Origin of the sequence: Microbacterium sp. LWH10-1.2 (assembly GCF_038397765.1) — a bacterium.
GTDB classification, from domain to species: Bacteria; Actinomycetota; Actinomycetes; order Actinomycetales; family Microbacteriaceae; genus Microbacterium; species Microbacterium natoriense.
On record NZ_CP151638.1, the window covers coordinates 2696876 to 2753056 of the forward strand.

Consider the following 56181-nt stretch of genomic DNA (forward strand, 5'->3'; position numbering starts at 1 on the left):
GTCGCAGACCCCGGGAATCTCGGCATCAACGGGGCCGCCTTCGACCGCGACGGCTTCCTCGTCGTGAGCACTGAGCTCGAGCTGCTGCGGATCGACCCGATGTCGGGAGAGGTCACGAGCACGGTGACCTTCTCGAAGCCCGGCGTCGTCGACCTGGCATCCTGCACCGCCCCGAGCCACCTTACGCTCGAGAAGGACTTCCCCGAGGGCCGGGAATCCGACGATGACACCGACCAGGTGCGCCTCGCGGCATCCGGCAGCGGTCTCGGCGACATCGCCACGCAGACGACCGGCACTGCGCGGGGCGTGCAGCGCGAGCGAGTGCTCGTCCCGGTGCTCCCCGGCTCCGTCGTCACGATCGAGGAGAGCGGCACCGGCACCGATCCGGAGCGCTACCGATCGTCGTGGACCTGCCTGGATGGCGCCAGCAGTGATCGGATCGCGAGCGGCCGAGGCACTCGTGCCGACGTCACGATTCCCGAGGGTCGTCCCGACGGCGTGGGCGTGCGCTGCACGTTCACGAACACGCCGCGCGTCGAGGCGGAGATCCTCCTGACGAAGTCGGCGGACGTCTCGCGGGCCCAGGTCGGCGACCGTGTCACGTACTCGTTCGAGGTCACCAACTCCGGCACCAGCCCGCTGAGCGACGTGACCGTCGACGAGACCGCGTTCACCGGCACCGGCACGCTCTCGCAGGTGGAGTGTCCCTCGCGACCGCTCGCTCTCGACCCCGACGAGACCGTGACATGCACCGCGACCTACGTGGTGCAGCAGGATGACGTCGACAGGGGCTCCGTCGAGAACACCGCGACCGCATCGGGCATGACGCTCACCGGAACCCCGGTGACCTCGCTCCCGTCTTCGGCGGTGATCACCTCGGAGCAGGCCCCCGGGCTCGCCATCGTGAAGTCGACGGATGCCGCGTGGTTCTGGAGCGGCAGCACGATCGACTACACCTTCGTCGTCACCAACACCGGAACCGTGACGCTCACGGACGTCCGGGTCGACGAGACGGAGTTCAGCGGCACCGGATCGGTGTCCGCGGTGGAATGCCCGCCCGAAGCGGCATCCCTCCGGCCAGGGCAGTCGATCACCTGCACCGCGAGCTACACGACGCAGGACGCAGATCTCGCACTCGACACGATCGACAACACGGCGGTCTCTGCGGGCACCACGCCGGGCGGCGAGCCGGTCGAGTCGGCGCCGTCGAGCGCGACCACACCGCGCGGCGACGGCGGACACGTCGACGACGAGACGGGCGGAACCGAACAGCCGACGCCCCCTGCCGAGAAGGGCGAGAACTCCGGCCCCGGCGGCCTCGCCGACACCGGACTGGATCTGGTCGGGCCGCTCGTGGCCGGGGGCGCGGCTCTCGCGCTGCTGGCTCTCGGGGTCGCTCTGATCCGCGCCCGTCGTCACGCCGGGAGCCACGACGGCTGAGACGTGAACAGAGACCGCCCCGGGGCTCGACACCCCACCTCTCCCCTCGTCGAGCCCCGGGGTTCTCGCGATCCCGCCCGACGACCGGATGTCGGGGGCATCCGACAGACTGTCCTCATGGCCTCCTTCGATCACCTCGGCATCACCGTCGACGACGTGCCCGCCGCATCCGCCCAGTTCCATCCGGTCTTCGAGGCCCTCGGCTACACGCGGGCGCACGACGCCGACGACCTGGCGTACTGGCGCAAGACCGACGAGCCCGAGATCCTGCTGTACCCGGCGCGCGACAACGCCACGGGTCCGCACGAGCACGGCCGCATCGGCTGGCAGCACCTCGCGTACGCCGTCGACTCCCGCGAAGAGGTCGACCGTCTGCACGGCATCGCCCTGGCCGCGGGCTGGACCCCCGTGCGCGGGCCCAAGGAGTATCCGCGCTTCAGCTCGCGCTATTACGCGTCGTTCGTGGAGGATGCCAACGGCATCCGCCTGGAGTTCATGTACAACCCGCGCGACTGAACCGGGGCGCTCACACCGCGGGCGCGGCCTCGGTCTCGACCGCCCGGTCGGTGAACGCCTCCTTCGGCACGAAGACCAGGAGCACGGCGGCGGCGAGGGCCGTCACGCCGCACACCACCCAGACCGTGACGTAGCCTGCGAAGGAGCCGGCCGTCCCCTCCGACGCGGCGCCGACGGCGCCGTGCAGCAGGGCGATGCCGAACACGCACGACGCGATCGCCCCGCCGACCGTCTTCACCGAGTTGGTGAGCCCGGTGGCGACGCCCGTCTGCGAGGCCGGCGCGGCCGACGCCGCCGCAGCGGGAAGGGCCGCGACGAGCGCTCCCGACCCCAGCCCGACGACGACCATGTTGGTGATGACCTGCGCATAGGAGTCGTGGAAGGGCAGGAACAGCAGGAATCCGATGCCGACCAGCACCGAGGCCCCCATCAGGGTGAGTCGCGGCGTCACGAGGCGAGCGACCACCGGGAAGAGGAGCGCTCCGCCGATCATCGCGACCAGGTAGACCCCGATGATGAGCGACGTCGCGAACCCGGTCGTCCCGAGTCCGTATCCGTACACCGAGGGGTCGGTGCGGGCGAAGGTCGACAGCGGCGCCTGCGCACCCAGCACGCTGACGCCGAACAACCCCGCGGTGAGGAACACGGGGCCGAGCGCCGGGGAGCGGAACATCCGCACGTCGATCAGCGGGTCGCCGCAGCGCAGCTCCCACAGTGCGAACGGGATCACGAGCAGGATGCCGAGCGCAACGACCGCCCACGACCAGGGGTTCGCGAGCCCGCCGTCGAGACGCAGGAGGCTGAGCCCGCCCGTGAAGCAGATCAGCGCGAGGGAGATCAGCACGAGGCCGACCGTGTCGAAGACGCCCCCGGTGGGCTCGGGCGACTCCTTCACCCCGAACAGGACGACGAAGAAGCAGACGATGATGAGGAGCGCGGGGATCAGCAGCACGACGGTCAGCGGCAGCACGTCGATGAGCGCGCCGCCGACGAGCGCACCGATGATGGCGCCGCCCTCGAGTGCGGCGACGAGGAGTCCCGCGGCCTTCGCGGTGATGGACGAGCGTCCCTCCATGCGGCGGGAACGAGACCAGATCAGCGCGATCTCCAGGGGCAGCCAGACGACGTAGAACCCCATGAGCGCCCACCCGACGAGGAACACCGCGAACGAGTCCGTGAAGGGGAGCACGAGCGCGGCCGCACCGGTGAGAGCCGTCGAGATGAGCAGCATCCGCTTGTGCCCGACCATGTCGCCGAGCTTCGCGAAAGCCGGGACGACGAGTGCCGAGAGCATGAGCTGCGTGCCCTCGAGCCAGTTGACGTCGGCGTCGTGGATGCCGAGGTGGCGTGCGATGTCGCTGAGCATGGGCGTGTAGTACCCCTGCAGCACACCGCTGGTGAACTCGACGAAGGCGAGGAAGCCGACGACCGTCGCGAGGGTGCCGAGAGTCCGGGTGCGCGTCATCGCGGCTCCTGTTCAGGCGTCTGATCTCCGCTCCTGCCGGTTCCCGAGCGGAACACGGACGCGAGCAGAAGGGCGGGTGAGATCACCCTAGCCGTTCGATGAGGGCACGGTGGAACCGCTCCCCGCGTTCGAGCGCGGCGATCTCGACGTTCTCGTCGACGCCGTGGATCGACGCCCGCTGCGCGTTCGACATGTCGAGCGGCGCGAAGCGGTACACGGCCGGGGAGAAGCGGTGGAAATGACGCGAATCGGTGGCCGCCATCATCACGTACGGCACCGCGGCGACGCCCGGATACGACGCGGCCAGGGCATCGGAGAGGAGGGCGAACTGCTCGTTGTCGGTCGGCGATTCGGGCGAGGGCTCGCTGGCCTCGACGACGGCGACCTTCACGAGAGGGTCGGCGATGCGGCGACGCACACGCAGCACCGCCTGCTGCGTCGTCCCGCCCAGCGCGATGCGCAGGTTGATCGTCGCGGACGCCTGCGACGGCAGCACGTTCGCCGCGGTGCCGCCGGACTGCATCGTCGGAGCGATCGTGGTGCGGACGAGTGCGGCGGGTTCTCCACCCAGGGCGGCGAAGAGCTGGGCCGTGAGCACCGGTGCTCCCCCGAGGAGCCGAAGCAGATGCCGGGCGGGGCCGGGGGTCTGGTCGGCGAGCTGGGACAGCATCCGTCCGATCGCACGGGATGCGCGCGGACGGAAGGTCCGCGGGCCGAGCCGGTCGACGGCCCTCGCGACGCGGCGGACGGCGGTGAGCGCCGGGGGCGCGGAGGCGTGCCCACCCTCGCCGCGCGCCGTGAGGGTCAGGGTCATCACGCCCTTCTCGCCGACGCCGATCATCGCGGCCCGCCCAGGGACGAAGGGCAGCGGAGCCGCCACGACCGCACCGCCCTCGTCGACGACGAGCCAGGGCACGATCCCTCGTTCACGGAGCACCCGCGCGATCTCCTCGGCCGCGTGCCCGTAGGTCTCCTCGTTGCCGCCGAAACTGAGGTAGACGTCGCGCGCGGGCGTGAAATCCGAGGAGAGCAGGTTCTCGACGGCCTCGAGCACCACGATCAGCGGCCCCTTGTCGTCGAGCGCCCCTCGTCCGTACACGATGCCGCCGTCGATCACACCGGCGAAGGGCGGATGGGTCCAGGCATCGCTCTCGTCGACGGGCACGACGTCGTAGTGCGCCATCAGCACGAGAGGTCCGTCGGAGGTCTCGCCCCTCCCCTTCCAGTGGAACAGGAGCCCGAAGTCGGTGTGCCGCTCGAGAGTCAGCCGCTCGTGGACGAGCGGATACTGCGTGGCGATGAGGGAGACGAACGCCTCGAACGGCTCCCTCCCCCGCTGGTCGAGCTCGGCCGACACCGTCGGCAGCTGGATCATCTGCGAGAGGCGTTCGGCGATGCCGGGGCGTGCGTCTGTCACGAGGGCCATCGTATCCCCGGGGTGGATGTCGGTCACGGCCGATGCGCACTCCTCCTCCACACCCGCTTGTGAGGGAAAGTTCTCCACCGTCCGCGTGTTCGCCCGCCGAGCATTGGCAGGATGAAGACCACCGACCAGAATGGGAGCGTGATCAGCATGACCGAACCGCAGACGTGGACGATGATCGGGGCGTTCATCGCCCTGATGTTCGGCATGCTGACGGTCGTGTCGACGCTGTTCGTGCGCGTCCTGCGCGCGGAGGTCGGCGGACTGCGCACCGAGATGGTCGTGCGGTTCGAGTCGGTGGATCGGCGGTTCGAGGCGATGGACGCGAAGTTCGAGGCGAAGTTCGATGCCGTCGACGCCCGCCTCGACTCGGTGAACACCCGCATCGACGCTCTCGACCGTGACGTACAGGCGCTCGTGAAGCGCACCTTCGGGCTGGATCGCGAATGACCCGCGCGGCGGAGATCGACGCCTACCACGCGCGGCAGACCCCGAGCGACCGGGAGATTTGCGAGCTGCTCGCGCGCGAGATCGAACAGGGGCTCCCCGAGGCCGTGAGCAAGGTGTGGCACGCGCATCCCGTCTGGTTCCTCGACGGCAACCCGATCGTCGGGTACAGCCGCCTGAAGGATGCCGTGCGGCTGATGTTCTGGTCGGGTCAGTCGTTCGACGTCGACGGCCTCGCTCCGTCTGGCACCTTCCAGGCTGCCGAGGTGCGCTTCACCGACGTCACCGAGATCGACACGGCGGCGCTCGCGGGCTGGCTGGCGGCGTCTCGCGAGGTCCAGTGGGACTACGAGAACATCCGCACGAACCGCGGCCTCGTCAAGCGCACCTCGTTCTGACTGATCCTCTTGCGAGACGCCCGGAGACGGGCGCAGACTGAGCGTGCACATCGGGGCCGGCCGAGTCGAACACCTCACTCTGGGAGCAACAATGGCGAATCTCAACCCCTATCTCTCCTTCCGCGACAACGCGCGCGAGGCGATGGAGTTCTACCAGGGCGTGCTGGGCGGTGATCTCGACGTCAACGTCTTCGCGGAGTTCCCCGACATGCTTCAGGATCCGAGCGAGAAGGACCTCGTGATGCACGCGCAGCTGACCACGCCAGACGGTCTCGTGCTCATGGCGTCGGACACGCCGAGCGCCATGCCCTACGTCACCCCGCAGGGCTTCTCCGTCTCGCTGAGCGGAACGTCGGCCGACGCGACGCGGGCGGTCTGGGACGGACTCGCCGACGGCGCCACGATCACGATGCCGCTCGACGTCGCACCGTGGGGCGGCCTGTTCGGAATGCTGGTCGACCGCTTCGGCGTCAACTGGATGCTCAACGGCGACCCCGCGTAGAGCGGTCCGGTCGCCCGCGCCTTTCCGACGATCCGCATCCCATGCGATCCGCGCAGCTCAGCGCGGCTGCACCGCACGACATGCGAGATGCAGTGCCAGGCGCGCCTCGGGATCGGCCATATCGATCCCGAGGAGCTCCTGGACACGGCGGATGCGCACGGCGACGGTGTTGCGATGCAGCCCGAGCGCCGCGGCCGTCGCGGCGATGCCCGATTCGTTGTCCAGGTAGGCCGACAGCGTCGAGAGGAGTTCGCCGCCGCCTTCCTGCAGCGGAGCGAGCAGGGACTGAGCGGCCGGCACGAAGGTGTCGGTGCCCGTCCAGGCGAGAAGGAGCTGGTCCAGGCCGAGACTGTCGACGCGCACGAACCATCCGGTCGCCGACCGCGCCGCGGCGATGCGCGCCGCATCGGCTGCCTCGTCCAACGTCGCCGCGAGACCTTCCGGGCCGCTCTGCAATGAGCCCACCCCGGTCGCGATCGTGAAGTCGCGGAGGGCCGCGGCATGCAGCTCGCGCAGGGCCGCGACGGCGCGCTCGACCCGCTCAGGGCTCGGCGCGTCGGCGAAGGTCAGCCACCCGCCGATGCCGCGGCCCGTCGTGGTGGCATGGGCTTCGGCATCGACCGCGGCCAGGTCGGAGCTGATCGATCGCAACAGGGAGAACGGATCGAGCCTGCCTCTGGCGACCATGCGGAATCCGAGATGGTGTCCGGACGTTCGCCATCCCCGCTCCGCCATGCGACGGGCGACCTCGATGTCGGCCGCCCCGCGGATGTCGACGAAGTCGCGCAGGAGCCCGGAGGACACGGCGACGTCGTTGACGGCCGCGACCTCGTCGATGAGGAGTCTCGCCGCGACGGCCGGCATGGCCACCTCGGCGGCGACGGACAGCGCGAGCAGCTGCGCGTCGCTGAGCCCGTGACCGAACAGGACCAGACGAAGACCGCTGCGCCCCGGGCTGTCGACGCGCACCGACGCCGCCGCGAACGCCGTCGTGCGCGTGCGATCGATCCAGGAGTCGTAGCCGATGGCGGCGAGGAGCCCCTCATCGAGGTGATCTCCGGCCTCGTGGATCACGGTGCCCGCCTCGACGAGCGCGACACCGAGTCCGAGGTTCGCCGCGATGTGCCGCAGGAGGTCGGCCAGATCGTCGGCCGAGTACTCGAAGGACTGCGCCACCTTGCGCACCTGGCTCAGCGTGAGCGCGTCGCGAGCCTCGATGAGCATCCAGCACGCCTTCGCGAGCTGCACCGGACGCACGACGTCGAGCAGGGTGAGTCCGAGCCGATCGGCGAGACGCAGGGCGCCGGCATCCATCCCGGCCGCTCCGGGAAGAGCGAGCCCGGTGAAGCCGCGGTCGCGCACGCGGCGCAGCATCGCGTCCTGCTGCCAGGTCGTGGCGGGCGCCGCAGAGGTCAGCACGGCGAGACGTCCGTCACCGTGCTCCCGCAGGTCGGCCTCTCCCGCCTCGACGGAGACCGCAGACCACGATGCATCGGAGGGGCCCGCGACCAGGCGAAGGCCGCCGTTCTCGGCGTGCGCCAGGAGGGCGCTCAGCAGCAGCTCGTTCATGCGGCATCCAGCCCGAGGAGACCGTATGCCGAGGGGAGCACACGCGCGAGTCGTTCCGGGCGCTCCCGCCACCAGCCCGGCGCGGGGATGCCGAGCACCGCGACGGTGCGGGCGAGGCCGAGATCGGTCACCTCGAGGATCTCCCGCGACACCGCATCGAGGATCACGATGATCGTCGGCGCCGAGGCGATCAGCCGCCCGTCGGCGAGCACGGCGAGGGTCTCGGAGTGCGTGACGACCCTGTGCACGACGCCGCCGAGCCCGGAGATCTCCACCGCGTTCGCGTGAGGATCCGTCGGAGACGGCGCCGCGGAGACGATCCGGCCCTCCGCGAGGAGCTCGCCGCCGAGCGCCTCCGCGAGGATGGGCAGCGGTGCGCGCCCGAACTCCAGGAATGCGCGCCCGAGACCGAGCGCGTAGGCGAGGTGCCCCCCGATCGCGTGCTCTCGGAGATCGCCGACCGTGAACCCGCCGAGCACGGCGCAGCCCACGCCGCCGGCCTGGATGATCGCCGAGCGCACCACCCTCTCCGCGTCGATCGGGCGCTTCGCTTCGACCAGGGCCACACCGTCGGCCCCTGTCTCGCACGCGAAGACCAGCCCAGGCACGTGATCGACGAACAGCGACATCTGATCGAGCCCTGGCACGGCACGCCCCGTGCAATCGGCGTCGACGACGACGTGGGTCCCGGCGAGAGTGAGCGGGGCGAGCCCGTTCATACCGCCGCCCTCGAGCGAGCAGACCGCGGGCACGGGATGGCCGAGCCACCGCTCGACCGCCGAGAGGAGCGGGAGGAAGGGATCGGCTCCCGGCATCCGCTCCCCCAGCAGCATGGTCGATCCGACGAAGGCGACGCCGAGGCACGGGGTGGCCGGGTCCAGGTCGGATGCCGCCGCGATGCGCATCGGCCACTCCGGAGAGCTGCCGAGCATGAGTTCGAGCATCGTGGTGGACCCGCCGCCGCCGGATCCGAGGAGCGCATAGCCGCGGGCGAGCGCGGTGAGGTCGTCGCGCGCCAGCTCCATGCGCTCCAGCCTAGGACGCCGCGAGAGTCTCGACCGGGACGAAGCCCTCGGTCAAGCCGAAGGCGGGCGGCCCGAACGCGGCGAGCGCCTCCGGAGTGCGCATCATGTCGGGCGTCGATATCCCGAGCACCCGCACGCGCTGCCCGTAGCGGAGCCCTTCGGTGGTGATCGGCTCCGCGGTCTCGTGATCGACGACGCAGATGAGATCGGGCACGATCGCGACGACGGCCCCGCCCCTGCGCGCGATGAGGTTCTCGTTCTGGAAGGAGATCTCGAAGGGCGGCTCATCCGCGTCGCCGAGCGGGGCGATGATCGCTCTGCCCTTCGCGAAGCCCTCTGTGGTGCGCCGCTCGACGTCGACGACCTTGCCCACGCAGAGCTCGCGCACATGCGGATAGAGGGTGGGTGCGAGTGTGTCGGCGATCGCCTCGAACGGAGAACGGTGCTCCTCCCGTGCCAGACGGATCGCGCGGCCGAGCGCGAGCGCCATCGAGATCGTGCGCGGCACGGCGGTGCGCCGCACGTCGGCGCCGGTCATCGCGTACTCGGCGATGTGCCCGACGCCGCCGAGGCGGATCGTGATGCCGCGGGCCAGCCACTCCATCTGCCGGTCGTCGGCGCCGGTGTCGATGACGACCCGCTCCCCGCGCTCCCCCGCGAGGGCGAGCGGCGACCCGTGCACGCCGTAGACCGCGAAGGTCTCCATGGACAGCTCGGGGAACGCGCGCCCCATGCCGTCGGCGTCCACGACGGGAAGTCCGGTCTCCGCCGCGACGACCAGAGGGATCATCGAGTTGATCCCTCCGCACTCGATCGGCATCGTGGCATCCGCCATGCGGCCGAGGTGCTCCTCGAGGGTGCGCAGTGCGAGGGTCGGCTCGGTGCCGGCGGGGATCTTCTCGACCATCACCGTGGGCGCGCCCATCTGCGCCGTGGGGATCACGAACAGGTCGTCGGCGAGCTCGTCCGGGTCGAGGATCGTGATGCTGCCGTCGCCGAGGACGCGTTCCACGAGCATCTTGCCGATGTACGGATCGCCGCCGCCCCCCGTGCCCAGCAGCGTCGCCCCGCGCGCGAGGTCGGGAAGATCGGCCGCCGTGAGCTGCCAGCTCATCTCGCCTCGCTCCTCACGCCGGGCGCATCGCCTGCGACCGCGCCCGTCGACACGGCGCCGTCGAATCTGTGGGCGGGGATGTCGTAGCCGAAGTATCCCGGACCGACCATGGCGAGCGCCTCCGCCGAATGCCAGCGCTCGTCTGCCGGCGCCGCGATCACTCGGACGCGCTGTCCGTAGCGCAGCCCTTCGGTGGTGATGGGCTCACCCGACTCGCCGTCGAGCACCATGATGAGGTCGGGTGTGGTGGCGAGCACGGCGCCGTCGCTCTCGGCGACCAGGTGCTCGTTCTGGAACCGCAGCGTCAGGGACGATCCGCCTTCGGCGTCGATGCGCGCGCGGCCACGAGCGAAGCCGGTGGTGGTCGCACGCTGCACGTCGACGACCTTGCCGTCGAAGAGCTCGCGGCCCCCGAGCAGGTCGACCGCCGCCGACACCGGGTCGGACTTCTCGTCGCGGGCGCGGGCGATCCGCTCTCCGATGGCGATGCAGCGGGAGAGCGAGCCGCCGACGAGCGACTCCCTGGCCGCTGCGCCCGTCATCGAGAATCCGGAGATCATGACCGAGCAGCCCATCTCGACGCACGCGACGCGGGCGATGCGCTCGGTCCAGGAGTTGTCCACCGTCTGCAGCACGCCGGTGTTGCCCTTCTCGTCGCTGAACGCGAGGGGCGAGGCGGTCACCCCGTAGAGGGTCGGCAGCACCATCTGGAGTTCGGGGAAGGCGCGCCCCATGCCGTCAGCGTCCACGAGCGGGAGGCCGAGGGCGGCGGCCGCCGCGATCGGGATGGTGGAGTTCACTCCCCCGACCTCGGCGCACGCGATGTGCGTGACCGGTCGGCCGAGGTGGATGCCGAGGGCCTTCACGGGCTCGATGACCTCGTCGAGGCTGGGGAGCTTCTCGACCATCACGGTCGGCGCGCCCATCATGGCGACGAACAGGACGAGTGCGTCGTCGGGCACCTCGTCGAGGCCGACGACGGTGACCTCGCCGCCGGCGGCGAGCGCCTGACGGGCGAGCAGCGCGCCGATGTACGGGTCGCCGCCACCGCCGGTGCCGAGCACGGCGGCGCCACGGGCGAGACCCTCGATGTGGGCGGGGATGATCGACCAGCTCATGTCAGGCCCCCATGTCGAGATCGCCGACCGCCTTCACGCGGATGCGTGTGGCGTTGCCGGGGAGGTACGGGATCGGCACCTCGTCGAAGTCGATGATCGCCACTGTCGAGGGCTTCGCACCCGCGGCGATCGCCTTGTCCACGGCCTCCGCGCGCACCTCGGCGAGCGTCTCGTCCCTGCGGCCCGGTTCGATCGCGTAGACCTTGTCGATCTCGCCGCCCACCTGGGCGATCGAGGCGCCGATGGCGTTCGCGACCGCGTAGTTCTCCGGGCGATGCACCGTGCCGAACAGCGGCAGCTCGTCCGGCAGGAGGATCGATCCGCCGCCCACCGCGACCACGGCGATCGGCTCCGGTGAGGTGCGCATGCGGTCGACCGCCTCGGAGACGCGCTCGGCGATGCGATCGAGCACTCGCGCGACGAAGGCGGGGTCGAGGTGGGCGACCTTCGACGGATCGCCGACGGATGCGCGTCCGGCCGCCACGGCGATGTCGGTCGCGGTGAGCGTCGATCCCCCGAACACGAGCGCTTCCGTCGTGAGCCGATAGCCGACCGAGGCCGGACCGACCTCCGCGGTCTCCTCGTCGACGATGCTGCCGCCGCCGATGCCGAGCGACAGCACATCCGGCATCCGGAAGTTGGTGCGGATGCCGGCGACCTTGACTTCGTTGGCGGTCTCTCGCGGGAAGCCGTTGATGAGGAGTCCGATGTCGGCGGTGGTGCCGCCCACGTCGATCACGGCGCAGTCGTCGAGCCCGCTCGTCGCCGCCGCTCCGCGCATCGAGTTCGTCGGACCCGACGCGAAGGTCGCGACGGGGTAGCGACGCACGTACTCCTCGTCCATCAGCGTGCCGTCGTTCTGGCTGAGGAAGATCGGCGCCTCGATGCCCTGAGCGCGCACGGCGGAGGTGAGCCCGTCGACGATCTCCGACGCGAGCTCGCGGAGCGCGGCGTTGATGATGGTCGCGTTCTCGCGCTCGAGCAGGCCGATGCGGCCGATCTCGTGGGACAGCGAGATGGCGGCATCCGGCCCGAGCACCGACGACACGATCTCCGCAGCCTGCACTTCGAGGTCGTGGTTGACCGGGCTGAAGACCGACGAGATCGCCACAGAGCGGATGCCGTGGGCCTTCATGTCCTCCGCGTGCGCGCGGATCTCGTCGGGATCGAGCGGCGAGATCGGGCGACCGTCGAACTCGTAGCCGCCGTGCGCGAGGTAGCTGCGCGCCTGCGTCGCCGCGACCAGCGCCTCCGGCCAGTCGATCAGCGGAGGCAGCGCCCGCGTCGCCGGCAGCCCGAGCCGGAGGGCGGCGACCGGCGCCAGCCTGCTCGCCTGCACGAGCGCGTTGATGAAGTGCGTGGTGCCGATCATCACGGCCTCGATGTCGGATCCTTCGAAGGCGTGCCCCGCTCGCAGATCCTCGATCGCCTGGACGATGCCGCTCGTGACGTCGGGAGTCGTGGAGTGCTTCACCCCCGCGAGCGTGCGCGTCCGGTCCATGAGGACTGCGTCGGTGTTGGTGCCGCCGACGTCGATGCCGATATGCATGATTCTCGCTTCCGTGTGGTGGGTGTCGAGTGGACGGGTCAGGCCGTGGCCTCGACCGGAGAGGACTGGCGTGTCGTCGCCACGCCCACGCCGCGCACCCAGCCGAGCTTGCCCGCGATCACGTAGAGCGCCATCGACAGGAACAGGCTGATGAGCGACGGGATGCCCCAGGTGACGAAGTAGCCGACGAGCGCCGACACCAGCCACACCACGATGGTCGCGGGGACGATCCGGGGAGCGGTGGCGGGGAGCGTTCCCTCGTCGCGGGTGGCGTCGAGGTCGGGTCGCCAGCGCCGCACGATGTAGTACTCGGCGACCATGATGCCGGCGATGGGCGGGAAGGCGACGCTCAGCACGATGAGGAACTCGGTGAACTGCCCGAGGATGCCGACCGCGGCCAGCACCGAGCCGACGACGCCGAGGACGATCGTCGTGGTGACGCGGTGGAGGTTGCGCCCGAACGCGGTGGAGATGAAGTTCACCAGGCCCAGGGTTGAGGAGTACAGGTTCCAGTCGTTGATCTTCAGGGTGCCGGTGAGGACGATGAACAGGCCGATGAAGCCGACCGAGGAGGTCACGATCGCCACGATGTCTCCGGTGCCCGCCGCGTGGGCGAGCAACACGCCGGCGAGGCCGATCACGAACTCGCCGAGGGAGACGCCGAGCACGGTCTGCTTCACGACGTCTGCGCGGGAGCGGTTGAAGCGGGTCATGTCTCCGGTGATGATCGCCCCGACGATCAGACCGCCGGCCACGATCCCGGTGCCCGCCCACACGCTCATGGCGGGGCCGGGCGCGGGTCCGGTGAGCAGCTCGCCGATGTCGTGACGGCTCAGTTCGGAGATGACCGACCAGCCGACGAGGATCAGGAACAGCGGCACGGTGATGTTCGCCAGCCACTGCATCCCGACGAACCCGAAGGCAACGATCGCCGTGACGACGAGTCCGAAGATGAGGCTCCACGCCCACACCGGCAGGGCACCGGGCATGAGGGCGTCGAGCGACTGCGCCGAGATCGCGGACTGGATGCCGAACCAGCCGATGAGGCTGATGCCGATGGCGAGGCCGACGAGGGAGGCGCCGATCTCACCGAAACCGGTCCACCGCGCCAGAAGAGCGGTGTTGAGTCCCTCGCGCTGGCCGATGAAGCCGACCACGCACATGATCACCTCGAGGATGAGGGAGCCGAGGAGGAAAGCGAGGACGGCCTCGCCGAAGGTCATGCTGTAGCCGAGGGTCGCTCCGAGGAGGAACTGCGAGAGGGCCGAGACCTGACCGAACCGCTGTACGGCGATTCCGAACCAGGGCTTGCGGGCCTCGGGAGTCACTCGGGAGAGCGCGAAGTCATCTGCGTGCGCCGTGCGTGCCATGAGGATCCTTCGAGAGGAGGGACGGGTTTTGTCGGCCACAGTAGCGACGCGACAAGACCTCGCGACATGTGCATTGCGCACGAGAATGCCTCATCGATGTGCAGTGCGCACATCCTGGCTCTTACTCTCCGACTCCGACTCCGACTCCGTGTCGTCGACTGCACGTGAAGTCGCCGAACGCACGGGATATCGACGCACGGATGGCGTGCACTCGACGATGGCACGTGAACTCGACGCAGGCACGAAGCAGGCACAGGCATCATGCGAACGCTCGCGGGGGCCTGTCGAGCTCGGCGCGGACGGATCAGCGCAGCGCGTGCTCCTCGATGAAGGCGCGCAGCACGGTGGCGTCGTCGGCCATCTCGGTGACGTGCTGCGGGGCGTCGAGCATCGCGCGCAGATCGGACGAGTAGTCCAGCTCGACCCCGATCGCCTCATGGATCGTCTCGGCGAACTTCTCGGGCTTAGCCGTCTCCAGCACGAGCATCGGAACCCCGGACTCGACGTGCTGACGGGCGACGAAGACGCCGTCGGCCGTATGCGGGTCGATGATGTCCTCCGCCGCCTCGTAGACGGCACGGATCGTGTCGACCCGGTCGGCGTGGGTCGAGGTGCCGCTGACGATGCCGAACTCCTCGGTGAAACGCGCGAGGTCGGCCGTGAAGTCGAAGTAGCCCTGCTGATCGAGGTCGCGCCACGCGGCCACCACGCGGGCGGGGTCGCGGTCGACCAGCTCGAAGATGAAGCGCTCGAGGTTCGAGGCCTTCGAGATGTCCATCGACGGGCTCGACGTGGCGAGCGTCTGCTCGGCGTTGCGCGGGCGGTAGACGCCCGTGCGGAAGAACTCGTCGAGGACGTTGTTCTCGTTGGCGGCGAGCACGAGCCTGCGGATCGGCAGCCCCATCTGCTTGGCGTAGAAGCCGGAGAGGATGTTGCCGAAGTTGCCCGAGGGCACGGTGAACGACAGCTCGGTCCAGCCACCGGCATCCGTCGCCCGCAACCAGGCCCAGAAGTAGTAGACGACCTGCGCGGTGATGCGCGCGAGGTTGATGGAGTTCACGGCGCCGAGGTGCTGGGTGCGCTTGAAGTCGAGGTCTCCCGCGAGCTCCTTGACGAGGTTCTGGCAGTCGTCGAAGACCCCGTCGATCGCGATGTTGTGCACGTTCGCGTCGTCGAGGGAGAACATCTGCGCGCGCTGGAACGTGCTCATGCGCCCCTGCGGGGAGAGCATGAAGACCGAGATGCGATCCTTGCCGCGGAGGGCGTGCTCAGCGGCGGAGCCGGTGTCGCCCGACGTGGCGCCGAGGATGTTGAGGACGGAGCCCTTGCGCTCCAGCGCGTACTCCACGACCTGGCCGAGGAACTGCATCGCCATGTCCTTGAAGGCCAGCGTCGGCCCCTCGGAGAGCCCGACGAGCGTGAGGCCGCCGTCGATCTCGCGCAGCGGGACGACGGATCCGGGGAACGGCGCGTACGCCGCCTCGGTCATGCGCGCGAGGTCCTCGCGCGGGATGTCGGTGGCGAAGAGCCCCAGCACCTCGGTCGCGAGCTGCGGGTAGGTGAGGGCCCGCCACCGCTCCAAGGTCTCCCCGTCGACGGCCGGCATGACCTCGGGCACCGCCAGACCTCCGTCTGTCGCCAGCCCTTCGAGCAGGGTCTCGCAGTACGGCAGCGGCTGCATGCCGCCTCGGGTCGAGATGTACTGCACGGTGGCTCCTCAGATCGGAATCGGCGCGGGACTCCCATTCTCGCAGGTGGCGGAGAGCCCATGACACGCGCGGCTGTCGGCTCAGAACAGCGACGTCGGCAGCGCGCCCTCGTGCTCCAGGAGCCAGCGCTTCGTCTGCAGGCCCTGCCCTGGATCTCCGCCGGAGTAGCCGCCGAGGCCGTCGCCCGCGACGACGCGATGACACGGCACGATCAGAGGTACCGGGTTCGCGCCCATGATCGCGCCGATCCCCCTGGCCGGGATGCTCGTGCCGCTGCGTGCGGCGAGTTCGCCGTAGGTCACGGTCTCCCCCGAACCGACGGTCTCGTAGAGGGCCATCAGCACCGCACGAGTGGCGTCGGTCTGCACACCGAGGTCGATCGGCAGATCGAAGTCGGCACGGTCGCCGGAGAAGTACGCCTCCAACTGCGCGAGGGCCTCGTCGAGGAGGGCGTCGGGGCCGGCATCCGCTCCGACCGGAGCGACCGACCGCCAGGTCACCCGCGTGATCGCCGTGCCGGAGCTCTCGACGCCGATCACGCCGACCGGGGTCAGCAGCGTTCCGAAAGAGGACATGCTGCGACTCTACGCCGGGTCGTGGACACCGAGATCGCGTGCGAAGCAGAGGGACAGAGCACTGTCGACGTAGTGCCCGAAGAGCGGGATCGGCGCGTACCCCTCGCGCTCATAGAACCGCACGGCATCGGGTTGGGCGGTGCCCGTCTCGAGGACCAGCCGTCGGATGCCGAGCGCCAGCGCCTCGCGCTCCAAAGCCCGCAGAAGCGCCGCCGCCGCGCCCGTGCCCCGGGCCGACGGCGCGGCGTACATGCGCTTGATCTCCGCGACGCCCGGGCCGAGGACACCGTCATCCAGCGGACGCAGGCCGCCGCACACGATCGCGAGCCCCGCCGCATCCCTCGCGACGAGGAAGACCGGCACATCGTGCGCCGTCGGGACCACACCGGGTTCGTGGTCGTCGCTGCCGTAGCGCTCGTCCAGCTCTGCGCGCTGTGCGGCGCGCAGGTGCACGGCATCCGGATGCTCCCACTCGACCCTCTCGATCGACACCGTCATCGCCGCTCCTCCACTCATACGCCGTCACGCTACCCACCGCAGATTTCCGTTCTGTTGCGTAAGTTCAGCAGGATCTGAATTCAGACTTTCATGTACATTGAGGACGTGACGACCACCGCCTCCCTCACCCACACCGCAGCCGTGTCGCGCCTGGGACATGCGCTGTCCGACCCCACGCGGGCCGGCATCCTGCTCGCCCTCCGGGAGGCGCCGGCATATCCGTCCGACCTCGCCGAGACGCTCGACGTCACACGGCAGGTGATGTCCAACCACCTCGCCTGCCTCCGCGGCTGCGGCCTGGTCGAGAGCGTGCCCGACGGACGCCGCAGCCGCTACCGCCTCGCCGACGAGCATCTCGCCCCGGCCCTCGGCGACCTGATGCGGGTGGCGCTCATCGTCGAACCCGACTGCTGCGACGGCGAAGGGTGCACCTGCTGATGTCGGTCTCACTCGCGCCGGAGCGGCGCGCGACCCTGGAGAGGCGCATCCGGATCATCGTCGCCGTGACCATCGGCTACAACCTGATCGAGGCCGTCATCGCGATCGCGGCCGGCTCGGCCGTCTCATCGACGGCCCTGATCGGCTTCGGTCTGGACTCGACGATCGAGGTGCTGTCCGCGGCGGCGGTCGCCTGGCAGTTCACGCGTCGCGACCCCGAGCGCTGGGAGAAGCCCACTCTGCGGGTCATCGCGATCGCGTTCTTCGCCCTGGCGGCCTACGTCACGGTGTCATCGGCTCTCACGCTCCTCGGCGGCACCCGCCCGGAGCACAGCACGGTCGGGATCATCCTCACCGCCGTGAGCGTGGTGGTGATGCCGTTCCTCTCTCTCGCTGAGCGGAGGGCCGGTCGGGAGATCGGTTCGGCCACCGCCGTCGCGGACTCGATGCAGACCCTGATCTGCACGTACCTCTCGGCGGCCGTGCTCCTCGGACTCGTTCTGAACAGCCTGTTCGGATGGTGGTGGGCGGATGCCGTCGCCGGCCTCGTGATCGCCGTCTTCGCGGTGCGCGAAGGGCTCGAGGCGTGGAAGGGAGACGCCTGCGCGACGTCGGTGGGCATGCTCCTCGAGGACGATCACGCGGAGCACTGAACGACGCACTCGGAGAAACTTTGCCGAACTCGCGTCATCATCCGCCCCTCGCACCGTCTTGCTCATGTGACGAAGAACGGATCTTGGGGATAACCTTCGTATCTGCGTCTGGGCCGCATCTCCCCTCACTTCGCGGCCCGGCGAGCGGGGCCGCCTCCCATGGCCCCGCTCGCCCCTTCTCCTCCTCCGGCCCGTTCACCGGCGTGAGGTAGTCTCGCTTCACGACCGGCGCCCGAAGCCGATCGGCAAGACGAGGTTCCATGGACGACCCCAGCGACACGACAGACGCGGAGACAGACGGTCAGCTTCTGCTCCGCAGCCGTGACGGCGATCGCCATGCCTTCTCCGAACTCTGGCGCCGACACGCACCCGTGGCCGTCGCCTACGCGCGAAGCCTCGGCTCGTCGCCGCCCGACCCCGAAGACGTGGTGTCCGACGCGTTCGTCAGCATCCTCCGCCAGCTCAGGGCCGGCAAGGGTCCGCAGCGCAGCTTCCGCCCTTACCTGCTCACGACGGTCAAGAACACGTGGATGAGCCACGCACGCCGCACGCCGCTGATGAGCTCCCTGGACGACACCGAGCATCCTCCGTCCGTCCTCGGCGCGATCGACGTCGAGGCGATGGTGAATTCGACCGCTCTGGCGGAAGCGTTCGACTCGCTCCCCGAACGCTGGCAGCACGCTCTGTGGCTGAGCGAGGTGGAACAGCTGCCCCCGCGTCAGATCGCCGAACTCCTCGGCATCCGCCCCAACTCGGCGGCCGCGCTCACCTACCGCGCCCGCGATGCCCTTCGCAAGGCCTGGATCCGGGCCCATCTTCGAGCGGCGCCCGACGGCACCGACCACGCGCGCGTGATCGAGCTGCTCGGAGCGTACGCGCACGACGATCTCTCTCCGCGCTCCGAGCGCTTCGTCACCGCGCACCTCGACGGATGCGCGACCTGCCGCTCGGCCGCGGGCGAGGCCAGGAAGCTGGCCAGAGCGATGACCATCGGCCCACTCCTCGCCGGCGGCGCAGGTCTCGTGCTCGCCCCCGCGCTCTTCCCCGCCGAGCAGGCCGCTGCCGCGGTCGTGGGCACGACGGGACTGTCCGGCTGGGTGGGAGCATCCGCCGGCGCGCAGCCGGTGCTCCACGCAGCCGGCCACTCGGCGGCCCTGCTGTGGCCCGTCGCCGCCGCGACCGCGGTGGCGCTGTCCGTCGGGGGCAGCCTGTTCGTGCGCCCAGATGCGGCGCCGGACGCGACCGGTGTGCTCACGCCCACGGTGTCGGCCTCCGCGCCCCCAGCATCCGCTCCGACCCCCTCTGCATCGCCTTCCGCCGCCGAACCCGTCGAGCCGACTCCGGCCGCCCCGTCGACGATGCCCGCCCCGCCTCCCCCGCCCGCCGTGCCGCCGGCCGCACCGCTGCTCGATCCCGTCGAGACGACGGCGCCATCCGCCGCCGAGAAGCCCGTGGAGATCGTCACGAAACCCGGCAGCGGCAACGCCTTCGGCAACGATCACAAGGATGAGGCGACGCCCGCGCGCAACGACGCCGACGAGGACGACGAGCGCGTCGACGCCCTCACGACCGGGCCGCGGGGCTCATCCTGGTGGTCGTCGACCGTCGTCGTCCGGGTGACGACCGACGCGAAGAAGGACACGGCCAGCATCGCGGTGTGGGGCGCCGGTGACGCCGACCTCGCCATCGTCGTGGACGCGCAGACGATCGGGATCGCCCCGGACGCCCTCGGCTGGTCCGACGCGTTCGTGGTGACGCTGCCCGAGGGCGAGCACACGGTATCGGTGCACTACGTCGACGCAGAGGGTCGGATCGGCGAGGCCGCCGCCCAATCCGTGTTCTCGGTCGACTAGCCGGAGCGCCCCGGCGCCGCCATCGGCATGAACGTCCGGTCTCCCGACGAGGCCACACCGTCGAGCAGCGCGCCAGCGGCGGTCAGCACCCGTGCGGTTCCCGCATGCCCCTGCGCACGGGCGATCACCGGCCCGAGCGCGCGCGTGAAGGCGGTCACCGCCGGAAGCGGCCGCATGTACAGCGTCAGCTCTCGGATCAGCCCGGAGTCGTCGAGGCGAAGCCGCTGGCACTCGTTGAGCGTGCGCCCGCGGACCGTGGTCGTCGCGAAAAGCACGACCTCATCGTCGCCGCGCACCTCGCCGTCGAAGCGGATGCCGTCGAGCACCTCGAACGCCGAGACGAGGAGCTCGCGGATCTGCTCACGCCCGCGGAAGGCGAAGCCGTCCGTGAGCGGAGAGATCAGCGCGGCGTCGTCGGAGAGGACCTCCGCGGCGAGCGCGGCATCCGCCGTCTCGCCGGCGCTCTTCCACTGCTCGATCACGTCCACGATGTCGCCCCCTGCCTGCTGCCCTGCGGTGCCCAGAGTCTACGGGGCCACCTCGAAGTACAGATGCGCATGAAGGGAGCACCCGGGGTTGAACCCCGACGCGCAACGCGGGCATGAGGAGGACTCCAGATACTCGGCGATAGTGAGCACGGAGCCGCAGACGCCGCACAGCACCGCCTCGGCACCGCGTTCGTCGAGCGGCCACACCGCCGAGGGATGCCCGGCGGCCTCTTCGTGGCAGAGGTGGCACGGATAGAACTCCCCGCAGCATGCGAACCGGATGGCGACGACGTCGAGCTCGGACCGGTAGTGGACGCATCGCGTCTGCCCGTCGACGACGGCTCCCCGCACGCGCGGGGCATCGGGTGTCGACGTCGGATCCATGCTCCCCATTGTGCGCCCGCGACGCTCCGGAGAGGAACGCTGCCCGGAGAAGAGAAGAGGGGCGGCGCTCGGGGAGAGCGCCGCCCCTCGGGGAGGTGTTGAAGGGGGCACGTGGGGAGTGCCACCCTTCAGGGGAGGTGCTGTGCACCGCGTGACGGGGAGGTCACGGTCAGCCCGGGGAGACGGGCTATGAGTACCAACGGATGTCCGGAGGGAATCTGTCGGTCCTTGCGCAGATTCCTCAGGATGCGCGTCGGCGACGCGACCCGATCAGGTACACCCCGCCCGCGAGCGTGAGGATGCTGCCCACTGCCGCCGCGACGATCGCGAAGGACGCGGTGCCTCCGGTGATCGCCAGCGATGCGCTTCCGCCGTGCGAGCCGCCACCGGCCCCGCTGCCACCGCCCGTGCCTCCGGACCCGCCATCAGACGGATCGGTCGGCGTCGGGCTGGGCGTCGGCTGCACCGTCCGGTCGACGATCACGATCGTGTACTCCTGGGTGTCGGTGCCGTACTGGTTCGTCGCGGTCACGGTGAACGTGTAGGTGCCGGCCGCCGTCGGGGTTCCGCTGAGCGCCCCGGTCGCTCCGTCGAACACGATCCCCGGCGGCAGAGCCCCCGCGGATACGGCGAAGGTGATCGGACCGGGGCCCGTCGCCTCGACCGTGGCCGTGTAACCGGTGCCGACGGTTCCGCCGGGCAGCGTCGGAGTGACGATCACGGGCGGCTCGAGGTAGGTGAAACCGCCGGGATAGACGGTCGACGTCTGGTACGGCGTCGGCGTCGTGCCGGCGATCAGCCCCGTGGTCACGGCGACGTCGACCGGCCCGTGCACGTGCGGCGGGGTCACGACGCTGATCGGGCAGCCCGATGCGTCAAGGTCGGTTCCGGGGATCCCGTCGAAGGTGACCTCGGTCACTCCGAAGCTCAGCGCCAGTCCCGGCCGCATCCGACCCTCGGACGCGTAGCTGCCCAGCTGCGCCGGGCCCGAGATCCCGCCCCAGTCGGGCCGCATGCCGCCCCAGCTGTAGAGCCGCCCGTCCGAGCCCAGCCCGAACGACGCCTGGAGGCCGACCTCGATGTCCGTGATCGTGACTCCGGCGGGGATGTCGCTCGTGTCGACCTTCACCGGGGCGGCCGCGTTGGTCATCGTGTTGTTGCCGAGCTGCCCGTCGGGATTGGCCCCCCAGCTGTACATGCTGCCGTCGTCGGCGAGGACGAGAGTGTGGAATTCGCTGGCGACGATCTTCGTGATGCCGATTCCTGCGGGCATCTCGCCCTGCGCGACCGCTACGGGCACGCCCGACGCGGGCGCGGCGGGGTCGCCGATGCCGAGCGAGCCGTTGCCGTTGTTGCCCCACGAGTAGATCTTGCCGTCGGTGCCGAGCGCGTAGCCGACGTACGATCCTGCCGCGACCTGGGTGAACGTGACCCCCGCGGGGACGGCGCCCTGCGCGAGCTTCACCGGCGAGAGCCGGTCTGGGCCGCCGACGCTTCCGTCGCCGTTGCCGCCCATGAAGCTGCCGCCCCACGAGTAGATCCAGCCGTCGCTGCCGAGAGCGTAGGTGTTGCCGTTGCCGTTCGCGATCTGCGTGATGGTGACGCCGGCGGGGATCTGCCCCTGCGCGAGTGCCACCGGCTCAGGACGCCAGCTCGCGGTGCCGTCGCCGTTGGACGGCTCGCCCCAGCTGTAGACCCAGCCGTTGTCGGCGAGCACGGAGGCGCGTCCGGATCCGATCGCGAGCGACACCGGGGTGACACCGGCGGGGATCTGCCCCTGGTGCACCTTGACGGGCGTCGCCGACTCCGACGGGTTGAAGGCGCCGATGCCGAGTTGACCCGACGAGTTCATGCCCCAGGCGTAGATGCCCCCGTCAGCGGCGAGCACATACCCGGCGTACTGGTCGTAGTCGGCATCCACGATGTCAGCGCCCGCGGGGATCTCGCCCTGCGAGATCTGCGCGGGACCCGAACCACCGCCGTTGCCGTTGGCGCCGTACTGCCAGGCGCCCCAGGTCAGGACCCTGTCGTCCTTCGTGACGATCATCGCGTTCATGCCGCCGGCGGCGAACATGTCGATCGGCGACACCTCGACGCAGTCGATGAAGACGGTCGTCCCTCCGGCGACGGGACCTGCATCAGGAGTCGGCGCCGCCCATCCGATGCCCGATGCGGTGATCGCGAGGACCACTCCCACCGTCGCTCCCGTACCCAGCAGGCGCCGAAACGGCGCACGATTTCGTTCAGACATGAATGCTCCCCAGCGTTCTTCCGGCGGCATCCCCGCAATGCGCCCGAGGAGAGAGATGCTCGCTCCGGCGATCCATTACGCGAATACCGCGGATCGGTATGTCGGAGCGCGTTCGCTCTCCGACAGAGCGCGCCCGTCTGACGGAGCGCACCCTCTCCTGGGTTAACGAGGCAGCGGCGAGAATCTGACGGCGTCAGCCGACGAAGGCCCGCACCGTCTGCGGGGTCGAGCGCAGTTCCCCCTGCGCGCGACCCGTCACGTCACGATCGTCCATCAGACCCGACAGCGAGAGCGAGTACCGCCCCTCGTCATCAGGGCGGGTGTCGGAGAGGACGAACCGCCCGTCACCGCCGCCGTCGGCCAGACACACGGCCCCGGCCGGGTCCGTGGTGCAGTCCCACCCCTCCGGAACCTCCACGACGGCCATCCCGGCGGGCAGGATCAGAACCAGTCGGACGTCCTCCGCTGCCTCCAGATCCAGCGCGACGTCGATCTCGGCACGCCCCTCCTCGACCGCGTGCGAGGTCACGCTGAAGCTCCCCCTCGGATCAGCCCCGGCCGGAAGGAACTGCTGCACTCCGGCGAGCACGAGTAGCCCCACTCCGGTGACGATCGACAGGATGGCGAGAGCACGGGAGGTCGACGCAGGCACCCGAGACCACCATCGGGCCGCCGCTCCCGACACCGCGCTCGGCATGCGGGGCGTTCGACGCTCACTCGGCGCATCGGGAGATCTCCCGGCATCGGGACCGCGCCCCTCGTCGGCCTGGGCAGGGCTCTGAGCATCCAGCACGCTCCCCACGACGAAGAGCGGGATCACGCCGAAGAGCGTCGTCAACGCACCGAACCGCGCCCATGCGGCGCGACACCGGGCGCAGGTGCGGATGTGCGACATGCCACGCGAGTCCGGCGCGTCGTCGACGAGTTCGGTCACCGTCTCGGGGAGCCGTCGGGCTGCCCGTCTGCACTCTTCAGGGGCGCCGTCCTCCAGGATCTCCCGCAGCGTCGCCCTGCGCAGCCCCACCTTCGCCCGCCGCACGAGCGAGTAGATCGCCGACGCCGGCCTGCCCAGCTCGGCTTCGAGCTCCGCCGGCTTGCGGCCGTCGATGACGACCCCGACGAGCACCTGCTGCTGGTCGGTCGGTAGGGAACGAAGCGCGGACGTGACGTAGCGGTACTCGCGGTGGAGGTCGGCGTCCCTCGTCGAATCGACGTGGGGCGTCATCTCGGCATCCGCGTCGATGACTCCGCGCACACGGGATCGCGGCGAGCGGTACTCGTCGATCACCCGATTGCGCATCGAGCGGGCGACGTACGTGTTCGGGTTCGTCGTCGGGCCCGTGCCCTGGGCCCACACGCCCAGCAGCGCGGTGATCGCCTCGGACGCCAGATCCTCGTGGTCGATGACGCCGTTCGCGATCCATCGGGCCATGTACAGCAGGTGCGGCAGATTGTCGGCGAGGTACTCTCCCGCGGCACCGCGGTCTCCCTCGTTCGCCGCGCGGGCGCGTGCGTCGTCGAGGGCACGCCGATCAGCGGGCGCTGGTCCGTCCGTCATTTCCTCTCCCCTGCTGCACCCCCGTTTCGCGCGCCGTCGGGCACGGCACGCGACGGGACGATGACGCGCCGTCCCGATAACGCCGACACTACGATGCGGATGCGCTGATCACCGCATCCTGGTCGGATTGTGTCCGCGCCCTCGGAACGAGTCGGCGCGGCCGCTGAGACCCCCTCGCTGCGCGACCGCCCCGACTCGTCGACGCCCCCCACTGAACACAACGAGAACGGACCGCGAATCTGACGGCGTGCGGGAAGAGAACCCGGCTCATGAGATGATCGTGGGATCGCGCGGAACGGTTCGCCGCCGCCCGCGCTCAGGGCAACGCACGCACGGAGCGGGAGACGCAGGGTGGAAGAGATCGACGAGACCGAGCGCGCCGCTCGTGCCGCCCATCTGAAGGAGCGGATCTACCTCACCTTCGCCGCACTCGCCGTCGTCCTCGCGCTGTCCAGTCATGGCCACGTCACCGCCGGCGAGGCCGCCACCACCCTGATCGTCACCGTTCTCGGCACGCTGCTCGCCGTGTTCACCGCGGATGCCGTCTCCCACGTCGTCGTGCACGGCAGGTTCTTCACCCGCCAGGAGCTCGGCCACGCCCTCGGCTCCAGCTTCGGAGCGCTCAGCTCGGTTGCCCTGCCGTTCGTCTTCCTCGGCCTCGCCGGGCTCGGCGTCTGGAGCGCAGAGGCTGCGCTGCGCGCGGGCACGATCGCCCTCGTCGCGTCGCTCGTCGTGATCGGCTGGATCGCCGTGCGCCGCATCCCGCTCACCTGGTATCAGCGGCTGGTCGCGCTGGGCGCGGAGGCGGCACTGGGCCTGGCCGTGATCGGGCTGCAGGTCCTCGCGCACGGGTAGGCCGCTCGGAGAGACGGTGAGGCTTCCCGTTCCACGCCCGGTTGCTGTGAGCGCACACAGCAACCGGGCGTAACGTCGGTACATGAACGCACAATTGAAGATCGCGGGGCACAGCCCCGACCTGCTGGGTCTGGAATCCGTCCTCGTCGGCTCGCTCCCCGCGACGCTGATGACGGATGACGCTCCCGACCACTACACCGTGGAAGCGGTGTTCACGCGCAAGACCGATCGCGACGAGGTCGCCGCGATCCAGGGCAGCGAGACGCGCGCCCACCTGTCCGCGAACGGATTCCCGACCGTCGAGCTGCATGTCGCCGATCGTCGTCTGGAGATCGCGAACACCAACCTGGAAGAGCTCCGCGACGGCCTCGCTGCCGTGATCGCCGAGCGACTGGCCGAGATCAGCGCCGCCCTCCAGGCGGAGCATGAGATCGCGGCCCACCGTTTCCAGGACGCCTCCGATCGCGAGCAGGAGCGCGCGGCATCCGTCGCCGCCCTGGCCGAGTCGGTGGCATTCACCCGTCGCACCGCGGAGGTCGCCCTCGATGACGACGCGCGCATCGACGACTGGGTCGAAGAGGGCGGTGCCGTCCGCGCATAGGGCGGCGCCCGAGAAGAGGTCATCATGGACGGCATCCGTCCGATCGTCCGCACGCGCCCGCGCGACAGCGCCCCGCGTGCGACGAGCACCTTCACCGAACTGGCGCAGCAGATCCGCGGACTCGGTCTGCTGCGCCGCCGATACGGCTACTACTGGACGAAGCTCGTGGCCGCTCCTCTCGCCGTGGCGGTCACGCTCATCGCCTTCGTCTGGATCGGCGACACGTGGTGGCAGCTGTTCACCGCCGCCGTCCTGGCGATCGTGTTCACGCAGATCGCGTTCCTCGGACACGACGCCGCGCATCGGCAGATCTTCGTGTCCGGACGATGGAACGACTGGGTCAGCATCGTCCTCGGCGACCTGCTGGTGGGGATGAGCTACGGCTGGTGGCAGCACAAGCACACCCGCCACCACGCCAATCCGAACAAGCTCGGCTCCGATCCCGACATCGAGCTCCCCGTCATCGCGGTCACGGCGGAGACGGCGGCACGGCACCACAGCCCGCCCGTGGCGTGGATGCGGGCGCACCAGGGGCTGCTGTTCTTCCCGATCCTCCTCTTCGAGGGGCTGTCGCTGCACGCGTCGAGCGTCCGGCGGGTGTTCACGAAGGGGCGCCTGGAGAGGAGGTGGGCGGAGATCGCCTTCCTCAGCATCCGCATGATCGGCTATCTGGTGCTGGTCTTCCTCGTGCTCTCCCCGGGGATCGCCTTCGTCTTCCTCGCCGTGCAGCTGGGGCTCTTCGGGTTCTACATGGGCATCGCGTTCGCCCCGAACCACAAGGGGATGCCGGTGGTGCCCCGCGACATGACCCTGGACTTCCTCCGGCGTCAGGTGCTGATGAGCAGGAACGTCAAGGGCGGCCGCTTCCTGGACGTCGCGATGGGCGGGCTCAACTATCAGGTCGAGCACCACCTCTTCCCGTCGATGCCTCGGCCGCATCTGCGCAGGGCCGCACCGGTCGTCGCCGCGTACTGCGATGCGCACGACGTGCGGTACACACGCGTCGGGCTGCTCGCGTCGTACGCGATCGTGGTCCGCTACATCAACCGCGTGGGGCTGGGCGAGCGCGACGTGTTCACCTGTCCGCTCGTGGAGCAGCGGAGCGCCGTGGGCTTGGCGAGGGGATGATCAGAGCGCGCCGAGCGCGCCCTGATCTCCGGAGTCCGTGCGGGGCCGACCTCCACTCCTCGGCCCCGCACGGAGCGGGAGCCAGGAGACGCCGGCACGGGGAGTGTGCTGCGGCGTCTCCTGGTGTCATGCGGTGCGCGACCGACGCGAACGGGTGCGAGCGACGAGTCCGGCGCCCGCCAGCATCAGCAGCACCGAGAACGTGAGCGCGCCGACGGCGAGCTCACCGCCCGTGGGCGGCAGCGCGACCGCGAGCACTCCGGTCTTCGCGGTGGAGGGGTCGGAGACGATCTTCGGTCCGCTCGGAGGCGTTCCGGTCGCCGTCGCCGTGTTCTCCAGGGAGCCCTTCTTCTCGTCGGCCTTCTGCACGACGTACGTCGCCGTGCAGACGACCTTCTCGCCGGGCGCCAGGCTGCGTGCACCGTCGGCGCACGAGGGCGTCGACAGCGCGCCGGCGCCGGTGAAGGCTCCCTCGGCGATGGCGACGTCAGCGATCGTCACGTTGCCGGTGTTGGTCACCGTGAACGTGTAGGTGACGGTGTCGCCTTCCCGTGCGACCTGCTTGTCGGCGACCTTCACGAGCGACAGCGCGGGGTTCTGGGTCCCCTCGATGACGACACGTGACGGGTCCGTCACGACAGGCTCGCCGGCGGGCGGATTCCCGGATGCCGTCGCGCTGTTCTCGAGCGCACCGGCATCCACATCGGCCTGCTGCACCGTGTAGGTCGCCGTGCAGACGAGCTGCTGACCGGGGATGAGGGTGCGCGCGTCAGGGCAGTCGAGAGCCGAGAGCTCACCGGCGCCGCTGAAGTCGCCCTCGGCGACGGCCACCGCAGACATCGTCACGTTGCCGGTGTTGGTCACGGTGAACGTGTAGGTCACGGTCTGGCCGACGACGAGGTCGGTCTTGTCCGCGGTCTTCACGATCGCGAGTGCCGGGGCAGGGGTCGCATCGCTCGTCGTGGTCGACGGGTCCGACTCGATCGGGTCGCCACCAGGAGGCGTGCCCGTCGCGGTGGCGGTGTTCGCCACACGCCCCGCGTCCACATCGGCCTGCTGCACGACGTACGTCGCCGTGCAGATCAGCTGCGCACCGGGTGCGAGCGTGCGGTCGGCCGGGCACTCGACCGAGGAGATGTCTCCTGCGCCCGTGAACGCGCCCTCCTCGATCGCCACGTCGCTCAGGGTGACGTTGCCGGCGTTGGTGACGACGAACGAGTACGTGATGGTCTCGCCGAGCACGAGCTGCGTCTTGTCGGAGGACTTCACGATCGTGATCGCCGGAGACTGCGTCGCCGTGATGTTCACCTCAGAGGGCTCCGAGACCACCGGGTCACCGGTCGGGGGGTTGCCCGTGGCGGTCGCGGAGTTGTCCACCGTACCGGCATCGACATCGGCCTGCTGCACCACGTAGGTGGCCGTGCACTCCAGCTCCCCGCCGGGAGCCAGGGTCCGGTTCGCCGGGCAGTCCAGTGCCGACAGCGCACCCGCACCGGTGAACGTCCCCTCGACGACGGACGCGTCGGTCAGGGTCACGTTGCCGGTGTTCGTCACGAGGAACGTGTACGTCACCGTCTCGCCTGCGACCAGCTGCGTCTTGTCCGCCGACTTCACGATCGCGATCGCCGGAGACTGCGTCGCCGTGATGCTCACCTCAGAGGGCTCCGAGACCACCGGGTCGCCGGTGGGCGGGGTGCCCGTGGCGGTCGCGGAGTTGTCCACCGCTCCCGCGTCGACATCCGCCTGCTGCACCACGTACGTCGCCGTGCACTCCAGCTCCCCACCGGGAGCCAGGGTCCGGTTCGCCGGGCAGTCCAGTGCCGACAGCGCACCCGCACCGGTGAACGTCCCCTCGACGACGGACGCGTCGGTCAGGGTCACGTTGCCGGTGTTCGTCACGAGGAACGTGTACGTCACCGTCTCGCCTGCGACCAGCTGCGTCTTGTCCGCCGACTTCACGATCGCGATCGCCGGAGACTGCGTCGCCGTGATGCTCACCTCAGAGGGCTCCGAGACCACCGGGTCGCCGGTGGGCGGGGTGCCCGTGGCGGTCGCGGAGTTGTCCACCGCTCCCGCGTCGACATCCGCCTGCTGCACCACGTACGTCGCCGTGCACTCCAGCTCCCCACCGGGAGCGAGAGTCCGATCCGCCGGGCAGTCCAGCGCCGACAGCGCACCCGCACCAGTGAACTCGCCCTCCACCACGGAGGCGTCAGACAGAGTGACGTTGCCCGTGTTCGTCACGAGGAACGTGTACGTCACGGTCTCGCCGAGCACGAGCTGCGTCTTGTCCGCCGACTTCACGATCGTGATCGCCGGAGACTGCGTCGCCGTGATGCTCACCTCGGACGGACCCGACACGACGGGATCACCCGTCGGAGGAGTGCCCGCCGACGTCGCGGAGTTCGTGATGCGCCCGGCATCCACGTCCGCCTGCTGCACCACGTAGGTGGCCGTGCAGTCCATGAACTCGTTCGGCGAGAGCGTCCGATCCGCCGGGCAGTCGACGGCCGAGAGCGCCCCTGCGCCGGAGAACGTCCCCTCCACGACCGAGGCGTTCGTCAACGTCACGTTGCCCGTGTTCGTCACACGGAACGAGTACGTCACCGTCTCGCCGGCCACCAGCGTGCGCTTGTCGGCGGTCTTGACGATCGACACCGACGGGTCCGGGACCGACGGCGTGCGCGTCGTCGACGGGTCGGAGGTCACCGGGGTACCGGAGGGCGGAGTGCCCGTCGCGGTCGCGGTGTTCTCCATGGAACCCGCATCGACATCCGCCTGCTGCACCACGTAGGTCGCCGTGCACACCATCTGCGCGCCGGGGGTCAGCGTCCGGTCGGCCGGGCAGTCCACGGCCGAGATCGTGCCGGCGCCCGTGAAGGAGACGTCCTGCACGGCGGCATCCGTCAGCGTGACGTTGCCGGTGTTCGTGACGACGAACGAGAACGTGACGGTCTCGCCCACGACGAGCACGGCGGTGTCGGAGGACTTCTTGATCGAGATCGCCGGAGTCTGCGTTCCGGTGATGTTCGCCGCGGAAGGCGTCGAGGTCACCGGGTCGCCGGTGGGCGGGGCGCCCGTCGCGGTCGCGGAGTTGTCGACCGAGCCGGCATCCACATCCGCCTGCTGCACCACGTACGTGGCCGTGCAGTCCATGAACTCATCCGGCGAGAGCGTCCGGTCGGCCGGGCACGTCACGGCGGAGAGCGAGCCCGCCCCCGTGAAGGTCCCCTCCACCACGGAGGCGTCCGTCAGGGTCACGTTACCCGTGTTCGTCACACGGAACGAGTAGGTCACCGTGTCGCCCGCGACGAGGTTCGTCCGGTTCGCGGTCTTCGCGATCGTGATCGCGGGAGCCTGCGCACCCGTGACCTTCGCCTCGGACGGAGCGGAGACCACCGGGGTCCGCGACGGCGGGGTGCCCGTGGCGGTGGCCGTGTTGTCGATCGCACCGGCATCCACATCCGCCTGCTGCACCACGTACGTCGCCGTGCACTCGAGCTCCCCACCGGGGGCGAGCGTCCGATCGGCGGGGCACGAGACGGCCGACAGGGCGCCGGCGCCGGAGAACGACCCCTCCACCACAGCGGTATCGGTCAACGTCACGTTGCCCGTGTTCGTGATCGCGAACGTGTACGTGATCGTCTGACCGACGACGAGGTTCGTCCGGTCCGCGGTCTTCACCAGCGCCACCGAGGGCGTCTGCGCTGCGGTGAGGTGCGCCGCCGAGGGTTCGGACGTCACGGGGCCGCCCGAGGGCGGGGTGCCGGTCGAGGTGGCCGTGTTGTCGAGCACGCCGGCATCCACGTCCGCCTGCTGCACCACGTACGTGGCCGTGCAGTCCATGAACTCGTTCGGGGAGAGCGTGCGGTCGGACGGGCACGTCACGGCCGAGAGCGAGCCCGCTCCGGAGAACGTCCCCTCGACGACCGACGCGTTCGTCAGCGTCACGTTGCCCGTGTTCGTCACACGGAACGAGTACGTCACGGTCTGACCTGCGACCAGGGTGGCGCGGTCGGCCGTCTTGACGATCGACACGGACGGGTCGGGGACCGACGGCGTGCGCGTCGTCGACGGGTCGGAGGTCACCGGGATGCCGGAGGGCGGGGTGCCCGTCGCGGTCGCGGTGTTGTCCATGGAGCCGGCATCGACATCCGCCTGCTGCACCACGTACGTGGCCGTGCAGACGAGCTGCGCACCGGGGGCGAGAGTCCGATCAGCGGGACAGCTCACCGCCGACATCGTGCCGGCGCCGGTGAAGGCGGTCTCGTTGACGCCGACGTTGTTCAGCGTCACGTTTCCGGTGTTCGTCACGACGAAGCTGAACTTCACGGTCTCGCCGACGACGAGCACGGCGGTGTCGGAGGACTTCTTGATCGTGATGCCCGGGGTCTGCGTCGCGGTGAGGCGGACGCTGGAGGGGGTCGAGGTCACGGCGATGTCGTCGGGAGAGACGGCTCGCGCGGTCGCGGTGTTGTCCACGGCTCCGGCATTGACGTCGGCCTGGCGCACCACGTACGACGCGGTGCAGGTGGTCGAGGCTCCGGTCGCCAGCGGCTGGGGCAGCGCCGGGCAGCTGATCGCCGACATCGCTCCGGCGCCGGTGAACGCGGTCTCCGACACGGAGATGTCGTGAAGCGGCACGTTGCCGTCGTTGGTGACCTTGAACGAGTAGGTCACCGTCTCGCCGGCGACGAGGGTCGAGGTGCTCGCCGTCTTCTGCAGCGAGACGTGCGGAAGCCGGGCGCCGTTCGTGAACGTGCACACCGCGGCGACGCCCTTCGGCCCGCCGTCTGGCACGATGAACGAGCCCGTGCTGCCCGTGCCCGAGGCCAGGACGTTGCCCGAGTTGCGGTCGACGCAGGTCCAGCTCGAGTCGTACTTGGGCCTGCCGGTTCCCGTGCCGGTCTCGGTCACGGTGATCTGCTGGCCGGAGAGCACGAGGACGGGACCGGCTTCCTGCGGCTGGACGCCGGAGGCCGTGCCGGCGGTGGTCGCCGTGTTGCCCTTGGTGATGCCGTCACCCGAGATCGTCATCGTGACCTGGTCGGACGCGGTGTGACGCCCCGCCGGGAAGTCCTTGACGATGGAGACCGTGTTCGGGGAGGCGCACGAGGCCATGTCGACCGAACCGGCGGTGGCGAAGGGGACGTTGCTGATGACCGCGCCGCTGGTGGGGTTGACCTTGTACATGCGGTTGCCGCCCGCCACGTACAGGTAGCCGTCGCCCGCGAAGGCGATGCCGTTGAGCGCCGTGCCGTTCGCGTCGATGCGGACGAGCTCGGTGGCCGTGATCGCCACGGGGGTGCCGGCGGTGGCCGGGATCTTCTGGTCGATGACGCTCACGACGTTCACCGTGCCCGCGCCGCTGCCGCCGGCGACGACGTAGAGGTTGCCCTGGCTGTCGAAGGCCCAGTCGCCGTTGCCGCCGCCGTTGGGGATCGTGCCGGTGGCGACGAGGCCCATGGACTGGTTGGTGGTCGTGTTGAAGCCGTAGACGTTCAGGACGTTGCCGGTGAGGCCGCCGTAGTAGTAGTGGCCGTTCGCCTGGTTGATCGCGCCGTGCGTGACCGCGGCATTCGCCTCTCCCGCGCCGAGCAGAGTGGTCTGGCCGGTGATGCTGGAGTACTGGTAGATCGAGCGAGCTGTGCCGGCGTTGGCAGGGAGGACCCCGACGATGATCTCGCCGTAGCCGTCTCGGTCGGCGTCGTAGATGCCGGTGCCGTTGAGGTTGCCGGTCGCGCCGGCGATCGAGAACGATCCGACGGAGGTCTGCGCTCCGCCGGTGCGTTCGATCTGCCAGATGTTCCGCGGGCTCACCCCCTGCTGGGTGTAGACGTCACCGCACGACAGACCGCCTGCGGCCACCGCCGTTCCCTGGTCGACCACCACCACGTTGACCGCAGCGAGAGCGGTCACGACGACCGCCACCACCGCCGCCGCAATGGATTTCGAACCCTTGAGCTGTGTTTTCCGGGCGCGCCCGAATCCCCACTTCATCGGCATCCCGTTCTCCCCCGGTTACCCGTTGCTAAATATCCCCTGAATCAGGAGACCCACAACCCCCCACCCTAGGGGTTTTGCGCGAGCCTTTTCAGCGAACGCCTAGCTAGCATCCCAGTTAGACCGATATTTCAGTTCGAGGATGTCGAATCCGCCCTTCCGCGTTCGTGGTACTGGTGAGAGAAAGGAACTCATCATGAAGCTCACCATCAGCCTGCAGGTCACTCTCGACGGAGTCGCTCAAGCGAACGGCGGCAACAACGAGGAGATGGACCCCGGTTTCACCCGCGGAGGCTGGGCGATCCCCTTCGGCGACGCGGATGCGGCGCAGTACATCCTCGACACCTGGCGCCGCCCCGACGCGTTTCTGCTGGGCCGGAAGACGTTCAGCCTGTTCGAGACGTTCTGGGGAGCACGCAGCGACGACGGCGGGTTCGGCGAGGCGATCAGCTCGGCGCCGAAGTACGTCGTCTCGAACACGCTGACCGCGCCCGCCTGGTCGGGAACCACCGTGGTCTCGGGAGATGTCGCCGGGGCGATCCGCGACCTGAAATCGCAGCCGGGAGCCGAACTCCTCGTCGTCGGCAGCGCAGCGCTCGCACGCTGGCTCCTCGAGAACGAGCTGGTCGACGAGATCAACCTCGTGCAGTTTCCCGTGATCGTCGGCGAAGGAGAGAAGCTGTTCCCGCAGAGCGGTCGCGACTTCGCCCTGGAGCTGGTCGACTCGACGGTGTTCGGCACCGGGATCATCGCATCGACCTATCGAGTGGGCGGCCGCCCCGTCTACGCGCAGTGAGAGGAACGACCGCATGCACTACCTGGTCAACGTCATCGACCATCGCAGCGAGTCCGGCACCGAAGAGGAGGCCGTGGCGATCGACGCGTTCAACGAGAAGCTGGTCGCCGGCGGACACTGGGTCTTCGCCGCCGGACTGGCCGATCCCACGGCGTCGACGGTCGTCGACGGGCGCGGCGCCGAGCCGATCTTCACCGACGCCCCGTTCGCCGAGGCGAAGGAGTGGGCCGCGGGGCTCTGGATCATCCAGGCCCCTGACCTCGACGTCGCGCTCACACTGATGGCCGAGGGATCGAAGGCGTGCAATCGTCGGCTCGAGATCCGTCCGATCCTTCCGCCGCCCGTGTGACCGAGGTCCGCGACGCCCTGTCCCGCACCCACCGCGAAGAGTGGGCGCGGGTCGTCGCGACGCTCGCCAAGCGCTTCGGCGACCTCGACACGGCCGAGGATGCGGCGGCCGAGGCGTTCGCGACGGCGGCCGAGCGCTGGGCAGACGACGGGGTCCCTCCCGCGCCGGGGGCGTGGCTGACGACGACGGCGGTCCGCAAGGCGATCGACCGCATCCGGCGTGAGAGCACGCGGGATGCGAGGCACAGGGAGGCGATGCTCGTGTACGACGGCGAGACGACGCCGCTCGGCGTGATCGACGATGATCGGCTGCGGCTCCTCTTCATCTGCTGCCATCCGGCGCTGGCGATGGAGTCGCGCGTCGCGCTCACCCTGCGCATGGTCGGCGGCCTGAGCGTGCCGGAGATCGCGAGCGCGTTCCTCGTGCAGGACACGACGATGGGCGCGCGCATCACCCGGGCGAAGGCGAAGATCGCGGCGAGCGGCATCCCGTACCGCATGCCGACGGCGGAGGATCTGCCCGTGCGGACGTCGGGAGTGCTGGCCGTGCTGTTCCTCGTCTTCAACGAAGGGTACCTCGCATCGGGCTCCGCCTCTCCTCCCCTGCGTCAGGAGCTCACCGCCGAGGCGATCCGCCTCACCCGTCTGCTGCGCGAGATGCTTCCGGCGAACGGCGAGGTCGCGGGGCTGCTGGCGCTGATGCTGCTGATCGACGCTCGGCGCGCAGCGCGCGTCTCGCCCGCGGGTGAGCTGATCCCGCTGTTCGAGCAGGACAGGATGCTGTGGGATGCCGCGCTCATCTCCGAGGGGCACGCACTCGTGCGCGAACGGCTGGCCTCCGGCGTCGCGCCCGGTCGCTTTCAGCTGCTGGCCGCGGTCAACGCGGTGCACACCGACGGGGCGGCGACCGACTGGTCGCAGGTGGTGGCGCTCTACGATCAGCTGGTGCTGATCGACCCCTCTCCGGTCGTGCGGCTCAGCAGAGCCATCGCTGTCGGGGAGTCCGAGGGCGCGATCTCTGGTCTGGCTCTGATGGACGGTCTCACCGCCGACCTCGGCGGATATCCCCCGTTCCCCGCGGCCCGCGCCCTGCTGCTCGCGCGACTGGGCCGCGATGAAGAGGCCCGGGTGGCGTACGACGCGGCGATCTCTCTCGCGCAGAACTCGGGGGAGGTCGCTTATCTGAGAAGGCGCCGGGCCGAGCTGGGGTCCTGACGCCCATGATGCCGGCACGAGTGGCGCCCTGACGCAGACGGCACCCTGCCAGCGCCACGTGCCAGGAACGGCGCGTGGCTCACTCCGACCTCTGGCCCCCGCCTGCGCGGACGTGGGCGCGCTCTCCCTGACGACCGAACAGACTCAGCACCTCCGCGGGAGCGCCGTCTGCGCTTCCGAACCAGTGCGGCACGTGCGTGTCGAACTCCGCGACCTCGCCCGCTTCCAGCGTCAGATCGTGAGCGCCGAGGATGAGCCGCATCCGCCCGCTCAGTACATACAGCCACTCGTACCCCTCGTGCGCCCGCGGCTCCGGCCTGATCTGACCGCCGGGAATCAGGATCTTCCACGCCTGCACCGATCCGGGCTGCGGAGTGAGGGGGATGACCACTCGCCCGTTCACCCGCCTCGGCTTCAGACGCACCCGCGGATCGCCCACCTCCGGCGCTCCCACCAGCTCATCCAGCGGCACCCGATACGCCTGCGCGAGAGGGAGCAGCAGTTCGAGGCTCGGCCGACGCTGCCCCGTCTCGAGACGTGACAGGGTGCTTGTCGAGATCCCTGTGGCCGACGACAGCGCCGCCAGGGTCATGCCGCGCTGACCGCGCAGCCACTTCAGACGCGGACCGACGGCGTCCAGCGCCGAGTCGATCATCGCAGACGGGTCCATCCCGTCAGTGTGACCCATCCATCCCGGAAACGGCAACGAACTTTGCCGAAACCGGTGCCGACGATCGATCCTTGCCTCATGAACGACTACGACGCACTGATCATCGGCGGAGGCGCCGCAGGGCTCAGCGCAGCCCTCGTCCTGCTGCGAGCTCGACGCCGGGTCGCGGTGATCGACGCGGGTCACCCCCGCAATGCTCCCGCGTCGCACATGCACGGGTTCCTCTCCCGCGAGGGGATGCCGCCCGCCGACTTCCTCGCCGCCGGACGCGCCGAGGTCATCGAGTACGGCGGTGCGATCATCCACGACACGGTCGTGGCCCTCACGCCGGGGTTCGTCGCACAACTCTCCGACGGCACCTCCGTGCGGGGGCGCCGAGTGCTCGCGACCACGGGCCTTCACGACCGGATCCCCCTCCTCCCCGGCCTCTCCGAACGGTGGGGCAGAGACGTGCTCCACTGCCCGTACTGCCACGGCTACGAAGTGCGCGATCAACCCCTCGGTGTCCTCGGCGGCGACGCGGACGCGATCGCCCACGCCATCCTCGTCCGCCAGTGGTCGGACGATGTGATCCTCTTCGTCGGCGACACCGCTCTGGGCGACGAACAGCGCGAACTGCTCGACGCGCGAGGCGTCCGGATCCAGCCGGGAGAGGTCCGCGGGCTCGTCATCGACGACGACGTGCTCACGGCGATCGAACTCGACGACGGGCGACGGATCCCCCGACGAGCCCTGTTCGTCCGCCCCGTCTTCGTCGCGAACGACGCGCTGCTGAGAGACCTCGGATGCGGTGTCGACGAGGCCGGGTGGATCATTCAGCGCACCGGCGGCGCCACGACCGTCCCCGGCGTCTACGTCGCCGGCAACGCCGCGGACCCCCGCGCCCAGGTCATCACCGCGGCAGGGCAGGGCTCTGCGACGGCGATCGCGATCAACGCCGACCTCGTCGCCGACGACCTGCAGGCCGCGCTCTCCCGAGCACGCACCGCCTCACCGTCGGCGCCCGCCGACTGAGCCACCCCGCACCACCGACCGAAAGACCCCGAAGGAGCACTCCCATGACCGCACGATCCGACACCCCGCCCGCACCCGGCGCACCGGCCGTCGCGCCGCCCTCGAAGCATCAGCTCGCCCTCATGATCTGGATCGCCGTGTTCCCCACGCTCACGATCCTCAATCTGATCCTCGGCGACCTCCTCGCACCGCTCCCGATGATCGTCAGGACACTCGTCCTCGTCAGCATCGCCGTGCCCATCGTGATCTACGGCGCGATGCCGGTGCTGCACCGTGCTCGTCGCGCGATCATCCTGCGTCGCCGCGAGCGGGTCGCGACCGTCGGGGCGTAGACGGCGGCGTCCTAGGCGCGCACCCGCTCGTACAGTCCGTTCGCGGCCGCGGTGAACACGGCGACGTAGTCGATGCGCTCCGGCAGTGTCGACCACTGATCGCGGATGCCCTCGTTGAGCGCCAGCAGCTCGAGGATCAGCTGCTGCGGATCCGTGCCCCTGGCGATCTCTCCCGCGGCGATGCGCTCCTCGACGAGCGGGATGAGGGAGTCGAGTGCGGCTTCGAGGGTGCGCTGCGCTCTGCCCTCGACGGGGTGCCCCGCGATGCGCGAGGCACCGGTGAGCATGACGCGGAAGCGCAGCAGCTCCGGCTCCTCGGCGGCCCGACGCACGGCCGCGATGAACTGGTCGAACAGCGAGCGCACCGAATCCGTCGGCAGCGTGATGGTCTGGTAGACCTCCTCGCGGCGCTCGACCACGGCCATGAACAGGTCGTGCTTCGTGGCGAAGTGGTGCAGCACTCCGGCATCCGTCACCCCGGCGGCGCGTGCGATATCGGCGATGCGGGTGCTCTCGTACCCCTTGCGCCCGAACTCCGTGGTGGCTGCCGCCAGGATCCGCGTGCGTCGGGCGTCGCCGCGGGCCACGCGCTTGTCGACGTCGGTGGAGGACTCGGAGCTGCTCACCCTAGAACCCTACGAGATGTTCGGCCAGTGGAGACCCTGCCCGAAACGCCACAGCGGATCTGCCGTGTCGAAGGGCACGTCCTCCCGCGACGCCTCCACCGCCGCCATCGACCGGGGCAGGTCGAACGGCAGGCGCCCGGTGGTCGCGGCGCGACCGGAGACGGCGTCGAGCAGGATGCCGTCGTCGACGCCGAACGTACCGAGAAGAGTCACCCCGAGCTCGGCGAGCGGAGTCAGCACGGCGGGCCGGTCGAGGAACACGTCGATCACGGTCGGAGTCTGCGCTGCGATGTCGGAGATCCGCGCGACTTCCTCGTCGGAGAACTCCAGGCTGCCGCTGTGGAACCCCTGCTCCAGCATCCCCTCGCGCTGCTCGTACGGGGCCGCGAGGCGGAGGATCGCGAGATCGGCGGATGCCGGGTCGTCGACGACGAGCGCGCGTCCGGCGAGGGCGTCCGCGTCCATCCCCTCGACGTGCACGCGGGTGGTGGGGGTCAGCGCGACGGGCTCGCCCTGCAGCGCCACGACGGACGCCCGCTGCACGCGCTCGCCGATCGCGAGGTGCGCGGGGATCGCGATGCGTTCGCGGACCTCGGCGGGGGCAGCCGCGCGTGCAGCCGCATCGTCGAACAGCCCCAGCCGCTCCTTCTCGCGCAGGACGCGCCGCACCGACTCGTCGATGCGCTCCTCCGACACGAGGCCGCGGTCGAGCGCCTCCAGCACGGGCGCGGGATCGTCCTCGCCGCCGAACTGGTCGACCCCGGCGTCGAGCAGCCGCACGACGCGCTGCACGGGGTCGGCGTCCAGCATCCCCCACGCCCGCACGGGCAGCTCGACGCCGAGGCGGGGCAGACGCATGCCGTTCACGATGTTGAAGTCGGTGACGACCACCCCGTCGAAGCCGAGCCTGTCACGCAGAAGATCCGTGATGAGGCGACGCTCGAACGCGAAGCCGACCTCGTCGTACTCCAGCCCGAGCGGCGCGGCGTAACCCGGCATGACCCGCACGACGCCGGCGTCGATCGCTGCGGCGAAGGGGCGCAGATGGTCGTCGAAGCGTCCGCCGGGATAGACGGTGTGGGCGCCGCGCTCGAAGTGAGCGTCCTCACCGCCGCGCTGGGGTCCGCCGCCGGGGAAGTGCTTCACGGTCGCGGCGACGCCCGACTCGCCGAGGCCGGTGACGTACTCGCTCACGAGGCGGGAGGCGAGGCCGGGGTCTTCGCCGAAGGTGCCGGAGACGCGGGCCCAGCGCGGCTCGGTGGCCAGATCGGCCATCGGGTGCAGCGCGATGTGGATGCCGGCCGCCCTGAGCTCCGCGCCGATCATCCGCGCCGCCTCGCGCACGAGCGCGGAGTCGCGGGTCGCGGCGAGGGCGATGGGCTCGGGGAACGACGTGAAGCCGCCGCCGCTCATCGCGACATCGTGATTGCGGCTGCGGCCGTGCACGGGGTCCGAGGCGACGGAGACGGGGATGCCGAGCCTGGTCGACGCCGCGACGCCTCGGATCGCCTCGCCCCACCTCGCCAGCTCGGCGACCGGGGCGGGGTTCATCAGCGTCACGTGCGAGACATGGCGCTCGCGCAGCAGCGCGGTGGTGGGGGCGAACCCGAACGGCGACTCGTCGTCGGCGCCCTCCCAGAGCGTGCCGCCGGCGCCGGTCACGATGCGCGCGACGAGCAGACTGCCGACCTTCTCCTCGATGGTCATGGCGGAGAGCAGCGCGTCGAGGCGCGTCTCTGCGGCGGAGATCGTGGTGTCGGTCATGTCGGCGTCCTTCGTCGGCTCGGCGGCTGCGGGCAGTGGCATCCGCTCTAGTAGACCATAAAACCTAGTGACGACTAAGTGAATTTTCGACGACCTCTTGCGCGGGGAGGAACCCGCGCGTTATCGTCGGCTGAATTAACTTAGTGGTCACTAAGTTTTTACCCCTGGGAAGGGAACGGCTGGTCCAATGAGGGACCACACGGACCGAGGAAGGACCCATGCACACCACTCCCCCCACCCCGCAGACGCGCGTGCCGATGTCGCGCATCTACCTGTTCGCGCTCATCGAGCTCGCCGCACTCGGCGCTCTCGTCACCCCGCTCGTCGTCTCGCTCTCCCTGAAGGTGCTCCAGCTCGTGCCGGAGTCGCAGAAGGAAGGAGCGCTCGGTCTCGTCACGGCGCTCGGCGCTCTCGCCGCCCTCGTCGCCAATCCGATCTTCGGCCACCTCTCCGACCGCACGCGCAGTCGCTTCGGCCGACGCCGTCCCTGGCTCATCGGCGGCGTGGTCGGCGGTGTCCTCGCGGCCGTGCTCATGGCCGTCGCCCCCAGCATCCCCGTTCTCGTCGTCGCCTGGGTGCTGTCGCAGGCGGCGTACAACGCGACGCTGGCCTCACTCTCCGCGCTGCTCGCCGATCAGGTCCCCGAGGAGCAGCGCGCCAAGGCGTCCGGCATCTTCGGCGCGATCGGCTTCCTCGGGATGGTGCCCGCCATGCTGGTCGCGGCGTTCTTCGCGTCGAACCTCACGATCGTCGTCCTCGCGATGCCGATCGTCGCCGTGATCATCGTCGCGATCGTGTGCCTCGTCATCCCCGACCCGCCGATCGAGCGGGTCGACGGAGAGCGCGGCTCGATCGCCCAGGTGTTCCGCGCCTTCCTGTTCAACCCGGCCAAGGCGCCGATGTTCACGCTGGTGTGGGTGCAGCGGGCGACCATGCAGTTCGGGTTCACCGTGGTGTCGACCTTCGGACTCTTCTACCTGATGATCCGACTCGACATGGATCAGGTCGCCGCGGCATCCCTCACCTCTACGGCGGCGCTCGCCGGGGCGGCGCTGAACTTCGTCGCCGCGTTCGCGTGCGGCTACCTCGCCTCCCGCCGGGGCAACTACGCGCCGTTCATCATCGGGTCGGCGCTGCTCATGGCGCTGTCGCTGCTGCTCAAGGCGTTCACGCAGGACCTCTCGGTGTTCTGGGTGAGCACGCTGCTCGCCGGGTTTGCGCTCGGCGCCTACTACGCGGTCGACCTCGCCCTCGCGATGCGCACGCTGCCCGTCGGCGAGGAGGGCAAGTACCTCGGCATCTTCAACGTCGCCAAGACCCTGCCGCAGTCGATCGCCCCGGCCATCGCTCCCCTCGTCGTGCTGATCGGCGGGAGCGACCCGGTCGTCGGAGGAGAGAAGAACTACACCGCCCTGTACCTCGTCGCGGCCGCCGCCGTGCTCGCTTCGATGCTGACCCTGCCGGGTCTGCGCCGAGTGCTGCGGCGCGACGTGTACGACGCAGGGCGGACCACCGCCGCGGCCAGCGCCGCGCAGAAAGAGGAGGTCGCGTGAGCGCCATCATCGCCGGAACCTACAACTCCCGAGACACCGGAGGCACGCCGCTCTCCGCGGGAGGCGTCACCCGCGCGGGCGTGCTCTATCGCTCCGACGCTCTCGCCGGCATCACCGACGACGGCATCCGCACACTGAGCGACAGCCCGATCGGCACGATCGTCGACTTCCGCAGCGACTTCGAACGCGTGGAGGCCCCCAACCGACTCGGCACGGAGCGCTCGTTCGTCGAGGTCGGCCTCCCTCTGCTCGAGGGGTCGATGACCGGGATGCCGTCGCCCGGCGATCTCGGAGACCTCGGAGATCTCGACGGCGAGGCCGCGCGGGCGATGCTCTCGCGCATCCCGTCGCTGGCGGATCTCTACGTGGGCATGCTCGGATCGGCTGCGGCGTCGTTCGCCGAGGTCGCGCGGCTCGTCGCACGGCCCTCCGACGAGAGCCGCGGCGCCGTGCTCGTGCACTGCACCGCGGGCAAGGACCGCACCGGCGTCGCGACGGCCCTGCTGCTCGACGCGGCCGGTGCGGACCGCGCCGCCGTGGTCGCGGACTACGTGCAGAGCGAGACGAACCTCGCGGGCGACTGGGCCGATCGGATGCTGGAGCGCGCCAGGAGCTGGGGCATGCCGCTGGTCCCCGCCCTCACCGATCTCGTCACCGCGACGCCCCCGCAGGCGATCGAGGCCGCGTTCGCGTGGATCGACGAGCGCGGCGGGTCGGCCGAGTACCTTCGCAGCGGAGGACTGTCGGACGACGACCTCGAAGCCCTGCGCGCTCGTCTCGCCGGCTGAGGGGTATGACCCTCCTCGACACGGGCGCTCTGCTCCTCACCGCCGCTCTGGCGGCGGGGCTGGGCGCCCTCATCGGCCTCGAACGGCAATGGCGCATGCGCACCGCCGGCATGCGCACGAACGCTCTCGTGTCGCTCGGCGCCGCGCTGTTCGTCATCCTCGGATCGCAGGCGCTCCCCGGCGAGACCGCTGATCCGACACGTGTCGCCGCTCAGGTGGTCTCCGGCATCGGGTTCCTCGGCGCCGGTGTGATCCTGCGCGAGGGACTCAACATCCGCGGACTCACGACGGCGGCGACGCTGTGGTGCGCGGCCGCCGTCGGCTCCCTCGCCGGAGCCGGGATGCCGCTGCTCGCCGCCGGAGGGGCGATCCTCGTCTCGGCGACCAACATCCTGCTGCGCCCGCTGAGCACTGCGCTCAACCGGAGGCTGCGGCTCAACGCCGAGGACGAGTCGACGGAGGACGGCACCGACGCCGGCGCCCCGCAGGACTTCGTGCTCGAGGTCACGACGGGCGAGAAGAGCGAGCAGCGGGTCCGCGCCCTGCTGCTCCAGGCCGCGACGCACCCGGAGCTCACCCTGCGATCGGTGCGGGTGCGCCACGGCAAGAACACGGAGGTGCACGTGCGCGCGGAGGTCAGCATCGACGACCCGGAGAGCGTGGACGTCATCGAGCGTGCGATCTCCCGCGTCGGCACCGACCCGAAGGTGATCGGCAGCCGCTGGTGGCCGGTCGAAGAGGCCGGGTGACGACGGGGGCTCCACATTGGCGGCGGGACGGGACTTATCGCCGTCACGCCGAGAGCTCCGCGCGAGACGCTAGTCGCGTCGGCGGCGCATCGACATCAGAGCGATGCCATGAGACACAGCCAGAAGGATCATGGCGATCACCGTGAACCACAGCGTCGCGCCGAGAACGCCCGTGAGGATGAGCGCCGCGAGGACGATCGCGGCGACGCTGCCGACGACGATCCCCCCGACGGCGACGGCTGTTCCCGACCTGTCTGCTCGCATCCGTCCACGATGCCACCATGAGGCGACGAGCACACCCCCGGACGCGAACGCGGCCGCGTGAACGGGCGCACCGCCGTCGGACGGTGCGCCGCCGCGAGCCGATGGGAGACGGTTTTCAGCCGAGGTTCTGAGCGTCGTCATCGCCGCTCGTCCCCGGAGCCTGTGGCGACATCCGCGTATGTCTCTGCGGCCGCCTGCTCCGCGTCAGAGAGCTGCAGACGGAGGCGCGCTCGCGCTCGATGGTAGCGACTGCGGACGGTGCCGTCCTTCATCTTCAAGACCCGTCCGATCTCGCTGAGAGAGAGACCGTCCCAGTGGAGCAGGCTGATGATCTCCTGGTCGAGCTTTTCCAAGGATCTCAAGGCATCGCGAAGTTCATCGAAAGCCGACGAGTCGACGAATCCGACAGCGGGTTCCGCTGAGAGTTGACTGCGTAGGCGGTCGGCGAGCGCAAGACGTCGTGCTGCGCTTCGGCGATGGTGGAGGAGCACATTCCTCGCGATGCCGAACATCCAAGGCCTGACATCACCGTCGTCCTTCGGGAGGACGTTCGCCTTTCTCCACAGCGTCAGCAAGGTGTCCGCGAGGAGGTCGGCGGCGTCGAAGGCCGGTTCGACCCGACGGGCGAAGTAGGCGAGCAGAGCGGAGGAGTTCTCGGTCACCGCTCGCTCGAATCGTGCGATTTCACCGTCCTTGCGCGCGCTCACTTCTCATCCACCCGACAGCTCATACCCATCGCGGCGATAACAACCGGGCCGTCCGGTTCCCCCACGGGAACGTCGACGGATTCATCGAGATCAAGAACCCCGGGAACCGCATCCTTCGTCAAGGCGACGAGCTCCGGATACAGTTGGTCCCCCACTCGGGCCTCACTGTCAGGGTCGTCCTCGACAGGGGCGCCGCGTGCGTAGAGCAGCTGCCCGAACCCTGTCCAATCGCGTCGCTCGATCGCGTCGTTGAGCGCCTCGATATCAGCCTTGTCTGCATTTCGAAGCTCCACATACGCGCCACAGGTTTCCGAGTGCCCCTCGTCCGTGGTGTAGTCGACGGGGATTCGATCCGACCGCAGCGATCCATCGGGGAGCTCCACCCAAGGCCAACCGGACAGTTGCGCGACGGTGACACTCCCGGCGCCGGTCAAGACGAGGGACCCTGCGACCAGGACCGGGACCAGCCAACGAGGCCGGCGACGAGCTCCTCGCCGCAGGCGCGACGGCTTCGTCGCCTCCACCATGAGAGCCGCTTCTCGCGACATCGAGGTGGGCAACGGGATAATCGCGGCGGAGAGTGCGCCGTCGAGATCGGAATCGTCCATCATCTTCCCCTGTCCTTTGCAAGTACATTCCCGGACGGCTCCCGAACGTTGCAGACTCCCGCAATCCGCGCCAGATGATGCCCATCCAGACGGTCGCCGGCCCCGCTGATGCTGTTTTGCCCGCTGACAGCCGCCATGAACCTCGGCTGCTCGACCGAGCGTGTTAGATGGGCAGATGGAGCACTCCCCCGCACACGATCCTGACGGAAGCTCGTCGGCGCACACCCGTCGATGCTTCCTGATCGCTGCGGGCTCGGGCGTCGCCGTCACGGCAGCGGGAATCCTGCTCGCCACGATTCCCCCGGGCGCAGACGGCGGGGCGCCTGCCGTGGACCCGGACAATCCGAGGGGGCTGCCCGAGTACGAACCCGTCTACGATCGCGCGATCAAGGGCCTCGAGGCGCCGCTCGGGTTCGCGGACTGCCGGAACCCCATAGCTCGGTCGACGCGTGACACCGCAGGAAGCGACCACCACACGGTGACGCCGATCATCGACCGTTTCGTCATCCACCACACGGGCACGACCGAGGAGCAGCTGGACTTCCTCTCGCGCTGCAACAGGCGCTCCTCCGCGCCCACCTTCTATCTGCGGAACGACGGGTCCGTCTTCGAGCTCATCCGCCCCGGCGCGAAGCCGTCATCGACCGGCGCCGACTGGAACTGGCGGTCGCTGGCCGTGGAGACCCTGGACGCCACGGGAGCGCCGGACTACACCGTGACGGCGGTGCAGCTGGAGGAGCTCGCCCAGATGATCGCGTGGCTCGCGACCTACGACGGCAGGACGCTGGACGGCGTGCCGGTGTCGTTCACGATCGACAGGGAACACGTCATCAGTCACAGGGAGACCTGGTCGGGGACCGAATGCCCCGGACCGTACCTGCAGTCCCGGCTGGACGACATCGTCGCCCGCGCCCGCGAGATCTTCGCCGCGCACTGACTAGGTCAGACGCGCGGTGAGCACCGTGCGAATGCCGGCTGCGGGATACCTCTGCCGCGGGTGCGCAGAGCCGACCGCGTCAGAAAACGTTCAGCGACCTTCGTCGCCGATGAACCGGTCGACCAGTGACTCTGCGGCGACATTGCGGCCCCGGAGCATCGCCTCCATCATGTTCACCTGAAGCTCTTCCTGCCTGAGCATGTAGTCGAAGAAGTCGGCCTCGCTCGTTGGTCCGATCGCGGCGAGACGGCGGAGGTCCTCCACGTACTCGACAGTGCGAGGAAACGCGAACCTGATCGATTCGCGACGGAGACTGTTCGGCATCCACCCGACCAGTCGGCCTCGCAGCCGGGCACCGGCACCCGTGCTGTCCGATATCCCGAGGCGTTGGGCGGCCGCTCGGTAGCGCGGGGCGTTGAACCGCTCGAGGCGATCGTAGGCGCGCCAGAACGGCGCCGTCTCGTGCTTCTCAGTCCGTATCGCCGTCGCCGCCATCCCGATACGGGCGAACTCCCGGTTCGCCAACTCGGCGCGGAATCCTTGTTCGAAGGTGGTGAATCGCATCGTGCTCCTCTGGTCGGCGTGCGAAGGTCGTCCCGGACGGCGGCAGGTGCGAACGGAGTCGCCGGGCTCCGTTCGCACCTGCCGCCTGAAGAGACCTGCGTGCTACTTGCTGGGCCGGGAACGGCGGGAGACGAGGACGCTGCCGCCGACCGCGATGAGAGCCACCCCGAGTACGACCATGACCAGCGACAGCTCGCCACCGGTGAGCGCGAGCCCCGACGTCGATCCTGATCCCGCGCTGGCACCGGTGCCGTGGCCTGCTTCTTCTCCTCCCGCGCCGATAGCGTCCGCGTCCAGCGTGAGGGTGTTGGTGACCGTCACGCTGACGGGCTCATCATCATCGATGGTGACCGTGCCGGTGGACAGCACCGGGGCGGCCCAGGTCGCACCCGCGATCGCGTCCGGAGCCCGCTCGCTCAACGTGAGCACCGCACCGACCGGCAGAGCACCCGACGTCACCACGTCACCGTTCGCCGACAGCTCCAGAGCCCCAGAACCAGCCTCGAACCCCTCACCGGCCGGGTAGTCGTATTCGAGGAGGAACACCGCATCATCAGCGACGAGCGATGCCCCGTCGCCGGCGACCACCTTCGACGCTTCGAACACGCCCGTGTTCAGAGTCGCCCGGTTCGTCAGAGTCACGGCGACCGTTGTCTCGTCGCCGAGGATGAAGTCGTTCGTGCTGAACACCGGTGCGGCCCAGATGATGCTCGAAGGTCCTGTCGGCAGTATCTCCTCGATATGCACGGTGGAGCCGGTCTCGTACCCTTCGCTCGTCCATGTCGACCCCTCTGCCACATTGAACGGCTGGTTCTCGACGATAGCTGTGCCATCGGGTGCGGTCACGGTGTAGGTGCCGGCGAAGACGATGCCGTCGATAGCCTGACCGTCCCAGGTCACAGCCTTTGTGATGGAGAAAGCACCGAATCCTTCTCCTGTGCCGGTGCCCCCGCCGCCTTCTGTCGCGAACGTTGCAGATGCTGAACTGTTGATCGTGACTTGATCCGCGACGCGGAAGGTAGCGAAGACCTGGCATGGCACGTCATCGGCGGAACGCCCAGGGCTCTGGTTCCATGCGATGTGAGCGGTCGAAGGAGGGGTTGCCACTGCGGAGAGCGTCGCTGTGCCCTGTTCGGTTGCGGTTAGCGCAAGAGTTACCGTCACCGGAGCACCCGATCCCGAGACCTGGAGCTGATCACCGGAAAGCACTCCTGGGCCGCTGACGACCGTCAAGGTGCCCGGAATCCCCGCGGTGCTGAGCGTCAACGGTGAGCTGAAGACGTCGGTCGTGATGACGAACTCGCCAGATCCGCCGATCGGTATCGGCGCAGAGGGTCCAGCCACCGACAGCGTCGGATCGGCGGAGATACTTGCGAGAATCTCCGCCTGACGTTCAGGACCCATGTTGTCCAGACAGGTGGCGCCTCGCTCGAGCTCGGTTCCCGTTGCGCTCGGCGCCACGGGATCGCTGATGCACCAGATGAGGACCTGAAGTGCTGAGCGCTCCCACGAATCACCGTCGGATACTGCGCGCGCCGCATTGTTGAAGTTGAAGTAGCCCGTTCCCTGATACGCGTCCTGTCCATGCTGGATCAGGTACGCGATCAGCGACTCCTGTTCTGGCGTGAGCTTGGGATTCGCCCCGGCGAGCTCGTTCAGTCCCGGAATGGGATTGCCATCGATGTCGAGCAGGTTGCCGTCAGCATCCACTCCACTGCAGACATGGGAGAAGTAGTCGGTGCAGAACATCCACTCCGAGACCGGGCCGATGCCTGAGACGTAGCGCGTGGAGCACACCGGCGGATACGCGTTGGTGTCGTTCGCGGCGAAGGAGTCGTAGAGCGGGACGACACGCCCTTCGTTGTATTCCGCGAGCCTCGTCCCGAAGACCGATCGCAGGTCCGGCACCGGGCCGGACGAATCTGCTGGGTCCAGCAGCGTTGTGCCCTCACAAACCGGAGCCGTGAACGCTTCAGCCGGCACAGTGGGAGCCTCGGCTGCCGCGGGGCCTGCGAGACCCCATAGGCTCCCCATCACCAGAATGACCGTCAGCAGTGCTCTCCATGGAGCCGCCTTGGCACTGATATCGCGACCTTGTCGCCTGATTGTCATGAGCTGTCCTTCTTCGTGAAGTCGGAGCGAGCGCACGCTTGCGCTTTCCGAAGTGCGGTGCGGGCCATCGGGGTCAGGCCCAGTCGTTCGTGAGATGAAGCCCTGGGGGGAGGCGGAGCTCCCCCCAGGGGCGGCCTGTTGGGGACCCTGGGGAGTCGGGGAGAGCAGGCCGCGGTCTGACAGAGACTGCGTCAGACGTTGCGGGGCGGGCTGCTTCGTCGAAAGCGCCCGGATGTCGTACCGAGGTGGTGAAGGTGATGCATCGCCGCATCCGTCATTCGCCGCGATGTCATCACGACCCCATTCCCAGTCGTACAACTGACTTAGAATAACTCAGCTTCGGTCGAGACGCAAGACTTCCGTCCAACATCGCTTCGATCTCACGCCAGGGCCGCCACGACCTCAGCTGCGGCGCGCTGTCCCGATTCGATCGCCCCGTCGAGATACCCCGGGTGCTCCATGGCGGTTTCGGAGCCAGCCCAGTGGATGTGGCCCACCGGCGCGGCACCGAGCGGCCAGAACCCGCTTCGCGATCCGAGAACGGGCAACGCGACGTATCCTCCGCGAAGATCGGGATCGAGATGCCACGCCTTCTCGTGCCAGCTGTTCGGCTCCAAGACCCTGAGACCGTAGTGAACCGCAAGCGGACCCAGAACTCGCGACATGCGCTCATCGGCAGACAAGGCGTCGAGGGCTCTCGCCGCTCTGCCGCCGATCAAGATGCACAGGTGCCCCGGCCCCTCGGGCGGCGACGTATCGAATATCGCGCCGCCACCTCCGTGCAGGAACAGCAGATCCTGCGGAGCACTCCCCCGCCAGAAAGGACGGTCGTAGACGGCGATCGCCTTGTACACAGCGCCCATCTCGGTGCTCTCTTGAACGTTGCGGACCGCTGACGGGAGAGGGGGAGTGTGCGCGATCGCCGAAGCGACAGGTGCGGGCACGGCGATGACCACTTTGGCCGCCTGGTATGTCGCAGCGCCCGTGCAGACGACGACTCCGTCGGCGTTCGAGTGCAGACTCAAGACCCGTTCGTCGGTTCGCACTCGGTCGCCGAGGTCCCGGGCGAGGCGTTCCACGAGCGTTCCCATCCCGCCGACGACGAGCGAATCCTGAGCGCCCCCAGAGGCCGAGAGGATGGTTCCGAGCCCATGCTGCGAGTGCACGACTCGACGCACTCCGTACAGAGAGATGCGATCGAGATCAGCCGTCCAGGACAGTTCGGCCCCGACTCGCAGAAGTCGCCGCGAGCGTCCCCACGACAGCTTTCTCAGGAAGAGGTCGAACGGCTGGCGATTGGACCAGCGCGCCGGCGCGAGCGCGGCAATCGTGCACGTCACGGCTGCGGCCGCAACGGCTCCGAGACCGGTCAGCGAGAGCCACCCCACGCCTTGCGCTCCATCGACGATGCGCGGAAGGATCCCCACCTGGCGTTCGAATGTCACCTCGCCGAACTCGCGAGCCAGGGCTGCGACCCGCTGATGATCGGCACCGATCCACTGTCCGCCGAGATCCAGCCGCGAGCCCAATGGGGATGTCTCCGCCAGCACGCGTCCACCGACGCGGTCAGCCGCCTCGAGCACGATCACCTCTCGCCCCGATCGGACGAGTTCACGCGCGGCGACGAGCCCTGACAGACCCGCCCCCACGACGACGACCGTGTTCGGCTTCGGAGGATGCGATGAGTCCATGTGTTCATCTTTCTCAGTCGGTCATATGACTTGTACACGTGAGCCAGAGATCTGCGATGGCGGCTTCCGGCTTCATCCGACGCGGAGAAGGACCTGCGCGAGCCGCCGCACGATCCCGTGCGATCCGGGTTGAACCGCCCGCAGCGTGTCAGGACGGAGCGGCTTGCGGAGTATCGGCTTCAGGTGGGAGAAGCTCGACCACGAGTAGGCGCCGTGATAGGCGCCCATGCCGCTGCCGCCGACCCCGCCGAACGGGAGCGTCGGTGCGCCGACATGGATGATCGCCGCATCATGCACGAGCGCACCAGACGAGGTGCGTTCCTCGAACAGTCGGCGGACACGCGCAGAGCCGGAGAAGACGTAGAGCGCCAAAGGCTTCTCAGTGGCGTTGATCGCATGGATGGCGGCTTCGACCGACGGGACGGCCACGATGGGCAGGATCGGCCCGAAGATCTCGTCTTGAAGTACGGGCGCGGTCGACTGCGGACCTATCACCATCTCACCTGACTGCGCGAGCGTGACGATGGACGGCGCGATGTACCGTTCTGCACGGTCATGCGCTCCCCCGACCGCGATGTCCACCCCCTCGAAAAGGGATACCAGCCGATCGAAATGGCGATCCGTCGCGATGCGGCCGTACTGGGGGTTGGTGCGCGGTTCCGCTCCCCAGAGGTCGATGAGAGCCGACCTCATCGCGGCGATGAGCGGCTCCACCCTGCCCGGAGTGGTGAGAACGTAGTCCGGCGCGACACAGGTCTGCCCGGCATTCGTGAACTTAGCCCACACGATGCGCCGAGCCGCCTCCTGAAGCCCCTCATCGTCGTCGAACCACACGGGTGACTTTCCGCCGAGCTCGAGCGTGACGGGAGTGAGGTGCTCAGCCGCGGCTCGAAGAACGACACGACCCACGCCGGCGCTGCCGGTGAAGACGATGTGATCGAAGCGCTGAGCGAGGACGGCCGTCGTCTCGTCCACGCCCCCCTCGACGACACTCACCGCGCCGTCCGGAAAATACTCGGGAACTAGCCGCGCGATCAGCCGCGAGGTCGCGGGAGCAAGCTCGCTCGGTTTCAACACGGCAGTGTTTCCTGCCGCAAGCACGCCGACCAGGGGAGCCAGTAGAAGTTGCACCGGGTAGTTCCACGGAGAGACCACGAGGATGACACCCAGCGGCTCAGCGAGCAGACCGGCCGATGCGGGTTGCAGAGCCATGGGAACCGGCACCCGTCTCCGCCGAGTCCACCGGCGGAGGTTGCGCAGCGCGAAACTGATCTCTCCGAGAACGACATCGGATTCGGTCAGCTCCACCTCTTGGCGGCTCTTTCCGAGGTCCTCCCACAGTGCACCGGCGAGGCTCGAACGATTGTCGAGGATGAGCGCACGAAGCGCCCGAAGCCTCTCGATGCGGGATGAGACCGATCGCGTCCTTCCGGACAGGAACACCTCTCGGGTCGTGCCGACGGCTGCTGCGATCGCCTCCTCATCAGGTGACGTCGCTTTCGCTCTCCCCCACATGTTTCTCCCTCAGCATCCGGGGCTCTGCGGCGCCCGACCCTTCGATCATAACTCAGTCAGTCGTATGACTGATGTCGACTAGAGTAGTGCCGGAACACAAAGACAGGGAAGCCCGAATGCGTTACGTAGAATCATCCGTTCGATCGCCGCAGATCGTCGCCGCGGCCCGGCGCGTCATGATGCGGGACAGCGTCGCGCGAACGACGATCAGGGCGGTCGCGACCGAGGCCGGCATTCCCCTGGGCACCCTTCAGCACGTGTTCCCGACCAAGGAGCTCCTCCTCAAGGCCGTGATCGACGACGTCGCGTCCGAGTCGAACGCCCACACCGGGTCATTAGTCCGCCACGCCGGCCTCGCCGAGACCATTCGTGAAGGTGCACGCAGCTACTGGCACGGACTCATCGACGACAACGTCCCGTACCAGGTGATGCAGGTCGAGCTCCTCAACTACGCGCTCCGCAGCACGGGAGACGACTTCTCCGAACGCTGGCCCTTCTCCGCACAAGCGGCCGCCGTCGTCTCACTCCTGGAGGCCACGGCATCGAACGCCGGCGAAGTGACGGGGGCGCCCTTTGAACGCATCGCGCGCCTCTTCATCGCTGGCCTGGACGGGCTCATGCTGCAGTACGCGGCTGATCTGGACAGTCGTCGCGCCGAAGAGGATCTCGAGGCCCTGATCGACGCGACGATTCTGTATGCCCGTATCCGACCGTCACATTGACAGGTTCAACGATGCGACAGCCTGCCCGATGCGGGTAGCCCTCGCATGCCGGGCATCGAGTGCTTCTCGCATGTCCACCGGAACGAACCTCGTCTTCGTCCCCGGGGCCGCCCGAGCGAGCAGGTCCATGTCTGCGGAGATCACCGTTGCGACCATGGCGTAGCCGCCACCGGACACGGCGTCGCGATGCAGGACGATCGGCTGCGTGCCTCCGGGGATCTGAATCGACCCGACTGCGTAGCCCGCATCCACGATGTTCGAGGGATCCTGACCGGCGCCGAAAGGCTGTTCACGCTCGCGCCACTCGACGCCGGGGCCGTCATAGCGCAGCCCCATCCTGTCAGCCGTCGGGGTGAGGGTCCACTCCTCCTCGACCAGGCGTCGGACTCCTTCGTCGGTGAGGAGGTGGTCATACAGCCCGAGAACGATCCGCACACGCTGCGAGCGCCCGAACGAGGGACGGAACCGCTCGTCGAGGGTCGAAATCGCCGGGACCGACAGCAGCGGCTCCCCCACGGGGAGCGAATCGCCCGCCGCGACTGCGCGTCCGCCGACACCACCGATCGAGCCGATCACATAGGTCGAACGACTGCCCAGCGCCTCGGGCACATCAATGCCTCCGCGCACCGCGATCCAGTACTTCGTGCCGCCCTGGATCACGCCGAAGGAGAGCATGTCGCCCTCCACCAGCTCGATACGCGTCCATTCCTCGTGCGGCTCGCCATTGACCAGCACCGGCACCGGAGCCCCCGCGACGGCCACGACCGTGGAGTCGGTCGCTCGCAGCACCGGTCCGATGTAGGTGCACTCGAGCACAGCTGCGGATGCCTGGTTACCCACGAGGGCGTTCGCGAGCCGGGCCGACTCCTGGTCCATGGAGCCGCCCTGGGGGATGCCGAGACTGTAATAGCCCCTCCGTCCCTCATCTTGGACGGTCGTCTGCAGTCCTGGTTGCACCACCTCAAGCATCGAGAGCCTCCATCATCGTTCGGTTCGCCGCGTCGGGATCCTTCTGCCATGCGTCCAAGGAGAACGTCACCGGCGCCTGTCGCCAGCGCCAGGTTCCCGCGTCCACCTCGGCCTGAATCGCCTCGTACTCCTCCCTCTCCACGGAGCGGTAGCGGACGATGTCCCCGGGACGGAACAGCACGGAGGACTCCGCGAAGTCTGCGAGCCGCTGTTCGGGGTCGTAGATCGGCGGGGCGACCACTCCGAACATCTGATAGCCGCCTGCTCCCCTCACGGAGTAGATCGCGCCGAAACACCCGCCGTGCCCGATCGTGAGCCTGGGGGTATCCGTGCGAGGGCTCAGGTACTTGGGCACCACCAGTTGCTGCTCGCGTTCGACGAGCTGATACAGGAACGGGAGCCCGGCGACGAATCCGACCATGCTCACGATCCACGGCTGTGCCTGGTGGCGGCGGATGAACTCGGCCCTGTCGGCGAGGCCGTTCACCGCGGCCGCGTAGTCGAGGTCGGTGCCCGAGGGGTCCTGGTGGTACCCCTCGCGGAAGCGTGCGCCGACCTCGGCGGTGAACGGGTCGTCGTACCAGACCGGCACGTCGATGATCCGGGTGGGGATGGCGGCGCCCTCACGGTGCTCGATGCCGCTCTCGATCTCGCGGACCATCGACTCGAGCGTGGTGTGCGAGAGCCCATCCGGGTCGAAGCGCACGAGCAGCGATGCGTTGGCGGGACAGATGTCGACGATGCCCTCGGCCGCGCGGCTCGTCAGCTCCTGGGCGATCGCCATGACGGTGAAGTTGGCTGTGAGGCTCATCGCCTCATCCACCTCGACGAAGAGGAACTCGTCGCCTCCCCACGTGTACCGCGACGGCGTCGGTGCGCTGATGCTCTGGCTCACAGCCCCTCCAGGATCTTCCCGGTCTCGATTGTCTTGGTGTGGTGCGCCGTGGCCAGGAAGTCAGGCTCCTCGAGCAGACGCAGGTGCAGCGGGATGGTCGTCTCGATTCCCTCGATGCGGGTGGCAGTGAGCGCCGCGCGCATCCGCTCGATGGCCTCGATCCGGGTGGGAGCGTGCACGATGACCTTCGCGATCATCGAATCGTAGAAGGGGACGACGACATCGCCCGCCTCGAATCCGGAGTCCACGCGGATGCCGTCGGGCCATTCCAGGACGGCGATGCGTCCGGGGCTGGGGAAGAAGTTCTGCGACGGGTTCTCCGCGTTGATGCGGCACTCGATCGCATGCCCGTCGAACCGCACGTCATCCTGGGTCATCCCCAGCGCCTCCCCGTCGGCGATGCGCAGCTGCTCGCGTACGAGGTCGATGCCGGTGATCTCCTCGGTGATGGTGTGCTCGACCTGAAGGCGAGTGTTCATCTCGATGAACGCCGCCTCCTCGCGCGCGGCGTCGTACAGGAACTCGACCGTGCCAGCGCCGCGGTATCCGCTGGCCAACGCCAGCTGCACGGATGCTGCGCGCATCCGCTCGCGGACATGGTCGGGGATCTCCGGCGCGGGCGCCTCTTCGACCACCTTCTGCGAGCGCCGCTGCAGCGAGCAGTCGCGGTCACCGAGGTGGATGCAGTTCTCGCCGTCGGCGAGCAGCTGCACCTCGACGTGCCGGGCCTGGGAGACGAACCGCTCCAGGTACACGCTCGGGTCTCCGAACACGCTCGCGGCCTCACTGCTGGCGAGTTCGATCGTGGAGATCAGCTCGTCTTCGCTCGCAATGTGGCGGATGCCGCGGCCTCCGCCACCGGCGCTCGCCTTGACGAGCAGCGGATAGCCGATCTCCCTTGCGATCGCGACGACATCGTCTTCCGGCGACAGGGGGCCTCCGGTGCCGGGAAGCACCGGAACACCGGCATCCTTCGCAGCACGGATCGCATTGGACTTGTCGCCCATGAGCTCGATCGTGTCGGGGTCAGGGCCGACCCAGATCAGACCGGCCGCGATGACGGCGCGTGCGAACGCAGCGTTCTCACTGAGGAAGCCGTAGCCGGGGTGGATCGCGTCGGCTCCGGTCTCCCTGGCTGCGGCGAGCACGGCGTCGGGGTTCAGGTATGAGTCCTTGGCCGCGGCCGGGCCGATCACGACGGACTGATCGGCGATCCTGGCGATGAAGGAGTCGCGGTCGGCCTCCGAGACGATCGCAACCGTCTCGATGCCGAGTATCCGCGCAGAACGGGCGATGCGGACCGCGATCTCGCCTCGGTTCGCGATGAGCAGGCGGCGCATCAGTTCTCGTCGACCGTGACGATCACGTCACCGGGATTGACCATGCCGCCGTCCTCCACGAGAAAGGAGCCGACCACGCCGGCCGCCGAGGCGCTGATCTCGGTGAACTGCTTCATGATCTCGACCATGCCGATCGCCTGTCCGATCTCGACCGAGACGCCCTCCTCCACGAAGACGGGCTTGCCGGGTCCCGGCCTGCGATAGAAGATGCCGGGCAGTGGCGAGACGATGTCAGCCATGGTCGTCCTTTCGGTGGGGGGTCAGGCGGCGTCGACGACGGCGCGCACGGCGCGCGCGACGTCGGGAGAATTGGGAGCGTCAGAGTGCACGCAGACGCTCTGGAAGCGCACATCGATCAGCGATCCGTCGATCGCGGCGATGCGTTCACCGCGCAGCGCCGTCACAACGCGGTCGGCAGCGGCCTCGGGGTCGGTGCGGTGGGCCGCGCGAACCAGCGCGAGCGTCCCATCGGAGTTGTAGTCCATGTCGACGTAGAGCTCGCCCACGAAGGGCACCCCCTCCTCCGCGCACACCCGCTCATGCGCCGTACCGGCAAGGCCGAGGAAGGGCACATCGAATGCCCGCACCGCGCGGGCAGCGGCCCGCATCAGTTCGTCGTCGCCGGCGAGCATGCCCCAGAGGGCGCCGTGCGGCTTGATGTGGTTGAGCGGCACATCGGCGGCCATGAGGAAGCCGAGCAGCGCACCCGTCTGGTAGAGAATGAGGGACTCGACCTCATCGGGGCGCAGCGCCATGCGCCGTCGGCCGAACCCCACGAGGTCGGGGAGCCCCGGGTGGGCACCGATCCGGACTCCATGATCCTTGGCCAGAGCGACAGTGTCGTGCATGACGCCCGGGTCGCCAGCATGGAACCCGCAGGCGATGTTGGCGAGATCGATGATCCGCATCAGCTCGGGGTCGTTCCCGAAGGTGTGCAGCCCGAAGGCCTCCCCCATGTCGGAGTTGATGAGTACCGGTGCCTGCGCTGCCATGCGGCCACGTTAGCCCTCGGCACCACTCGAGATCGTTGGGCAGTATGCTCAATCTCCGATGTGGACAAGTGGAGTCTGCA

The 56181-nt window shown here is 69.1% G+C and carries 52 protein-coding genes (1 of these 52 running past the window's edge); 21 read left to right on the top strand and 31 right to left on the bottom strand.

What is annotated here, in order from left to right; genetic code table 11:
• Both MRBLWH10_RS12855 and MRBLWH10_RS12860 read left to right on the top strand, forming a co-directional pair.
• Positions 1-1440, top strand: the 3' portion of a protein-coding gene (locus tag MRBLWH10_RS12855) for a hypothetical protein (protein ID WP_341940158.1). 768 nt of this gene lie to the left of the window's left edge; the window shows 1440 of its 2208 coding nt (coding positions 769-2208); its start codon lies off the left edge, out of view; the stop codon is at positions 1438-1440.
• A 117-nt stretch (positions 1441-1557) separates the two neighbouring features.
• On the top strand, positions 1558-1956 hold the full coding sequence (locus tag MRBLWH10_RS12860) for a VOC family protein (RefSeq protein ID WP_341940159.1): 399 nt from the start codon (positions 1558-1560) through the stop codon (positions 1954-1956).
• Positions 1957-1966: 10 nt separating this feature from the next.
• Here MRBLWH10_RS12860 and MRBLWH10_RS12865 read toward each other — a convergent pair whose 3' ends face one another.
• On the bottom strand, positions 1967-3421 hold the full coding sequence (locus MRBLWH10_RS12865) for an MFS transporter (protein WP_341940160.1): 1455 nt from the start codon (positions 3419-3421) through the stop codon (positions 1967-1969).
• An 82-nt stretch (positions 3422-3503) separates the two neighbouring features.
• Positions 3504-4838 carry a M20/M25/M40 family metallo-hydrolase gene (locus MRBLWH10_RS12870; protein ID WP_341940161.1) on the bottom strand — a complete coding sequence of 445 codons (1335 nt, stop codon included), beginning with the start codon at positions 4836-4838 and terminating at the stop codon, positions 3504-3506.
• Positions 4839-4994: 156 nt separating this feature from the next.
• On the opposite strand from MRBLWH10_RS12870, the gene MRBLWH10_RS12875 reads away from it, so the two are divergent.
• The 3 genes from MRBLWH10_RS12875 to MRBLWH10_RS12885 all read left to right on the top strand — a co-directional run bounded on the left by MRBLWH10_RS12875 (position 4995) and on the right by MRBLWH10_RS12885 (position 6191).
• On the top strand, positions 4995-5294 hold the full coding sequence (locus MRBLWH10_RS12875) for a hypothetical protein (RefSeq protein ID WP_341940162.1): 300 nt from the start codon (positions 4995-4997) through the stop codon (positions 5292-5294).
• Complete coding sequence (locus MRBLWH10_RS12880; RefSeq protein WP_341940163.1) at positions 5291-5689, top strand: DUF1801 domain-containing protein; 399 nt, start codon at positions 5291-5293, stop codon at positions 5687-5689. The genes MRBLWH10_RS12875 and MRBLWH10_RS12880 overlap by 4 nt, the downstream gene beginning before the upstream one ends.
• A 91-nt stretch (positions 5690-5780) precedes the next feature.
• Positions 5781-6191: a VOC family protein gene (locus tag MRBLWH10_RS12885; protein ID WP_341940164.1), complete on the top strand. Its 411-nt coding sequence runs from the start codon at positions 5781-5783 to the stop codon at positions 6189-6191.
• A gap of 57 nt (positions 6192-6248) precedes the next feature.
• Here the strand turns inward: MRBLWH10_RS12885 and MRBLWH10_RS12890 are convergent, their stop codons facing one another.
• The 9 genes from MRBLWH10_RS12890 to MRBLWH10_RS12930 form a co-directional block, all read right to left on the bottom strand.
• Positions 6249-7760 carry a helix-turn-helix domain-containing protein gene (locus MRBLWH10_RS12890; protein WP_341940165.1) on the bottom strand — a complete coding sequence of 504 codons (1512 nt, stop codon included), beginning with the start codon at positions 7758-7760 and terminating at the stop codon, positions 6249-6251.
• Positions 7757-8785, bottom strand: coding sequence for a DUF917 family protein (locus MRBLWH10_RS12895; RefSeq protein ID WP_341940166.1), 1029 nt, complete (start codon positions 8783-8785; stop codon positions 7757-7759). The genes MRBLWH10_RS12890 and MRBLWH10_RS12895 overlap by 4 nt, the downstream gene beginning before the upstream one ends.
• A gap of 10 nt (positions 8786-8795) precedes the next feature.
• Entirely contained in the window at positions 8796-9899 is a 1104-nt protein-coding gene (locus MRBLWH10_RS12900) for a DUF917 domain-containing protein (RefSeq protein ID WP_341940167.1), read from the bottom strand.
• Positions 9896-11017, bottom strand: coding sequence for a DUF917 domain-containing protein (locus tag MRBLWH10_RS12905; protein WP_341940168.1), 1122 nt, complete (start codon positions 11015-11017; stop codon positions 9896-9898). The genes MRBLWH10_RS12900 and MRBLWH10_RS12905 overlap by 4 nt, the downstream gene beginning before the upstream one ends.
• 1 nt (position 11018) lies before the next feature.
• Positions 11019-12566: a hydantoinase/oxoprolinase family protein gene (locus MRBLWH10_RS12910; RefSeq protein ID WP_341940169.1), complete on the bottom strand. Its 1548-nt coding sequence runs from the start codon at positions 12564-12566 to the stop codon at positions 11019-11021.
• 38 nt (positions 12567-12604) lie between these two features.
• Positions 12605-13936, bottom strand: coding sequence for a cytosine permease (locus MRBLWH10_RS12915; protein WP_341940170.1), 1332 nt, complete (start codon positions 13934-13936; stop codon positions 12605-12607).
• A gap of 304 nt (positions 13937-14240) precedes the next feature.
• A complete protein-coding gene (gene thrC, locus MRBLWH10_RS12920) occupies positions 14241-15644 on the bottom strand; it encodes a threonine synthase (protein ID WP_341940171.1) in 1404 nt (467 codons plus the stop codon).
• 81 nt (positions 15645-15725) lie between these two features.
• The gene (locus tag MRBLWH10_RS12925) at positions 15726-16220 is read right to left on the bottom strand and encodes a methylated-DNA--[protein]-cysteine S-methyltransferase (protein WP_341940172.1); all 495 of its coding nucleotides are present in this window, start codon (positions 16218-16220) and stop codon (positions 15726-15728) included.
• Between the two features lie 9 nt (positions 16221-16229).
• A complete protein-coding gene (locus MRBLWH10_RS12930) occupies positions 16230-16718 on the bottom strand; it encodes a GNAT family N-acetyltransferase (RefSeq protein ID WP_341940173.1) in 489 nt (162 codons plus the stop codon).
• A 105-nt stretch (positions 16719-16823) separates the two neighbouring features.
• Here MRBLWH10_RS12930 and MRBLWH10_RS12935 point away from each other — a divergent pair, with 105 nt between their 5' ends.
• The 3 genes from MRBLWH10_RS12935 (at position 16824) to MRBLWH10_RS12945 (ending at position 19662) form a co-directional block, all read left to right on the top strand.
• Positions 16824-17156: a metalloregulator ArsR/SmtB family transcription factor gene (locus MRBLWH10_RS12935; protein ID WP_341940174.1), complete on the top strand. Its 333-nt coding sequence runs from the start codon at positions 16824-16826 to the stop codon at positions 17154-17156.
• Positions 17156-17809 carry a cation transporter gene (locus MRBLWH10_RS12940; protein ID WP_341940175.1) on the top strand — a complete coding sequence of 218 codons (654 nt, stop codon included), beginning with the start codon at positions 17156-17158 and terminating at the stop codon, positions 17807-17809. The genes MRBLWH10_RS12935 and MRBLWH10_RS12940 overlap by 1 nt, the downstream gene beginning before the upstream one ends.
• 260 nt (positions 17810-18069) lie before the next feature.
• Entirely contained in the window at positions 18070-19662 is a 1593-nt protein-coding gene (locus MRBLWH10_RS12945) for a sigma-70 family RNA polymerase sigma factor (protein ID WP_341940176.1), read from the top strand.
• Here the strand turns inward: MRBLWH10_RS12945 and MRBLWH10_RS12950 are convergent.
• The 4 genes from MRBLWH10_RS12950 to MRBLWH10_RS12965 all read right to left on the bottom strand — a co-directional run bounded on the left by MRBLWH10_RS12950 (position 19659) and on the right by MRBLWH10_RS12965 (position 24343).
• Positions 19659-20150 (bottom strand): hypothetical protein, encoded by a 492-nt coding sequence (locus MRBLWH10_RS12950; RefSeq protein WP_341940177.1) that lies wholly within the window; start codon positions 20148-20150, stop codon positions 19659-19661. The two genes, MRBLWH10_RS12945 and MRBLWH10_RS12950, sit on opposite strands and share 4 nt — an antisense overlap.
• A 39-nt stretch (positions 20151-20189) precedes the next feature.
• On the bottom strand, positions 20190-20534 hold the full coding sequence (locus tag MRBLWH10_RS12955) for a CHY zinc finger protein (RefSeq protein ID WP_341940178.1): 345 nt from the start codon (positions 20532-20534) through the stop codon (positions 20190-20192).
• Between the two features lie 241 nt (positions 20535-20775).
• Positions 20776-22785, bottom strand: coding sequence for a putative Ig domain-containing protein (locus MRBLWH10_RS12960; protein WP_341940179.1), 2010 nt, complete (start codon positions 22783-22785; stop codon positions 20776-20778).
• A gap of 193 nt (positions 22786-22978) precedes the next feature.
• Positions 22979-24343, bottom strand: coding sequence for a sigma-70 family RNA polymerase sigma factor (locus MRBLWH10_RS12965; protein WP_341940180.1), 1365 nt, complete (start codon positions 24341-24343; stop codon positions 22979-22981).
• 351 nt (positions 24344-24694) lie between these two features.
• Here MRBLWH10_RS12965 and MRBLWH10_RS12970 point away from each other — a divergent pair, with 351 nt between their 5' ends.
• From MRBLWH10_RS12970 to MRBLWH10_RS12980, 3 genes are all read left to right on the top strand, one after another.
• Positions 24695-25198, top strand: coding sequence for a hypothetical protein (locus tag MRBLWH10_RS12970; RefSeq protein ID WP_341940181.1), 504 nt, complete (start codon positions 24695-24697; stop codon positions 25196-25198).
• Between the two features lie 82 nt (positions 25199-25280).
• Positions 25281-25799 (top strand): hypothetical protein, encoded by a 519-nt coding sequence (locus MRBLWH10_RS12975; RefSeq protein ID WP_341940182.1) that lies wholly within the window; start codon positions 25281-25283, stop codon positions 25797-25799.
• A 24-nt stretch (positions 25800-25823) separates the two neighbouring features.
• Positions 25824-26927, top strand: coding sequence for an acyl-CoA desaturase (locus MRBLWH10_RS12980; RefSeq protein ID WP_341940183.1), 1104 nt, complete (start codon positions 25824-25826; stop codon positions 26925-26927).
• A 126-nt stretch (positions 26928-27053) separates the two neighbouring features.
• Here MRBLWH10_RS12980 and MRBLWH10_RS12985 read toward each other — a convergent pair whose 3' ends face one another.
• Positions 27054-32846 carry a hypothetical protein gene (locus MRBLWH10_RS12985; RefSeq protein ID WP_341940184.1) on the bottom strand — a complete coding sequence of 1931 codons (5793 nt, stop codon included), beginning with the start codon at positions 32844-32846 and terminating at the stop codon, positions 27054-27056.
• Positions 32847-33126: 280 nt separating this feature from the next.
• On the opposite strand from MRBLWH10_RS12985, the gene MRBLWH10_RS12990 reads away from it, so the two are divergent.
• The 3 genes from MRBLWH10_RS12990 to MRBLWH10_RS13000 are packed head-to-tail and all read left to right on the top strand — an operon-like array spanning position 33127 to position 35289.
• Positions 33127-33726 carry a dihydrofolate reductase family protein gene (locus tag MRBLWH10_RS12990; protein WP_341940185.1) on the top strand — a complete coding sequence of 200 codons (600 nt, stop codon included), beginning with the start codon at positions 33127-33129 and terminating at the stop codon, positions 33724-33726.
• 13 nt (positions 33727-33739) lie between these two features.
• Positions 33740-34075: a YciI family protein gene (locus MRBLWH10_RS12995; RefSeq protein ID WP_341940186.1), complete on the top strand. Its 336-nt coding sequence runs from the start codon at positions 33740-33742 to the stop codon at positions 34073-34075.
• Positions 34072-35289, top strand: coding sequence for a DUF6596 domain-containing protein (locus MRBLWH10_RS13000; protein WP_341940187.1), 1218 nt, complete (start codon positions 34072-34074; stop codon positions 35287-35289). Before MRBLWH10_RS12995 ends, MRBLWH10_RS13000 begins: the two co-directional genes overlap by 4 nt.
• 79 nt (positions 35290-35368) lie before the next feature.
• Here MRBLWH10_RS13000 and MRBLWH10_RS13005 read toward each other — a convergent pair whose 3' ends face one another.
• Positions 35369-35959 carry an XRE family transcriptional regulator gene (locus MRBLWH10_RS13005; RefSeq protein WP_341940188.1) on the bottom strand — a complete coding sequence of 197 codons (591 nt, stop codon included), beginning with the start codon at positions 35957-35959 and terminating at the stop codon, positions 35369-35371.
• Between the two features lie 78 nt (positions 35960-36037).
• Between MRBLWH10_RS13005 and MRBLWH10_RS13010 the strand changes: the two genes are divergently transcribed.
• The gene (locus MRBLWH10_RS13010; RefSeq protein ID WP_341940189.1) at positions 36038-36973 is read left to right on the top strand and encodes an NAD(P)/FAD-dependent oxidoreductase; all 936 of its coding nucleotides are present in this window, start codon (positions 36038-36040) and stop codon (positions 36971-36973) included.
• Between the two features lie 44 nt (positions 36974-37017).
• Positions 37018-37305, top strand: a complete 288-nt coding sequence (locus MRBLWH10_RS13015; protein WP_341940190.1) for a hypothetical protein — start codon at positions 37018-37020, stop codon at positions 37303-37305.
• An 11-nt stretch (positions 37306-37316) separates the two neighbouring features.
• On the opposite strand, the gene MRBLWH10_RS13020 is transcribed toward MRBLWH10_RS13015, so the two are convergent.
• A complete protein-coding gene (locus MRBLWH10_RS13020) occupies positions 37317-37931 on the bottom strand; it encodes a TetR family transcriptional regulator (RefSeq protein WP_341940191.1) in 615 nt (204 codons plus the stop codon).
• 9 nt (positions 37932-37940) lie between these two features.
• On the bottom strand, positions 37941-39737 hold the full coding sequence (locus MRBLWH10_RS13025; RefSeq protein WP_341940192.1) for a glycoside hydrolase family 3 N-terminal domain-containing protein: 1797 nt from the start codon (positions 39735-39737) through the stop codon (positions 37941-37943).
• Between the two features lie 176 nt (positions 39738-39913).
• On the opposite strand from MRBLWH10_RS13025, the gene MRBLWH10_RS13030 reads away from it, so the two are divergent.
• The 3 genes from MRBLWH10_RS13030 to MRBLWH10_RS13040 are packed head-to-tail and all read left to right on the top strand — an operon-like array spanning position 39914 to position 42785.
• On the top strand, positions 39914-41248 hold the full coding sequence (locus tag MRBLWH10_RS13030) for an MFS transporter (protein WP_341940193.1): 1335 nt from the start codon (positions 39914-39916) through the stop codon (positions 41246-41248).
• Positions 41245-42036, top strand: a complete 792-nt coding sequence (locus MRBLWH10_RS13035) for a tyrosine-protein phosphatase (protein ID WP_341940194.1) — start codon at positions 41245-41247, stop codon at positions 42034-42036. Before MRBLWH10_RS13030 ends, MRBLWH10_RS13035 begins: the two co-directional genes overlap by 4 nt.
• A 5-nt stretch (positions 42037-42041) precedes the next feature.
• The gene (locus MRBLWH10_RS13040; RefSeq protein WP_105676919.1) at positions 42042-42785 is read left to right on the top strand and encodes an MgtC/SapB family protein; all 744 of its coding nucleotides are present in this window, start codon (positions 42042-42044) and stop codon (positions 42783-42785) included.
• Between the two features lie 69 nt (positions 42786-42854).
• On the opposite strand, the gene MRBLWH10_RS13045 is transcribed toward MRBLWH10_RS13040, so the two are convergent.
• From MRBLWH10_RS13045 to MRBLWH10_RS13055, 3 genes are all read right to left on the bottom strand, one after another.
• Positions 42855-43049, bottom strand: a complete 195-nt coding sequence (locus tag MRBLWH10_RS13045; RefSeq protein WP_341940195.1) for a hypothetical protein — start codon at positions 43047-43049, stop codon at positions 42855-42857.
• Between the two features lie 137 nt (positions 43050-43186).
• The gene (locus MRBLWH10_RS13050; RefSeq protein ID WP_341940196.1) at positions 43187-43756 is read right to left on the bottom strand and encodes a sigma-70 family RNA polymerase sigma factor; all 570 of its coding nucleotides are present in this window, start codon (positions 43754-43756) and stop codon (positions 43187-43189) included.
• Entirely contained in the window at positions 43753-44367 is a 615-nt protein-coding gene (locus tag MRBLWH10_RS13055; protein ID WP_341940197.1) for a hypothetical protein, read from the bottom strand. Before MRBLWH10_RS13055 ends, MRBLWH10_RS13050 begins: the two co-directional genes overlap by 4 nt.
• A gap of 172 nt (positions 44368-44539) precedes the next feature.
• Between MRBLWH10_RS13055 and MRBLWH10_RS13060 the strand changes: the two genes are divergently transcribed.
• A complete protein-coding gene (locus tag MRBLWH10_RS13060; protein ID WP_341940198.1) occupies positions 44540-45301 on the top strand; it encodes a peptidoglycan recognition family protein in 762 nt (253 codons plus the stop codon).
• 90 nt (positions 45302-45391) lie between these two features.
• On the opposite strand, the gene MRBLWH10_RS13065 is transcribed toward MRBLWH10_RS13060, so the two are convergent.
• From MRBLWH10_RS13065 to MRBLWH10_RS13080, 4 genes are all read right to left on the bottom strand, one after another.
• Positions 45392-45826 (bottom strand): hypothetical protein, encoded by a 435-nt coding sequence (locus tag MRBLWH10_RS13065; RefSeq protein WP_341940199.1) that lies wholly within the window; start codon positions 45824-45826, stop codon positions 45392-45394.
• 141 nt (positions 45827-45967) lie between these two features.
• The gene (locus MRBLWH10_RS13070) at positions 45968-47848 is read right to left on the bottom strand and encodes a DUF5979 domain-containing protein (protein WP_341940200.1); all 1881 of its coding nucleotides are present in this window, start codon (positions 47846-47848) and stop codon (positions 45968-45970) included.
• Positions 47849-48357: 509 nt separating this feature from the next.
• Entirely contained in the window at positions 48358-49668 is a 1311-nt protein-coding gene (locus MRBLWH10_RS13075) for an FAD-dependent oxidoreductase (protein ID WP_341940201.1), read from the bottom strand.
• 72 nt (positions 49669-49740) lie between these two features.
• Positions 49741-51183: an aldehyde dehydrogenase family protein gene (locus MRBLWH10_RS13080; RefSeq protein ID WP_341940202.1), complete on the bottom strand. Its 1443-nt coding sequence runs from the start codon at positions 51181-51183 to the stop codon at positions 49741-49743.
• Positions 51184-51299: 116 nt separating this feature from the next.
• Here MRBLWH10_RS13080 and MRBLWH10_RS13085 point away from each other — a divergent pair, with 116 nt between their 5' ends.
• The gene (locus MRBLWH10_RS13085; RefSeq protein WP_105676911.1) at positions 51300-51905 is read left to right on the top strand and encodes a TetR/AcrR family transcriptional regulator; all 606 of its coding nucleotides are present in this window, start codon (positions 51300-51302) and stop codon (positions 51903-51905) included.
• On the opposite strand, the gene MRBLWH10_RS13090 is transcribed toward MRBLWH10_RS13085, so the two are convergent.
• Genes MRBLWH10_RS13090 through pxpA form a run of 5 tightly spaced genes read right to left on the bottom strand, consistent with a single transcriptional unit; the run spans position 51897 to position 56101 of the window.
• Complete coding sequence (locus tag MRBLWH10_RS13090; protein WP_341940203.1) at positions 51897-52874, bottom strand: biotin-dependent carboxyltransferase family protein; 978 nt, start codon at positions 52872-52874, stop codon at positions 51897-51899. The genes MRBLWH10_RS13085 and MRBLWH10_RS13090 overlap by 9 nt on opposite strands.
• Complete coding sequence (locus MRBLWH10_RS13095) at positions 52867-53769, bottom strand: carboxyltransferase domain-containing protein (protein WP_341940204.1); 903 nt, start codon at positions 53767-53769, stop codon at positions 52867-52869. The genes MRBLWH10_RS13090 and MRBLWH10_RS13095 overlap by 8 nt, the downstream gene beginning before the upstream one ends.
• Positions 53766-55109, bottom strand: a complete 1344-nt coding sequence (locus MRBLWH10_RS13100) for an acetyl-CoA carboxylase biotin carboxylase subunit (protein WP_341940205.1) — start codon at positions 55107-55109, stop codon at positions 53766-53768. The genes MRBLWH10_RS13095 and MRBLWH10_RS13100 overlap by 4 nt, the downstream gene beginning before the upstream one ends.
• Positions 55109-55348, bottom strand: a complete 240-nt coding sequence (locus MRBLWH10_RS13105) for an acetyl-CoA carboxylase (protein ID WP_105676905.1) — start codon at positions 55346-55348, stop codon at positions 55109-55111. Before MRBLWH10_RS13105 ends, MRBLWH10_RS13100 begins: the two co-directional genes overlap by 1 nt.
• A 21-nt stretch (positions 55349-55369) precedes the next feature.
• Positions 55370-56101 carry a 5-oxoprolinase subunit PxpA gene (gene pxpA / locus MRBLWH10_RS13110; protein ID WP_341940206.1) on the bottom strand — a complete coding sequence of 244 codons (732 nt, stop codon included), beginning with the start codon at positions 56099-56101 and terminating at the stop codon, positions 55370-55372.
• Positions 56102-56181 lie beyond the last annotated feature (80 nt).

Excerpts from the sequence above, each read along its gene's own strand:
- MRBLWH10_RS13030 (WP_341940193.1), top strand. The coding sequence starts at position 39,914 with ATGCACACCACTCCCCCCACCCCGCAGACGCGCGTGCCGATGTCGCGC.
- MRBLWH10_RS12995 (WP_341940186.1), top strand. The coding sequence starts at position 33,740 with ATGCACTACCTGGTCAACGTCATCGACCATCGCAGCGAGTCCGGCACC.
- MRBLWH10_RS13045 (WP_341940195.1), bottom strand. The coding sequence starts at position 43,049 with ATGCGAGCAGACAGGTCGGGAACAGCCGTCGCCGTCGGGGGGATCGTC.
- MRBLWH10_RS12975 (WP_341940182.1), top strand. The coding sequence starts at position 25,281 with ATGAACGCACAATTGAAGATCGCGGGGCACAGCCCCGACCTGCTGGGT.
- MRBLWH10_RS12960 (WP_341940179.1), bottom strand. The coding sequence starts at position 22,785 with ATGTCTGAACGAAATCGTGCGCCGTTTCGGCGCCTGCTGGGTACGGGA.
- MRBLWH10_RS12875 (WP_341940162.1), top strand. The coding sequence starts at position 4,995 with ATGACCGAACCGCAGACGTGGACGATGATCGGGGCGTTCATCGCCCTG.
- MRBLWH10_RS13075 (WP_341940201.1), bottom strand. The coding sequence starts at position 49,668 with ATGGACTCATCGCATCCTCCGAAGCCGAACACGGTCGTCGTCGTGGGG.
- pxpA (WP_341940206.1), bottom strand. The coding sequence starts at position 56,101 with ATGGCAGCGCAGGCACCGGTACTCATCAACTCCGACATGGGGGAGGCC.
- MRBLWH10_RS12915 (WP_341940170.1), bottom strand. The coding sequence starts at position 13,936 with ATGGCACGCACGGCGCACGCAGATGACTTCGCGCTCTCCCGAGTGACT.
- MRBLWH10_RS12890 (WP_341940165.1), bottom strand. The coding sequence starts at position 7,760 with ATGAACGAGCTGCTGCTGAGCGCCCTCCTGGCGCACGCCGAGAACGGC.
- MRBLWH10_RS12945 (WP_341940176.1), top strand. The coding sequence starts at position 18,070 with ATGGACGACCCCAGCGACACGACAGACGCGGAGACAGACGGTCAGCTT.
- MRBLWH10_RS13025 (WP_341940192.1), bottom strand. The coding sequence starts at position 39,737 with ATGCCACTGCCCGCAGCCGCCGAGCCGACGAAGGACGCCGACATGACC.
- MRBLWH10_RS12885 (WP_341940164.1), top strand. The coding sequence starts at position 5,781 with ATGGCGAATCTCAACCCCTATCTCTCCTTCCGCGACAACGCGCGCGAG.
- MRBLWH10_RS12895 (WP_341940166.1), bottom strand. The coding sequence starts at position 8,785 with ATGGAGCTGGCGCGCGACGACCTCACCGCGCTCGCCCGCGGCTATGCG.
- MRBLWH10_RS13080 (WP_341940202.1), bottom strand. The coding sequence starts at position 51,183 with ATGTGGGGGAGAGCGAAAGCGACGTCACCTGATGAGGAGGCGATCGCA.
- MRBLWH10_RS13060 (WP_341940198.1), top strand. The coding sequence starts at position 44,540 with ATGGAGCACTCCCCCGCACACGATCCTGACGGAAGCTCGTCGGCGCAC.
- MRBLWH10_RS12910 (WP_341940169.1), bottom strand. The coding sequence starts at position 12,566 with ATGCATATCGGCATCGACGTCGGCGGCACCAACACCGACGCAGTCCTC.
- MRBLWH10_RS12955 (WP_341940178.1), bottom strand. The coding sequence starts at position 20,534 with ATGGATCCGACGTCGACACCCGATGCCCCGCGCGTGCGGGGAGCCGTC.
- MRBLWH10_RS12865 (WP_341940160.1), bottom strand. The coding sequence starts at position 3,421 with ATGACGCGCACCCGGACTCTCGGCACCCTCGCGACGGTCGTCGGCTTC.
- MRBLWH10_RS12990 (WP_341940185.1), top strand. The coding sequence starts at position 33,127 with ATGAAGCTCACCATCAGCCTGCAGGTCACTCTCGACGGAGTCGCTCAA.
- MRBLWH10_RS12940 (WP_341940175.1), top strand. The coding sequence starts at position 17,156 with ATGTCGGTCTCACTCGCGCCGGAGCGGCGCGCGACCCTGGAGAGGCGC.
- MRBLWH10_RS13005 (WP_341940188.1), bottom strand. The coding sequence starts at position 35,959 with ATGGACCCGTCTGCGATGATCGACTCGGCGCTGGACGCCGTCGGTCCG.
- MRBLWH10_RS13040 (WP_105676919.1), top strand. The coding sequence starts at position 42,042 with ATGACCCTCCTCGACACGGGCGCTCTGCTCCTCACCGCCGCTCTGGCG.
- MRBLWH10_RS12900 (WP_341940167.1), bottom strand. The coding sequence starts at position 9,899 with ATGAGCTGGCAGCTCACGGCGGCCGATCTTCCCGACCTCGCGCGCGGG.
- MRBLWH10_RS13055 (WP_341940197.1), bottom strand. The coding sequence starts at position 44,367 with ATGATGGACGATTCCGATCTCGACGGCGCACTCTCCGCCGCGATTATC.
- MRBLWH10_RS13015 (WP_341940190.1), top strand. The coding sequence starts at position 37,018 with ATGACCGCACGATCCGACACCCCGCCCGCACCCGGCGCACCGGCCGTC.
- MRBLWH10_RS12860 (WP_341940159.1), top strand. The coding sequence starts at position 1,558 with ATGGCCTCCTTCGATCACCTCGGCATCACCGTCGACGACGTGCCCGCC.
- MRBLWH10_RS13010 (WP_341940189.1), top strand. The coding sequence starts at position 36,038 with ATGAACGACTACGACGCACTGATCATCGGCGGAGGCGCCGCAGGGCTC.
- MRBLWH10_RS13085 (WP_105676911.1), top strand. The coding sequence starts at position 51,300 with ATGCGTTACGTAGAATCATCCGTTCGATCGCCGCAGATCGTCGCCGCG.
- MRBLWH10_RS12965 (WP_341940180.1), bottom strand. The coding sequence starts at position 24,343 with ATGACGGACGGACCAGCGCCCGCTGATCGGCGTGCCCTCGACGACGCA.
- MRBLWH10_RS12980 (WP_341940183.1), top strand. The coding sequence starts at position 25,824 with ATGGACGGCATCCGTCCGATCGTCCGCACGCGCCCGCGCGACAGCGCC.
- MRBLWH10_RS13090 (WP_341940203.1), bottom strand. The coding sequence starts at position 52,874 with ATGCTTGAGGTGGTGCAACCAGGACTGCAGACGACCGTCCAAGATGAG.
- MRBLWH10_RS12930 (WP_341940173.1), bottom strand. The coding sequence starts at position 16,718 with ATGACGGTGTCGATCGAGAGGGTCGAGTGGGAGCATCCGGATGCCGTG.
- MRBLWH10_RS13100 (WP_341940205.1), bottom strand. The coding sequence starts at position 55,109 with ATGCGCCGCCTGCTCATCGCGAACCGAGGCGAGATCGCGGTCCGCATC.
- MRBLWH10_RS12880 (WP_341940163.1), top strand. The coding sequence starts at position 5,291 with ATGACCCGCGCGGCGGAGATCGACGCCTACCACGCGCGGCAGACCCCG.
- MRBLWH10_RS12905 (WP_341940168.1), bottom strand. The coding sequence starts at position 11,017 with ATGAGCTGGTCGATCATCCCCGCCCACATCGAGGGTCTCGCCCGTGGC.
- MRBLWH10_RS12925 (WP_341940172.1), bottom strand. The coding sequence starts at position 16,220 with ATGTCCTCTTTCGGAACGCTGCTGACCCCGGTCGGCGTGATCGGCGTC.
- MRBLWH10_RS13105 (WP_105676905.1), bottom strand. The coding sequence starts at position 55,348 with ATGGCTGACATCGTCTCGCCACTGCCCGGCATCTTCTATCGCAGGCCG.